Annotated in this window: 56 protein-coding genes (1 of these 56 cut by a window edge); 31 read left to right on the plus strand and 25 right to left on the minus strand. The window is 71.5% G+C overall.

What is annotated here, in order from left to right; translation table 11 throughout:
* Positions 1–1356: ABC transporter substrate-binding protein (locus tag HDC37_RS00005; protein ID WP_306457525.1), on the plus strand; the 1356-nt coding region annotated here is incomplete at its 5' end.
* A gap of 107 nt (positions 1357–1463) precedes the next feature.
* On the opposite strand, the gene HDC37_RS00010 is transcribed toward HDC37_RS00005, so the two are convergent.
* The 5 genes from HDC37_RS00010 to HDC37_RS00030 form a co-directional block, all read right to left on the minus strand.
* Entirely contained in the window at positions 1464–2117 is a 654-nt protein-coding gene (locus HDC37_RS00010) for a GntR family transcriptional regulator (RefSeq protein WP_179558382.1), read from the minus strand.
* A gap of 152 nt (positions 2118–2269) precedes the next feature.
* The gene (locus tag HDC37_RS00015; RefSeq protein ID WP_179558383.1) at positions 2270–2848 is read right to left on the minus strand and encodes a PadR family transcriptional regulator; all 579 of its coding nucleotides are present in this window, start codon (positions 2846–2848) and stop codon (positions 2270–2272) included.
* A 79-nt stretch (positions 2849–2927) separates the two neighbouring features.
* Positions 2928–4337, minus strand: a complete 1410-nt coding sequence (locus HDC37_RS00020; RefSeq protein WP_179558384.1) for an aminomethyl transferase family protein — start codon at positions 4335–4337, stop codon at positions 2928–2930.
* 52 nt (positions 4338–4389) lie between these two features.
* Entirely contained in the window at positions 4390–5274 is an 885-nt protein-coding gene (gene purU, locus HDC37_RS00025; protein WP_179558385.1) for a formyltetrahydrofolate deformylase, read from the minus strand.
* 10 nt (positions 5275–5284) lie between these two features.
* Positions 5285–6091: a methylenetetrahydrofolate reductase gene (locus HDC37_RS00030; protein ID WP_257021244.1), complete on the minus strand. Its 807-nt coding sequence runs from the start codon at positions 6089–6091 to the stop codon at positions 5285–5287.
* A 320-nt stretch (positions 6092–6411) separates the two neighbouring features.
* Here HDC37_RS00030 and HDC37_RS00035 point away from each other — a divergent pair, with 320 nt between their 5' ends.
* The 5 genes from HDC37_RS00035 to HDC37_RS00055 all read left to right on the plus strand — a co-directional run bounded on the left by HDC37_RS00035 (position 6412) and on the right by HDC37_RS00055 (position 10808).
* Positions 6412–7410, plus strand: coding sequence for an ABC transporter substrate-binding protein (locus HDC37_RS00035; RefSeq protein ID WP_179558387.1), 999 nt, complete (start codon positions 6412–6414; stop codon positions 7408–7410).
* Between the two features lie 147 nt (positions 7411–7557).
* A complete protein-coding gene (locus HDC37_RS00040) occupies positions 7558–8352 on the plus strand; it encodes an ABC transporter permease (RefSeq protein ID WP_179559042.1) in 795 nt (264 codons plus the stop codon).
* Positions 8349–9173: an ABC transporter permease gene (locus HDC37_RS00045; protein ID WP_179558388.1), complete on the plus strand. Its 825-nt coding sequence runs from the start codon at positions 8349–8351 to the stop codon at positions 9171–9173. The genes HDC37_RS00040 and HDC37_RS00045 overlap by 4 nt, the downstream gene beginning before the upstream one ends.
* The gene (locus HDC37_RS00050; RefSeq protein ID WP_179558389.1) at positions 9166–9972 is read left to right on the plus strand and encodes an ABC transporter ATP-binding protein; all 807 of its coding nucleotides are present in this window, start codon (positions 9166–9168) and stop codon (positions 9970–9972) included. Before HDC37_RS00045 ends, HDC37_RS00050 begins: the two co-directional genes overlap by 8 nt.
* Positions 9969–10808 (plus strand): PaaX family transcriptional regulator C-terminal domain-containing protein, encoded by an 840-nt coding sequence (locus HDC37_RS00055; protein WP_179558390.1) that lies wholly within the window; start codon positions 9969–9971, stop codon positions 10806–10808. Before HDC37_RS00050 ends, HDC37_RS00055 begins: the two co-directional genes overlap by 4 nt.
* Positions 10809–10902: 94 nt before the next feature.
* Here the strand turns inward: HDC37_RS00055 and HDC37_RS00060 are convergent, their stop codons facing one another.
* From HDC37_RS00060 to HDC37_RS00095, 8 genes are all read right to left on the minus strand, one after another.
* Entirely contained in the window at positions 10903–12423 is a 1521-nt protein-coding gene (locus tag HDC37_RS00060; RefSeq protein ID WP_179558391.1) for a long-chain fatty acid--CoA ligase, read from the minus strand.
* A gap of 48 nt (positions 12424–12471) precedes the next feature.
* Complete coding sequence (locus HDC37_RS00065; RefSeq protein WP_179558392.1) at positions 12472–12924, minus strand: MaoC family dehydratase; 453 nt, start codon at positions 12922–12924, stop codon at positions 12472–12474.
* A 38-nt stretch (positions 12925–12962) separates the two neighbouring features.
* On the minus strand, positions 12963–14156 hold the full coding sequence (locus HDC37_RS00070) for an acyl-CoA dehydrogenase family protein (RefSeq protein ID WP_179558393.1): 1194 nt from the start codon (positions 14154–14156) through the stop codon (positions 12963–12965).
* Position 14157: 1 nt separating this feature from the next.
* On the minus strand, positions 14158–15039 hold the full coding sequence (locus HDC37_RS00075; protein WP_179558394.1) for an amidohydrolase family protein: 882 nt from the start codon (positions 15037–15039) through the stop codon (positions 14158–14160).
* A 70-nt stretch (positions 15040–15109) separates the two neighbouring features.
* Positions 15110–16024 carry an SDR family NAD(P)-dependent oxidoreductase gene (locus HDC37_RS00080; RefSeq protein WP_179558395.1) on the minus strand — a complete coding sequence of 305 codons (915 nt, stop codon included), beginning with the start codon at positions 16022–16024 and terminating at the stop codon, positions 15110–15112.
* 77 nt (positions 16025–16101) lie between these two features.
* Positions 16102–17505: an FAD-binding oxidoreductase gene (locus HDC37_RS00085; protein ID WP_179558396.1), complete on the minus strand. Its 1404-nt coding sequence runs from the start codon at positions 17503–17505 to the stop codon at positions 16102–16104.
* A 100-nt stretch (positions 17506–17605) separates the two neighbouring features.
* Positions 17606–18082 carry a MarR family winged helix-turn-helix transcriptional regulator gene (locus HDC37_RS00090; RefSeq protein ID WP_179558397.1) on the minus strand — a complete coding sequence of 159 codons (477 nt, stop codon included), beginning with the start codon at positions 18080–18082 and terminating at the stop codon, positions 17606–17608.
* Between the two features lie 49 nt (positions 18083–18131).
* On the minus strand, positions 18132–19334 hold the full coding sequence (locus tag HDC37_RS00095) for an MFS transporter (RefSeq protein WP_179558398.1): 1203 nt from the start codon (positions 19332–19334) through the stop codon (positions 18132–18134).
* A gap of 165 nt (positions 19335–19499) precedes the next feature.
* Here HDC37_RS00095 and HDC37_RS00100 point away from each other — a divergent pair, with 165 nt between their 5' ends.
* Positions 19500–20720, plus strand: a complete 1221-nt coding sequence (locus HDC37_RS00100; RefSeq protein WP_179558399.1) for an MFS transporter — start codon at positions 19500–19502, stop codon at positions 20718–20720.
* 60 nt (positions 20721–20780) lie between these two features.
* On the opposite strand, the gene HDC37_RS00105 is transcribed toward HDC37_RS00100, so the two are convergent.
* From HDC37_RS00105 to HDC37_RS00115, 3 genes are all read right to left on the minus strand, one after another.
* Positions 20781–21965 (minus strand): 4-hydroxybenzoate 3-monooxygenase, encoded by a 1185-nt coding sequence (locus HDC37_RS00105; protein ID WP_179558400.1) that lies wholly within the window; start codon positions 21963–21965, stop codon positions 20781–20783.
* Between the two features lie 162 nt (positions 21966–22127).
* Positions 22128–22886, minus strand: coding sequence for an IclR family transcriptional regulator (locus HDC37_RS00110; protein ID WP_179558401.1), 759 nt, complete (start codon positions 22884–22886; stop codon positions 22128–22130).
* Between the two features lie 12 nt (positions 22887–22898).
* Positions 22899–23369: a hypothetical protein gene (locus tag HDC37_RS00115; protein WP_179558402.1), complete on the minus strand. Its 471-nt coding sequence runs from the start codon at positions 23367–23369 to the stop codon at positions 22899–22901.
* Between the two features lie 116 nt (positions 23370–23485).
* Between HDC37_RS00115 and HDC37_RS00120 the strand changes: the two genes are divergently transcribed.
* From HDC37_RS00120 to HDC37_RS00205, 18 genes are all read left to right on the plus strand, one after another.
* Positions 23486–24271, plus strand: a complete 786-nt coding sequence (locus HDC37_RS00120; protein WP_179558403.1) for an IclR family transcriptional regulator — start codon at positions 23486–23488, stop codon at positions 24269–24271.
* 411 nt (positions 24272–24682) lie between these two features.
* On the plus strand, positions 24683–25543 hold the full coding sequence (pcaH, locus tag HDC37_RS00125) for a protocatechuate 3,4-dioxygenase subunit beta (protein ID WP_179558404.1): 861 nt from the start codon (positions 24683–24685) through the stop codon (positions 25541–25543).
* Positions 25543–26124, plus strand: a complete 582-nt coding sequence (gene pcaG / locus HDC37_RS00130) for a protocatechuate 3,4-dioxygenase subunit alpha (protein WP_179558405.1) — start codon at positions 25543–25545, stop codon at positions 26122–26124. The genes pcaH and pcaG overlap by 1 nt, the downstream gene beginning before the upstream one ends.
* Positions 26099–27502, plus strand: coding sequence for a lyase family protein (locus HDC37_RS00135; RefSeq protein ID WP_218869243.1), 1404 nt, complete (start codon positions 26099–26101; stop codon positions 27500–27502). Before pcaG ends, HDC37_RS00135 begins: the two co-directional genes overlap by 26 nt.
* Positions 27499–28284 (plus strand): alpha/beta fold hydrolase, encoded by a 786-nt coding sequence (locus HDC37_RS00140; RefSeq protein ID WP_179558406.1) that lies wholly within the window; start codon positions 27499–27501, stop codon positions 28282–28284. Before HDC37_RS00135 ends, HDC37_RS00140 begins: the two co-directional genes overlap by 4 nt.
* Positions 28271–28672, plus strand: a complete 402-nt coding sequence (gene pcaC, locus HDC37_RS00145) for a 4-carboxymuconolactone decarboxylase (protein WP_179558407.1) — start codon at positions 28271–28273, stop codon at positions 28670–28672. Before HDC37_RS00140 ends, pcaC begins: the two co-directional genes overlap by 14 nt.
* Before the next feature lie 7 nt (positions 28673–28679).
* Entirely contained in the window at positions 28680–29768 is a 1089-nt protein-coding gene (locus HDC37_RS00150) for an acyl-CoA thioesterase (protein ID WP_257021222.1), read from the plus strand.
* A 436-nt stretch (positions 29769–30204) separates the two neighbouring features.
* Positions 30205–30930 carry a 3-oxoacid CoA-transferase subunit A gene (locus HDC37_RS00155; protein WP_179558408.1) on the plus strand — a complete coding sequence of 242 codons (726 nt, stop codon included), beginning with the start codon at positions 30205–30207 and terminating at the stop codon, positions 30928–30930.
* On the plus strand, positions 30930–31580 hold the full coding sequence (locus HDC37_RS00160; protein WP_179558409.1) for a 3-oxoacid CoA-transferase subunit B: 651 nt from the start codon (positions 30930–30932) through the stop codon (positions 31578–31580). Before HDC37_RS00155 ends, HDC37_RS00160 begins: the two co-directional genes overlap by 1 nt.
* 1 nt (position 31581) lies before the next feature.
* A complete protein-coding gene (locus HDC37_RS00165; protein ID WP_179558410.1) occupies positions 31582–32751 on the plus strand; it encodes a thiolase family protein in 1170 nt (389 codons plus the stop codon).
* Positions 32748–33527, plus strand: a complete 780-nt coding sequence (locus tag HDC37_RS00170; protein ID WP_179558411.1) for an IclR family transcriptional regulator C-terminal domain-containing protein — start codon at positions 32748–32750, stop codon at positions 33525–33527. The genes HDC37_RS00165 and HDC37_RS00170 overlap by 4 nt, the downstream gene beginning before the upstream one ends.
* Before the next feature lie 44 nt (positions 33528–33571).
* Positions 33572–34114, plus strand: coding sequence for a hypothetical protein (locus HDC37_RS00175; RefSeq protein WP_179558412.1), 543 nt, complete (start codon positions 33572–33574; stop codon positions 34112–34114).
* 19 nt (positions 34115–34133) lie between these two features.
* Positions 34134–34754, plus strand: coding sequence for a histidine phosphatase family protein (locus HDC37_RS00180; protein ID WP_308472032.1), 621 nt, complete (start codon positions 34134–34136; stop codon positions 34752–34754).
* A gap of 67 nt (positions 34755–34821) precedes the next feature.
* A complete protein-coding gene (dinB, locus tag HDC37_RS00185) occupies positions 34822–36030 on the plus strand; it encodes a DNA polymerase IV (RefSeq protein WP_179558413.1) in 1209 nt (402 codons plus the stop codon).
* Between the two features lie 62 nt (positions 36031–36092).
* The gene (locus HDC37_RS00190; protein ID WP_179558414.1) at positions 36093–37304 is read left to right on the plus strand and encodes a cysteine desulfurase-like protein; all 1212 of its coding nucleotides are present in this window, start codon (positions 36093–36095) and stop codon (positions 37302–37304) included.
* The gene (locus HDC37_RS00195; protein WP_179558415.1) at positions 37301–38005 is read left to right on the plus strand and encodes a hypothetical protein; all 705 of its coding nucleotides are present in this window, start codon (positions 37301–37303) and stop codon (positions 38003–38005) included. The genes HDC37_RS00190 and HDC37_RS00195 overlap by 4 nt, the downstream gene beginning before the upstream one ends.
* 40 nt (positions 38006–38045) lie before the next feature.
* A complete protein-coding gene (locus HDC37_RS00200) occupies positions 38046–38576 on the plus strand; it encodes a hypothetical protein (protein ID WP_179558416.1) in 531 nt (176 codons plus the stop codon).
* Positions 38577–38610: 34 nt separating this feature from the next.
* Positions 38611–39021 (plus strand): hypothetical protein, encoded by a 411-nt coding sequence (locus tag HDC37_RS00205; RefSeq protein ID WP_179558417.1) that lies wholly within the window; start codon positions 38611–38613, stop codon positions 39019–39021.
* A 16-nt stretch (positions 39022–39037) separates the two neighbouring features.
* Here the strand turns inward: HDC37_RS00205 and HDC37_RS00210 are convergent, their stop codons facing one another.
* The 3 genes from HDC37_RS00210 to HDC37_RS00220 form a co-directional block, all read right to left on the minus strand.
* Positions 39038–40165 carry an AAA family ATPase gene (locus HDC37_RS00210; protein ID WP_179558418.1) on the minus strand — a complete coding sequence of 376 codons (1128 nt, stop codon included), beginning with the start codon at positions 40163–40165 and terminating at the stop codon, positions 39038–39040.
* Between the two features lie 171 nt (positions 40166–40336).
* Positions 40337–41935: a peptide MFS transporter gene (locus HDC37_RS00215; protein WP_179558419.1), complete on the minus strand. Its 1599-nt coding sequence runs from the start codon at positions 41933–41935 to the stop codon at positions 40337–40339.
* Positions 41936–42055: 120 nt separating this feature from the next.
* Positions 42056–43516 carry an MFS transporter gene (locus HDC37_RS00220; protein ID WP_179558420.1) on the minus strand — a complete coding sequence of 487 codons (1461 nt, stop codon included), beginning with the start codon at positions 43514–43516 and terminating at the stop codon, positions 42056–42058.
* 220 nt (positions 43517–43736) lie between these two features.
* On the opposite strand from HDC37_RS00220, the gene HDC37_RS00225 reads away from it, so the two are divergent.
* The 6 genes from HDC37_RS00225 to HDC37_RS00250 all read left to right on the plus strand — a co-directional run bounded on the left by HDC37_RS00225 (position 43737) and on the right by HDC37_RS00250 (position 48032).
* Positions 43737–44531, plus strand: coding sequence for a hypothetical protein (locus tag HDC37_RS00225; protein ID WP_179558421.1), 795 nt, complete (start codon positions 43737–43739; stop codon positions 44529–44531).
* A gap of 31 nt (positions 44532–44562) precedes the next feature.
* Positions 44563–45282, plus strand: coding sequence for a GNAT family N-acetyltransferase (locus HDC37_RS00230; protein WP_179558422.1), 720 nt, complete (start codon positions 44563–44565; stop codon positions 45280–45282).
* The gene (locus HDC37_RS00235) at positions 45279–45674 is read left to right on the plus strand and encodes a hypothetical protein (protein ID WP_306457527.1); all 396 of its coding nucleotides are present in this window, start codon (positions 45279–45281) and stop codon (positions 45672–45674) included. The genes HDC37_RS00230 and HDC37_RS00235 overlap by 4 nt, the downstream gene beginning before the upstream one ends.
* 73 nt (positions 45675–45747) lie before the next feature.
* Positions 45748–45903 carry a hypothetical protein gene (locus HDC37_RS00240; protein WP_179558423.1) on the plus strand — a complete coding sequence of 52 codons (156 nt, stop codon included), beginning with the start codon at positions 45748–45750 and terminating at the stop codon, positions 45901–45903.
* Positions 45904–45924: 21 nt separating this feature from the next.
* The gene (gene menC, locus HDC37_RS00245) at positions 45925–47058 is read left to right on the plus strand and encodes an o-succinylbenzoate synthase (protein ID WP_179558424.1); all 1134 of its coding nucleotides are present in this window, start codon (positions 45925–45927) and stop codon (positions 47056–47058) included.
* A gap of 77 nt (positions 47059–47135) precedes the next feature.
* On the plus strand, positions 47136–48032 hold the full coding sequence (locus tag HDC37_RS00250) for a hypothetical protein (protein WP_308472033.1): 897 nt from the start codon (positions 47136–47138) through the stop codon (positions 48030–48032).
* On the opposite strand, the gene HDC37_RS00255 is transcribed toward HDC37_RS00250, so the two are convergent.
* The 6 genes in view from HDC37_RS00255 to HDC37_RS00280 are tightly spaced (each overlapping or abutting the next) and all read right to left on the minus strand, a layout consistent with a single transcriptional unit that may run on beyond the window.
* Positions 48029–48403, minus strand: coding sequence for a hypothetical protein (locus tag HDC37_RS00255; protein WP_179558426.1), 375 nt, complete (start codon positions 48401–48403; stop codon positions 48029–48031). The two genes, HDC37_RS00250 and HDC37_RS00255, sit on opposite strands and share 4 nt — an antisense overlap.
* Complete coding sequence (gene eccCa / locus HDC37_RS00260; RefSeq protein ID WP_179558427.1) at positions 48393–52400, minus strand: type VII secretion protein EccCa; 4008 nt, start codon at positions 52398–52400, stop codon at positions 48393–48395. The genes HDC37_RS00255 and eccCa overlap by 11 nt, the downstream gene beginning before the upstream one ends.
* Positions 52397–53158: a hypothetical protein gene (locus HDC37_RS00265; RefSeq protein WP_179558428.1), complete on the minus strand. Its 762-nt coding sequence runs from the start codon at positions 53156–53158 to the stop codon at positions 52397–52399. The genes eccCa and HDC37_RS00265 overlap by 4 nt, the downstream gene beginning before the upstream one ends.
* Positions 53155–54474: an EsaB/YukD family protein gene (locus HDC37_RS00270; RefSeq protein WP_179558429.1), complete on the minus strand. Its 1320-nt coding sequence runs from the start codon at positions 54472–54474 to the stop codon at positions 53155–53157. The genes HDC37_RS00265 and HDC37_RS00270 overlap by 4 nt, the downstream gene beginning before the upstream one ends.
* A complete protein-coding gene (locus HDC37_RS00275) occupies positions 54471–54749 on the minus strand; it encodes a hypothetical protein (protein WP_179558430.1) in 279 nt (92 codons plus the stop codon). The genes HDC37_RS00270 and HDC37_RS00275 overlap by 4 nt, the downstream gene beginning before the upstream one ends.
* A protein-coding gene (locus HDC37_RS00280) for a DUF6177 family protein (RefSeq protein WP_179558431.1) crosses the window boundary here: on the minus strand, positions 54742–55393 show its 3' portion. 434 nt of this gene lie beyond the right edge of the window; only the last 652 of its 1086 coding nucleotides appear in the window; its start codon lies off the right edge, out of view — the gene reads right to left on this strand; the stop codon is at positions 54742–54744. Before HDC37_RS00280 ends, HDC37_RS00275 begins: the two co-directional genes overlap by 8 nt.

Here is a 55393-nt window from a genome sequence, read left to right on the forward strand (position 1 = left end):
GCTGTTCGTCATGATCTGACCAGTCTCCCTGCCCGAACCCTCGGGCGACAGGACGACTCACACAACGACTGGACCTACAAGACGGGGTCAGTCCAGTGGGGACGCCGGACGCGGGTGACGACCGTCGTCGCCGGTATCGGCATCCTCGCGCTGGTCGCCACGGGATGTGCCCGCGGCGCGAACACCGGCGGCGGTGACGATTCAGGCGACGCCGTCACGGCGAGCCCCGGCATCACCGACGACAGCATCACGCTCGGCATCACCACGCCGCTGTCGGGACCGACCGCCGGTCCCGGCACGTGCACGGTGGCGGGCCTGGAGGCGTACTTCGGCGCGGCCAATGCCGCGGGCGGCATCGAGTTCGGTGACGGCAACACTCGTACCGTCGAGATCGAGGCCCTGGATGACGCCTACGACCCGCAGCAGGCCGCGGCGAACTTCGAGCAGCTGAAGGACAGCGTGTTCGCGATGACCTCCGGCCTCGGCACGCCGACGAACCGCGCGTGGCGCGAGGCGGCGATCGACGATGAGGTGCCCCAGGTGCTCATCATGACCGGTGACCCGCTGTTCTCCAACACTGCGGAAAGCCCCTGGCAGCTCGGATTCGTTCCGATCTACCAGAACGAGGGAGCCGCGTTCGGCGAGCTGCTGGCGGCGTCGGGCGAAGACCACAAGGTCGCCATCCTCGCGCAGAACGACGACTACGGCGAGGGCTACGTCGAGGGCTTCAAGGAGGCCATCGAGGGCGCCGACAACGTCGAGGTCGTCGAGGAGCTCACCTACGAGGCGACCGACACCTCGGTCGACGCGCAGCTGACCGAACTCGCCGCCTCCGGCGCCGACGTCTTCTTCAACGCGATGTCGATCACCCCGCTGGTGATCTCCTCGCTGCAGAAGGCGCAGGAGCTCGGCTGGCTCCCGTCGTGGTTCCTGCCCTCGAACACCTCCAGCCCCACGGCGATCCTGGAGCCCGGCGGGGCGACGGCGTTCCCCGGCGTCTACTCGGTGTCGTTCGCCAAGGCTCCCGCAAGCCCCGCCTACGCCGAGGACGAGGACGTGCAGAACTTCCTCTCCAACCTCGCCGAGTACGCCGACTACCCCGACATGCCGGCGTTCCCGCACTGCATGTGGAGCTACATGATCGGTGGCACCCTCGAGCAGGTGTTCGGTGAGATGACCGAGCCGACGCGCGAGAACTTCATGGAGGCGTTGCGGACGGTCTCCGACTACCAGGCACCGCTGATGCTCGAGGGCACCGCGGTCGACACCACCGAGGACGGGCAGCCCGCCGTCTCGAGTGTCGTGGTGCAGAAGTACAACGGACGCGGGTACGACACGGTGGAGACCTTCGAGTAACCCGTCATCCCGTCGCGAGGCGCGTCGTCCCTTCCGGGGCGGCGCGCCTCGTCGTGCGCCGGGGGGCGACGGGTTGCGCGCGCTCGTGCGCGGCGGGCGACGCGAGGTCAGCCGAGCGTGCGCAGCACCCCGACGATGCCGTTCAGGTGAGCTCGCGTGGCGGTGTCGGCCGCATCGGGGTCACGGGCCAGCACGGCGTCGATGATCGCGATGTGCTCGGGTGCCGACTGCGAGGCCCGTCCGGGGTGGAAGGCCAGGCGGAACTGGTGGCGTGCCGACTGGGCCCGAAGCCGCTCGAGCAGCTGCGTCGCGGTCGCGTGGCCGCTCTCCTCACGCAGGCACCGGTCCATCTCCTGGTTGAGCCGGGCGTACTCCACGAGGTTGCCGGTGGCGACGGCCTCCTCGATGCCGTCGCGGATGGCGCGGAGTTCCGCTTCACCCGCGGCGGTCAGGTTCTCGGCGGCCTTGCGGGCGCAGAGGGACTCCAGCCCCACCCGCACCTCGACGATCTCGACGGCTTCGTCGACGCTGATGGCGCGCACGCGCGCACCCCGGTTGGGCAGGCGCTCCACCAGGCCCTCTCCGGCGAGGTTCAGCAGGGCGTTGCGGACCGACGCGCGCGAGGCCTCGAAGCGTTCGCTGAGGTCGGCTTCGATGAGCCGTTGATGCGGCGCGAAGTCGGCATTCAGGATCGCCTCGCGGATCCGCTGGGTGAGGTCTGGGCGCGCGGGAGCGTCATCCAGAACGTCTGTGTCGGTCATCCGCTCCACCTCTCCGTCGACGTCGACCCGGGCGCGCGGAGAATCCCCGGAAGAGGATCACCCACGTACGATCCGAGCGTACTCCGAAACGGGGATTGCCGACGAGATCGCCGAGGATTATGTCGCCAATCCAGCCTTGCAGAGGGAACGGCTCAGCCCACCCGGTCGACGAGGTCGAGGCCGCGACGGGCCCACTCGATCTCGCCGCGGGCGCGCTCCACGAGGCCCTCGTACGCGAAGCGCTTGTAGGCGATCGTGCGCTCGCGATCCTCGTCGGGGGTGACCGCGAGGCGTCTGACGAGCATCGGGTTGCTCAGCGCGTCGATGCGCTCGAGCTCGCCCTCCCACTGCGCCAGTTCGGCCGACCAGGTGATGATGTGACGCTCGAGGAAGCTCCGTGCCGCGTCGGGCGTCGTGGTCTCGAGGTAGGCGGCGCGCAGATGCGCGGGGTCGCGCACCCGCTGGTAATCCAGCGGCGAGGTCATCCAATCGAGAAAGGCCCGGTCGCCGGCATCCGTCACGTGATAGAGCCGTCGACGGCCGCGCTCGCCGCGGGTCTGCTCCTCGGCTTCGACCAGGCCCTCCTGCTCCATCTTGCGCAGCTCCGGGTAGATCTGCGAGTCGGGGGCGTGCCAGACGTGACCGACCGAAAGGGAGAACTGCTTCTGGAGGTCATAACCCGACAGGGCGCCGACCCGGAGGATCGCCAGCAGGGCGTATCGCAGACTCATGAAGCTCCTTGCCGGTGTCTGGGGTGAGGGTAGCAAAAGGGCCCGGGCATCACGCACCCGAGCCCCTTCGCCCTCACGGTCAGTCGTTCTTGTAGCCGGTGCGCCATCCGCCCTGGTAGGTCTGGCGGGCCACCGTGGAGTACGGCACCGGCGAGACCACGACGCGGACCTCGGTCTGCTCATGCGGCTCGACCGACGCCTTCGATGAGCCGCCGTTCGGTTCGCCCCAGACGACCTTCAGCTCGGTGCCCTCGGGGACGTCGGGGTCGACGGTCCCGAGCGACAGGCCGCGCTTCTCGTTGGCGCTGTACCCGGTGAACATCGAGAAGCCGACGACGGTGCCGTCGGCGTCCACGACCGAGTCGTAGTTCGCCGAGCCGTAGTTGGCCAGCGGCAAGTCGAAGAACTTGTAGCTCGGGCCGTCGACATCCAGGAGGGATGACCACACCCGGCCGAGGTCCTCGGCGTTCCAGGCCAGCGTGACCTTCTTGCGCTGGGTGGCGGGGTCGATCTTCTCCAGCGCGTCGCGCCCGATGAAGTCGTGGTCGAACTTCACGAAGGAGCCGTAGCCGAGCTCCCACGGGGTGAGGTAGTAGTCCTCGATGTCGTCCGACACGAACGAGCCGGCGAGCGTGCCCGTCGCTTCGTAGCTGTCCACGCCGAGCCACTCGCGGTAGGCCTGCTCCTCCTTGCCGGTGTAGATCGCGGGCAGCGGCGAGGGGATCCATCCCGATTCGAGCGTGTTCGACGGGTAGGCGCGCGAACCGACGGGAACCAGGCCGAACTCGGCGCCGGCCTCGACGATGATGTCGCGGACGCGGTGGTGGTCGGCGTAGGGGCCCCAGATCTCCAGGCCCGGGGCGCCGGCCATGCCGTGGCGGAGCGTGCGGACGTTCATGCCCTCGATGTTCATCGTCGACATGGCGAAGAACCGCAGCTGCTCGAGGGGACCGCCGTTGAGCTTCTCGATGACCTTCCACGCCGCGGGGCCCTGGATCTGGAAGCGGTAGTAGCGGCGCGAGACCGCGTCGCCGTAGGGACGCGAGGGGGAGCGGCGGTCGACCTCGATCTCGAGGTTCTTGTAGCCGCCGGTCTCACCGTGGAACATCAGCCAGTTCGACGCCGGCGCGCGGCCGACGTAGACGTACTGGTCCTCCTCCTCGTGGAAGAGGATGCCGTCGCCGATGACGTGGCCCGACGCGGTGGTCGGCACGTACTGCTTGGCGCGGTTGACGGGGAAGACCTCGACCGAGTTGATCGCGGTGTCGCGGATCAGGTTGATCGCGTCGGAGCCGCGGAGGAACACATTGTCCATGTGGTGCGACTGGTCGTACAGGACCGCGGTGTCGCGCCAGGCCTTCTGCTCCTTGATCCAGTTCTGGAAGTCAGCGGGGACGACGGGGTAGATGTAGGAGCCGATCTGGGAGTTGCGGAGCAACTCGACCGGGTTTCCCTTCTCGTCCAGCAGCTGCTGCAGATTCTCTGCCATGGGTGGAACCTCTCTGTTCGGTAGGTGGTCTTCGGGAGGGTGCGGGGGATCGTCAGGGGCGGTCGCTGAAGACGATCGTGTGGTTGCCGTGACGGATGACGCGGTCCTCGGCGTGCCACTGCACGGCGCGCGAGAGCACGGCGCGCTCGACGTAGGCGCCACGGGCTTGGAGGTCGGCGGCGGTCATCCGGTGGTCGACGCGGGCGACGTCCTGCTCGATGATCGGCCCCTCGTCGAGGTCGGCGGTGACGTAGTGGCTCGTCGCGCCGATCAGCTTCACGCCCCGCTCCCTGGCCTTCTTGTAGGGCGCCGCGCCGATGAAGGCGGGGAGGAAGGAGTGGTGGATGTTGATGACCGGCACGCCGATCTTCTCCAGGAAGTCCTCGGACAGGATCTGCATGTACCGCGCGAGCACGACGAAGTCGACGTTGCCGTCGAGCAGCTTCAGGATCTCCGCCTCGGCGGCGGACTTGTCGGGCCCCTGCGAGTGCACGTGCACGAACGGGATGCCGAACGAGCGGACGTCCTCGGCGGTGTTGGTGTGATTGGAGATGACCATCGGAATCGTGACGGGAAGCTCGCCGCGGCGGTGGCGCCACAGCAGCTCCAGCAGGCAATGGTCGCTCGTCGAGGCGAGGATCGCCATGCGCTTCGGCACCGACTGGTCGGTGAGCACCCACGTCATGCCGAGCGGCTCGAGGGTCTTCGCGAGGTCCGCCTCGATGGCGGGCATCGTCGCGGTGAGACCGGGGCGGTGGAAGACCACGCGCTGGAAGAACTCCCCGCCCTCGGGGTTGTCGGAGTACTGGTCGAGGGTGACGATGTTGCCCTCGTTGCGGGCGATCAGCGATGACACCGCCGCGACGATCCCGGGCTTGTCGGGGCCGTGGACGATCAGGCAGGCGTGGTCGCGCCGGGCGTCGTTGTGCAGCGTCATGCGGAACTCCTCAGGATTGCGGGGCGCGGAACTCGCGCACCCACTCCGAGGTCGCGCGCAGGCCGCCGAACGTGTAGAAGTGCAGTCTGACATCGCCGAGCGTGCCGTTCTGAGCCAGCAGGTCGGCGAGGTCGGTGACGAAGCGGTCGGGCCCCGCTGTGCCCATGAGGTTCGTCAGCGAGAAGCCGTACTTCTTCACGATCATGGCGTTCGCGCCGATGCCGAAGCGGCGCGCGAAGCCGAGCAGGCGCTTGATGCCGGCGGGGCCGGGCGTGCCGATGCGGATCTCGGCGGTGATGCCGCGGCGGCGGACCTCCTGGATCCATGCCATCACCGGGTCGGTGTCGAAGGCGAACTGCGTGAGGATGACCGCGTCGAGGCCCTGCTCGGCGAGGGCGGCGATCTTGTCTTCGAGGTGGCGCCACAGGATGTCGTCGGCGATGTCGGGATGACCCTCGGGGTACCCCGCGATGCTGACCTCCCTCACGCCGTACTGCTGCAGGATGCCCGAGCGGATGACCGACAGCGAGTCCTCGTAGGGGCCCTCGGGTTCGGCCGGGTCGCCGCCGACGGAGAAGACGTGCTCGCTGGCGCCGACCTCCTGGAGGCGGGCGAGGAACTCCTGCAGCTGCTCCGCGGACTTCAGCCGCCGCGCCGAGATGTGCGGAACGGGGATGAAACCGGCGTCCTTCACGGCCTTGGAGGCGGCCACCCGCATCTCGAGATCCTCGTTCCCGAGGAAGGTCACATTCACCTTGGTGCCGGCCGGGATCGAGTCCTGCGCCTCCTGGAGACCGGGGATGTCCTTCCCCGTCATCTCCAGCGAGTAGTCCTGCACGAGCTGGCGAGCCGCTGCGGAATGTTCGGAGGTGGTGCGTGCCACGTCGAGGTCCTTTCCTCTGCGATGAGCATCGGTGCTCACGACAACACAATAACTATCTCCATAGGTAATGACAAGAGGCATTTCCCGAGCGTCTGATTCAACAATTCGGTGACGCTCGTCATGAAAGTCTTGACAAGCGGATGCCGCCTGCCCGACCATGAACACGTCAGGCCACGAGGATGTGACGACCCGACGCAGCACCGACGTCACGCCTCGAGACCGGCTCCACCCCGACACCTACGAGAGGCCCGTCAATGAAGAAGAGGCTCGCCGCGTTCGGCCTGATGGCCGTAGCCGCACTCGCCCTCGCCGGTTGCACCGACTCCGCAGCCGGCCCCACCGCAGATCCCAGCGACAGCGCCGATGCCGGTGGCGGTACGACCGAAGAGGTCCGCGACGTCCGCGTTGCTGCACTTCCCATCGCCGAATCCGGTGCGCTCTGGGCGGCGATCGACGAGGGGATCTTCGAGGAATACGGGCTGAACGTCGAGGTGGTGCCCGCCCAGGGCGGCGCCCAGGCCATCCCCGCCCTCCTCAGCGGCGACATCGACTTCGCGATCGGTCAGCCCTTCGGCCCCATCCGCGCCGACCTGCAGGACCTCGGCGTCGTGATCTTCAGCAACTACGCCTCCTCGCTCACCTCGGGTGAGGACGTCAACGCCGTCGTCGCCCTCGGCGACGCGGGCATCGCGGGCCCCGCCGACCTCGCCGGCAAGCGCGTGGCGGTCAACAGCCTCGGCGCCGCCGGCGACCTCACCATCCGCAAGGCCGTCGACGACGCCGGCGGTGACTCGTCGACCATCGAATTCGTCGAGGTCGCCTTCCCCGACGCGCAGGCCCAGCTGGAGGCCGGCAACATCGACGCGGCGTGGGTGCCCGACCCGTTCCGCGGCATCGTCGTCGGTGGCGGCGGGGTCGAGGTCGTGGCCCCCTACCAGGCGACCATCCCGGGCCTGACCGTGCTGACCAACTTCACCACTCAGGCCAAGATCGACGAAGACCCCGAGCTCGTCGCCGACTACGCCGCCGCGATGGCCGACGCCCTGGAGTTCGCCTCGCAGAACGAGGACGCCGTCCGTGCCGCCATCGCGACGAACCTCGAGATCCCCGAGGAGGCTGCGGCCGGCATCGTGCTGCCGGACTTCACCGCCGACCTCGGCAGCGCCGGTATCGAAGACCTCGCCGCCCTCGCGGTCGAATACGGCTACATCGACGCCGAGCCCGACTTCTCGCGGCTCATCCAGCAGCAGTAGTCCGCGCGGAGCGGGCGGCCGTTCTCCCACGCGCCGCCCGCTTCCTACTTCGACCCCGAGAGGTCCCCCGTGTCCGAAAACGCGGTGATCCCGTCACCGGAGACGACCGCCCCCGCGCGGCAGTCCCGACCGGAACCCCCGAACCGGCTGCGCTCGGCGCGCCGCGCCCGCACCTTCCGCAAGGTCGCCCTCGGAGCGCTCGGCATCGCCGGGTTCCTCGTCACCTGGCAGCTGATCCCCACCCTGGGGTTGCTCGACCCGCGCTTCTTCCCGCCGCCCACCGAGGTGCTCGCGCGCCTGGCCGCGGACCTCCGGGACCTGGAGTTCTGGCGCAACATCGGCCGCACGATGACCGCGTGGGCCATCGGCCTCGCCATCGCCACGGTGCTCGCCGTCGTCCTCGGCACGATCATCGGACTCGTCCCCTTCCTGCGCAAGGCCACCCACACCACGGTGGAGTTCCTCCGGCCGATCCCCTCCGTCGCGCTCATCCCGCTCGCGATCCTCGTGTTCGGCCTCCGCATCGAGGCGGCACTCGTGATCGTCGTCTACGCCAGCTTCTGGCAGATCTTCGTGCAGGTGCTCTACGGCGTCGCCGACGTCGACGCGGTCGCCCGCGACACGGCCAGGAGCTTCCGGCTGCCTCGCGCCGAGCGCATCCGCTATCTCATCCTCCCCACGGCGCTCCCCTACCTCATGACGGGTCTCCGCCTGGGTGCGGCCGTCGCGCTGATCCTCGCCGTCACCGCCGAACTGACGATCGGAAACCCCGGGCTCGGTCGCGCGATCGTCGTCGCGCAGTCCGCGGGCGACTACGTGCGCGTCTACGCCCTGGTCATCGTCACCGGCATCCTCGGCCTCATCATCAATCTCGTCTTCCGGGTCATCGAGCGCCGCTCGCTCTCGTGGCACCAGTCGGTGCGAGGGGAGGAAGTGCTGTGACCCTCTACACCAGCACCGTCGTGACGCCGAAGCCCCGTTCGCGTCGCTGGGCCAAGCTCGGTTCGGGCATCGGGTACGCCCTCGGCTTCCCGCTCCTGCTCCTCGTCATCTGGGGCGTCTGGTCGTCGTTCGCCACGACCCCGTTCTTCCCGAGCCCGCTCGTCATCGCCGAAGCGTTCGTGGAGACGTGGGTGGGGCCGGCATTCGTCACCGACGTGCTCCCGAGTCTCGGGCGGCTCGTCGTCGGTGCGGCGCTGTCCATCGTCGTCGGCATCGTCGCCGGCCTCGTCATCGGGCTCACCCGGTGGCTGAGCGAACTGCTCGAGCCGATCCTGGAGTTCTTCCGCGCCATCCCGCCGCCGGTCCTCATCCCGATCGTGGCGGTGCTCCTCGGCCCCACCGATTCGATGAAGGTCGTCGTGATCGTCGCCGGCTCCCTCTGGCCGGTGCTGCTCAACACGATCGACGGCGTGCGGGCGACGGACAGTGTGATGACCGAGACCGCCCGCTCGTTCGCGCTGACGCCGGGCGAACGCATCCGCTATCTCGTCCTTCCCGCGGCGAGCCCGCGCATCATGACCGGGGTGCGCCAGGCCCTGTCGATCGCGCTGATCCTCATGGTCATCTCCGAGATGTTCTACTCCTCGTCGGGGCTCGGCTACCGCATCGTCTTCTTCCAGCGGAACTACCTCATCGCCGAGATGTGGAGCGGCATCGTGCTGCTCGGCCTCATCGGCGTGCTGCTCGCCACGATCTTCGGATTCGTCGAGCGGCGGGTGCTGCGCTGGTACCACGGAATCAAGGAGGTGGAGCGTGCCTGAAACGCTGCTCGAGGTCCAGAACCTCAAGAAGGTCTACGAGGCGGCGACCGGGAACGTCGAGGCGATCGGCGACATCAGCTTCCGGATGAAGGCCGGCGAGCTGGTCTGCATCGTCGGTCCGTCCGGCTGCGGCAAGACGACCCTGCTGAAGTGCATCGCAGGGCTCCTGCGCCCGACCGCCGGCTCGGTGGAGCTCGACGGCCAGGCCGTGACGAACCCGCCCGAGAGCATGGCGCTGGTGTTCCAGGAGTACGGCCGGTCGCTGTATCCGTGGCTGACCGTGCGCGGGAACGTCGAGCTGCCGCTGAAACACAAGCGGATGTCGCGGGCCGACCGCGATCGCCTCGTCGACGACGCACTGAGGGCCGTCGGACTGGACCACGCCGACAAGTGCTACCCCTGGCAGCTGTCGGGAGGGATGCAGCAGCGCGTCGCCATCGCGCGGGCCGTCGCCTACCAGCCCGAGGTGCTGATCATGGACGAGCCGTTCGCCGCCGTCGACGCCCAGACCCGCGCCGACCTCGAGGACCTGGTGCGGACCCTTCACCGCGAGCGCGGGATGTCGATCCTCTTCGTCACCCACGACATCGACGAATCGGTGTACCTCGGCGAGCGCGTCGTGGTGCTCTCGAAGTCGCCGACCTGGGTGCAGGAAGATCTCGCGATCGACCTGCCGCCCCTGCGCGACCAGATCACGACGCGTGCGATGCCGCGGTTCACCGAGCTGCGCACCCACGTGTACGAGCAGATCCAGCGCGCCAAGCGCGGCGAGGCCGTGAGGCCGGGCGCAGTGGCGTGACCTCCCCCGTCCTCCGGTCGGCCCCGCCCGACCGCACCTTTCTCACGCGCAAGCCCCGCCAGCTGCTGCTAGCGTTCTTCGGCGAGTACGTGTGCGACCGCTACTTCGAGCCGCTGCGTGCGAGCGTGCTGCTGAGCGTGCTCGAGGGCGCAGGGGTCACGGGCCCGGCGGTGCGGACGAACCTCGACCGGATGGTCTACACCGGCCTCGTCGAGCGGCGGCGCCTGGGCCGCGAGATCGGCTTCGTGCTCACCCCCCACGGCAGCGACGTGCTGCGTGAGGCGTCGCACCGCGTGCACAGTCCCACCCCGTTCGAACGGGAGGGGGAGGGGTGGACGCTGGTGACCTTCAGCGTTCCCGAACACCAGCGAACCCTCCGCCACCGCCTGCGCGCGGCTCTGACCTGGTCGGGCTTCGCGCCGCTGCGCGACGGACTGTGGATCGCCCCGGGAGAGGTCGACCTTGCTGCGGCGCTCGCCGCCATCATCCCGGATCTGACGCCCGGATCGGTGACGGCGTTCGCCGCCCGGCAGCTCGACGGCTTCCCGATGGGGGACGCCGTGCGCACCGCGTGGGACATCGCGTCGATCCGGCGTGCGCACCACGAGTTCCTCGCCCAGTGGGATGACGAGGTCGACCCCGACGCTCCCGGTGCGCTGGCCACCCGCATCCTGCTCGTCGCCGACTGGCTGGCGCTGCTGCGGGCCGATCCCGCGCTGCCGGCGCAGTACATGGATGCCGACTGGCCGGCGGAGCGCTCGCTCGAGCTCTTCACTCGCCGCCACCGTGAGCTGGCGTTCCCGGCGGTGCGGGAGTTCGCAGCGCTCGTCGGGTGAGCGCGAAGGTGGCGCAGATGGTGACCTTGGGGCGCTGAACCTCGCCATGTGCGTCACCTTCTCCCGGGGCTGACGGCGCTGCGCGCCCCCCGCCCTACCCGCCGAAGCGCGTGCGCAGCTCGGCCTTGCGCACCTTCCCCGACGCGGTGCGGGGCAGCTCGTCGACCACGACGACGTTCTTCGGGATCTTGTACCGCGCGATCCGTCCCTCGAGGTGTCCCCGCACATCCTCGAGCGACACCTCGGTGCCCGGCGCCACCGTGAGGATCGCCCACGGCACCTCGCCCCAGCGCTCGTCGGGCACGCCGATCACGGCGACCCCCGTCACGCCGGCGACGTCGCTGATGAGGTTCTCGACCTCGGCGGGGTAGATGTTCTCCCCGCCCGAGATGATCATGTCCTTCAGCCGGTCGGCGATGAAGAGGTACCCGTCGGCGTCGAGGTACCCGAGGTCTCCCGAGCGGAACCACCCGTCTGCGGTGAACGCCGCGGCCGTGGCATCCGGCAGATTGAGATACCCCGCGAACACGTTCGGTCCCGAGATCTCGATCTCGCCCACGGTGCCGCGCGCCACCATCGCGCCCTGCTCGTCGGCGATGCGCACGTCGGTGAAGAAGTGCGGCAGCCCCACGCTCCCCTGCTTCTCGCGCGTCATCTCGGGCGCGAGCGAGGTCGCCCCGGGCGAGGTCTCGGTCATGCCGTAGCCCTGCGAGAACGACATCCCCCGCTCCTCGTAGGCGTTGAGGATGCGGGTGGGCACAGCCGATCCGCCGCACGTGAGCTTCCGCAGCGACGACAGGTCGGTGCCGGCCCAGTCGGGATGATCGGCCATCAGCTGATACGTCGTGGGCACACCGCTGAGCATCGTCACCCGATGCCGAGCGATGAGCGCCAGCGCCCGGCCCGGGTCGAACCCCTTCTCGAGCACCAGCGTGCCGCCCTTGAGGAAGACCGGCAGCGCCCCCATCCCGAGGGAGGCGACGTGGAAGAGCGGCGAGATCATCAGCGCTATGTCGGTCGAGACCACGTCGTAGTCGATGATGCAGTTCAGTGCCACCCAGGTGAGGTTGCCGTGGGTGAGGACCGCACCCTTGGCCTTCCCTGTGGTGCCGGAGGTGTAGATGATCGCCGCGGGGTCGTCGGGGCCGACCTCCTCGTCGGCGTGCCCGCCGGACGCCGTGCGGATGAGCTGATCGAGTCCCGGATGCCGCGCATCGCCCTCGCCGGTCGGGATGACGTCGCCGATGCGGGCCCCGTCGATCCCCGGCTGGGCGCGCTCGCGGAGCGCCGGGTCGACGATCACGACGCGGGCGCCCGAGTCGGCGAGCACGTGGGCGATCTCGGGCGGCGCGAGCCGGGTGTTCACCGGCACGAAGACGGCACCCAGCTGCGCCGCGGCGAACATCACCTCGAGGAACTCGGGGCAGTTCTCACCGATGTAGGCGACCGCGTCGCCGCGACCGAGACCGCGGTGGCGGAGCACCGATGAGATGCGGTCGACCTGGTCGGCGAACTCCCGATAGGTCACCTGCGCGTCGCCGGCGACGATCGCCACCCTGTCGGGGCTCTTCCGGCGGCGCGTGGCCGCCCACGCTCCGATGCCGTGGTTGTGCATGCACTTCTCCTCCGAAGTCGGATGCCGGGACTCGCCGCCGAACGGCGCTCAGGCGTAGAAGCGGTACAGCCCTCGTGCGACGACGGCGGGCTTCTCGGCGCCCTCGATCTCGATCGTCTGGTCGACGGCGAACTGGTAGCCACCCTTGACCTCGGTGACCTCGGCGATGACGGCGGTCATGCGCACGCGCGCGCCGACCTTCACCGGCGAGACGAAGCGCACCTTGTCCAGGCCGTAGTTCACACGGGTGCTGACGCCGGTGACGTCGAACAGCTCCGACCAGAACTTCACCGTCAGCGACAGCGAGAGGAAGCCGTGGGCGATCGGCGCCCCGAAGGGGCCCGCCGCGGCTCGGGTGGGGTCGACGTGGATCCACTGGTGGTCGTCGGTGGCGTCGGCGAAGAGGTTCACCCGGTCCTGGGTGACCTCGAGCCAGTCGGTGTAGCCGAGATCGGTGCCGGCGAGGCCGGCGACGTCGTCGTAGCTGACGGTGGTGGTCATGGGTGTCTCCTTGGGTGCGGTGAGTGAGCGGCGGGTGGTCAGGTGAACGCCGAGGCGCCGGTGAGGGCGCGCCCGACGATGAGGGCGTTGATCTCGTGCGTGCCCTCGTAGGAGTAGACGGCCTCGGCATCGGCGAAGAACCGCGCGGCATCGTGGGCGAGGAGGATGCCGTTACCGCCGAGCACCTCGCGGCCGAGGGCGACGGTCTCCCGCGCGAGGCGCGCGGTCTGCATCTTCGCCAGGGCCGAGTTCTCGTCGGCGAAGGCTCCGGAGTCGTCCTGATGCGCCGACAGCTCGACGACGAGGGCGAGGGAGGCGACGGTGTTGCCGAGCATGCGGGCGAGCTTCTCCTGCACGAGCTGGAACCCACCGAGCGGGCGATCGAACTGCCGCCGCTCCCGCGTGTAGCGGACGGCGGCGTCGAGCACGCCCGCCTGGAGACCGGCGGCGATCCACGCGACATCCGACCTCATGGCCCGGAGGATCCCCGCGACGTCGCGCCAGCCGTCGACCCGCTGCAGCCGGTCGGTCTCTGCCACCCGCACCCCGTCGAGCGTGATGCGGGCGTTCTGCATCGGCCGGAGCGAGATCTTGCCGGTGATCGACTCGAGTCCGACGCCCGGCGCATCGGTCGGCACGAGGAAGGCCTTGACGGCGGAGTCGGCGACGTCGCGGGCGAAGACGACGAGAAGATCGGATGCCGCGGCCCCGCCGATCCACGTCTTCGCCCCGTCGATCACCCAGGCGTCGCCGTCCCGGCGCGCCGTGGTCGACAGGCCCCCGGCGATGTCGGAGCCGTGGTCGGGCTCGGTGAGGGCGAAGACGCCGGTGACCTCGAAACTCCGCACGCGCGGATCGAGCGCGGCAACCTGCGCGGGCGACCCGCCGAGAGCGACGGCGGAGCGGAAGAGGCCCGACTGGGCGTTGTACAGGGTCGCGACCGACACGTCGGTGCGGGCGAGGACGTAGTTGCGGAAGCCGGAGAACATCGTCGAGCGCGCCTCGGCGGCATCCATTCCGGCGGGCTGCATGAGGTCGAGCGGGATGAGCGCGTCGAGGATCGCCTCGGGCATCACCGCACGCTCCCAGGCGTCGGCCAGGAGCGGGCGCACGTCGCGGTCGAGGGTCGCCTGCAGTCGCGCGAGCGTCGCGCGCGCCGCCGGGCTGAGGTGCCGTGCGGCGATCGCGTACGGGTCGAACCCGAACGCCTCCTCCGGCTCGAGCGCGGGCATGTCAGCCGCCGAGGCCGAGGAGCCGCACGGCGTTGTCCTTGAGGATGCCGGGCATGACCTCGGGCTTCAGGCTCGTCGCGGCCGCGTCGCGCTGCCAGCGGTCGGGGGTGAGGAGGGGGAAGTCCGACCCGAAGAGCACGCGGCTCTTCAGGTACGAGTTCGCTGCGCGCACGAGCGACTCGGGGAAGTACTTCGGGCTCCACCCCGACAGGTCGATCCAGGTGTTGTGCTTGTGGGTCGCCACCGACAGCGCCTCGTCCTGCCACGGCACCGAGGGGTGGGCCATGATGATCTGCAGGTCGGGGAAGTCGGCCGCGACCGGGTCGAGGAGCATCGGGTTCGACAGGCCCAGGCGCATCCCGCGCCCGCCGGGCAGGCCCGCCCCGATGCCGGTCTGGCCGGTGTGGAAGAGGGCGACGACACCGGCATCCTGCAGGATCGCGTAGAGCGGATACCAGCGCTCGTCCGAGGGGTCGAACCCCTGCACCGTCGGGTGGAACTTGAACCCGCGCACGCCGGAGTCCTCGAGGAGGGCGCGGATGCGGTCGGCGGCGTCGGAGCGGTGCGGGTCGACCGAGCCGAACGGGATGAGGACGTCGTTGTGGCGAGCGGCGCCCGCGGCGACCTCGGCGCTGGAGATCGGCGGATGCCCGAGCGTGTGCCCGGCGTCGACGGTGAAGACGACCGCGGCCATCGCGCGCTCGCGATAGTAGTCCGCGACGGAATCGAGGTCGGGGCGGGGGCCGTCGGCGGAGAAGTACCGGGATGCCGCGGCGACGAGGTCGCCCGGAAGGGAGTGATGGCCGTGCCCGTCGACCTCGATGTGCACGTGGACGTCGATCGCGGTGATCGCGTCGACGTCGATCGCGGGCTCGTACCTCATCGCGTTCCCCGGTGCGAGGCCCCGGTCGTTGAGCGAGGACGCGCGGAGCGCGTCCGAGTCGACACGCGTCTCACCGCTGCAGATCCTCCGGAAGCGGCGGGAATTTCTCGCCGACGCTCTGCAGCTCCCCGACCGCCTCGCCGAAGCCCTCGACGAGGGCCTCGTATGTCCAGCCGCCCTCGCGGTATGCGGTCGCGACGGCCTCGGGGTGCGACCACAGCTGCAGGCGGTCGCCGCCGATGCCGATCGCCTGACCCGAGACGCCGGCGGCAGCGTCGGAGGCGAGGAAGGCGATGAGGCCGGCGACGTCGTCGGAGGTGCCGAACCCGAGGTCGTGGCGGAAGAACGCGGGCATCGCCTCGCCCTTCTCGTCGGCCTCGACCGCGGCGGCGAAGTAGGGCACGGTCGCCGTCATCGCGGTCGCGGCGACGGGGATCACGGCGTTCGTGGTGATGCCGGCCTTCTTCAGCTCCAGCGCCCAGGTGCGGACCATCCCGACGATGCCCGCCTTGGCGGCGGCATAGTTGGTCTGGCCGAAGTTGCCGCGCTGGCCGGTCGGCGAGCCGATGCAGATGATGCGTCCGGGGATCTCGTTGGCGCGCATGTAGGTCGCCGCGGCCCGCACGCAGGTGAAGGTGCCGCGCAGGTGCACACCGATGACGGTGTCGAAGTCGTCATCGCTCATCTTCCACAGCACGGTGTCGCGGAGCACCCCGGCGTTGGTGACGAGGATGTCCAGGCGCCCGAAGGTGTCGACGGCGGTCTGAACGAGCTGCTCGGCGGTCTCGGTCGGGCCGACCGGCGCGACGACGGCGACCGCCGAACCCCCCGCGTCGGTGATGCTCTTCACGGCCGCATCGGCGGTTGCTGCGTCGACGTCGTTGATGACGACCGAGGCGCCCTGTCGTGCGAGTTCCTGGGCGTAGGCCAGACCCAGGCCGCGGCCCGAGCCGGTGACGACAGCGACTTTGCCGTGAAGTGACATGAGAGCTCCTTCGATCACCACCCATTGAATCGGACGATGATTGAAGTTGTCAACTATTTAGGCGAGGTCGGATGCCGCTACGAATCGAAGCCCATCCCCACCGCGTTGAGCGTGCGCAGCAGCAGGTTACGGCGGCCCTGGTTGTGGTCGGCGCGGTCGAGCGACCACTTGGTGAGGGTGACGCCGAGCGCGGCGACCGGCTCCGGCGGGAACGGGATCGGCTTGTCCTTCACCATCTTCAGCTCGGTGCGTTCGGTAGGCGTTCCGCCGAGGAGATCCAGCATCACGTCGGCGGCGAAGCGCGTGGCGCCGACCCCGAGGCCGGTGAACCCGGCGGCGTAGGCGACGGTGCCGCCGCGGGCGACGCCGTAGTAGGCGCAGAACCGTGAGCACGTGTCGATCGGGCCCGACCACCGGTGCGAGAAGCGGAGTCCCTCGAGCTGCGGGAAGGTGGTGAAGAAGTGGGACGCGAGGGTGCGATAGCTCGACGCCCGTTCCTCGTAGGCCGGGCGCACCTTCCGGCCGTAGTGGTAGATCGCGTCGTACCCGCCGAACAGGATGCGGTCGTCGCGGGTGAGGCGGTAGTAGTGGAACTGGTTGGCGAGGTCGGCGATCCCCTGCCGGCCTTCCCACCCGATCGCGGCCTTCTGCTCGGAGGTGAGCGGCTCGGTCATGAGCACGTAGTCGTAGACCGGCACGGTGTAGAGCCGTGTGCGGGTGAGGAGCGAGGGGAAGACGTTCGTCGCAAGTGCGACCTTGGCTGCCCGGACGGCGCCGTCCGCGGTGCGGACGATCGGGCGGGCTCCGGCCTCGGAGTCGATGTCGACCACGCGCGAGTGCTCGAAGATCTCCACCCCCGCCTCGACCGCGACCCGAGCGAGCTCCGCGGCAAGTTTCCCGGGGTGGACCAGCGCGGTCTCGTCGCGCTCCCAGGCGCCGGCGAGATAGGTGGGCGAGTCGACGAGGGCGCGGGTCGCCGCGGCATCCAGGAATCCTTCCTCCTCCGCCAGCCACTCGATCTGGTGAGGTTCCACGGCGACGGAAAGGGTGCCGGTGCGCTCGAACTCGGCGTCCATGCCGTAGCGGGCGACGGTCTCGCCGATGGCATCGAGGTTCTCGCGGCCGAGCTCATCGAGGCGGTCGATCTCGTCGGGCCAGCGGGTGGCTCCGTTGTCGTGGCCGTGGGTGAGGCTCGCCTCGCAGAAGCCGCCGTTGCGACCCGAGGCCGCCCAGCCCACGGTGCGGGCCTCGACGACGATCACGCGTCGACCCGGGTCGCGCTCCTTGGCGCGCAGCGCAGTCCAGAGCCCCGCGTACCCGGCGCCGACCACGACGAGGTCGGCGAGGTGCGTGCCGACCAGTCGCGGGTGGGAGGGCGGGGTGATGTCGTCCAGCCAGAACACGCTGTGGCGGGTCGCGCCGAGCGCATGGTCGATCACCGAGGCCGCAGGTGGGCGGCGTTCGAAGACGGTGGTGTGCATCGGGTCCTCCTCGAGCGTGGCGAAGGCCGCTCAGCACCACTGTGCACATCGGCGGCGCGATTCGCCAGTGCCGCGCGCCGCGTGGCGTGATGCTCGGCGCTCAGGAGGCGAAGGCCAGGCGGCGCAGGAGCGCCATGAGGGTCTGGCGCTCGTCGGCGTCGAGGTCGCCGTGCACGGCCTCTTCGGCGCGCCGGGCGGTCTGCTGCGCGTCGCGGGCGAGTTCTTCGCCGGCGGCGGTGGCGACGACGGCATTGGCCCGCCGGTCGTGGGGGTCGGCGCGCCGCGCGACGAGGCCGCGCTGCTCGAGCTGGTCGACGAGGGCGACGACCTGGCTGGGGTCCAGGCGCAGGAAATCGGCGAGCTCGCGCTGCGAGGGCGGCGGGGTGGCGCAGGCGGCGACGAGGACGGCGTACGAGCGGGCCTTGAGGTCGTGCACGGCGAGGGCGGCGTTGCCCGCACCCAGCGACAGGGCGTTCGCCCGGGCGAGGAGGAAGCTGAGATCGTCGGCGAGGACGGATGCCGCGAGCCCGGTGGGCGCGAGTGCCGGCGCCGCGGTCGTGTCATCCCTGGTCGGCATGCCGCTGATCGTAGCGCCCGATCGTTGAGATTCCCAACGATATGCGGTTTCATTCGAGGACGAAGCGCGGCCTCCCGGCGAGCAGGCCCACCCCGCTCTGTCCCAGGAGCACCAGCAGCAGCAGCGCCAGCGGCCACAGCCACGAGCCGGTGGCGGCGTACAGCGCACCAAAGACGATCGGACCCGCCGCCGCGACGAGATATCCCACCGACTGCGCCATTCCCGACAGGGCCGACGAGGCGACGTGGTCGCGAGCACGCACCGCCATGAGCGTCAGCGACATGCCGAGTGACGCCCCCGATGACAACCCGATGAGCACCACCCATCCGGTGATGAGGTTCGGGGCGACCATGAGCCCGACGGTGCCGACCACCGCGAGCACCGGCACGGTGGCCGGGGCCCACCGCTCGAATCGGCCGCGCAGCAGCAGCGGGAGCACCAGGGCCCCGGCCGTGGAGAAGAGCTGGTAGAGCATCACGTCGACGCCCGCGGCGACTTCGCTCCTCCCCGTCGATACCGAGATCGCGGCGAACCAGGTGACGCTCATGTAGAACATGGCGGACTGCAGTCCCATGTAGGCCGCGACGAGCCACGCGACGCCGTCGCGCCAGATCCCGGTGCTGCGGCGGGGCGGCCGGGCCGTGGCATCCGCTCTCCGCCGCCGGGAGGCCAGTGCCCAGCCCGCGATCGCCGGGGGGATGAGCACTCCGCCGACGAGGACGAGCGCCCAGCGCCAGCCGAGCTCGCCGTCGGCGCTCGGCAGGTGCGACAGTGGGACGACGACACCCGAGGCGAGGGCGCCGAACCCACCGAGGAGTGCGGTGTAGACGGCCATCATCAGCGGCACCCGGGCGGGGAAGTCGCGTTTGACGACGGCCGGCATGAGAACGTTCACCACCGCGAGGGCCATGCCGATGAGGGCGGTGCCGATCCACAGGAGCGCGACGGGTCCCGGGAGCGAGCGGACGACGGCCCCGGCGAGGAGGAGCACGAGCGCACCGAGGATGGCGCCGCCGAGGCCGAAGCGGCGCGCCACGTCGTGCGCGACCGGCGAGAAGAGCGCCCAGGCGGCGAGCGGAACGGCGGCGAGGACGCCGAGCACGGCGAGCGAGAGGCCGGTGTCGGTGCCGATCTGGTCGAGCACCGGGCCGAGCGCGGTGATCGTCGGGCGCATGTTGGCCGCGACCAGGCAGACCGCGATGACCAGGATGGCGGTGCGCGCCGTCGTGCGCCCCGTCGTGTGCGGCGTCATGCGCCCTTGCTCGCGCGTGGGAGGCCGCGCCCGTGAGGTCATGAGCACCGAACCTAGCCGAGCCCCGCCCCCGGTCGGCCGCTGCGCTCACTCAGCGGGACCGCGGGGTCGCGCGGTGCCGCCCCCCTGTGAGGGTGCACTCCACCCGGCACTAGCCTGGGCGGGATGTCCGTCCGAACGCCCCGCTCGCCGGCACCCTCGCTGTGGGGCGTCGCGCTGACGATCGTGCTCACCGCGGCGGTGCTCCGCTCGCCGATCGTCGCGGTGGCACCGGTGGCCCGTGACATCCAGGCAGATCTCGACGTCTCGGCCGGCGTCGTGGGGCTCCTCACCAGCATCCCGGTCCTGGCCTTCGCCGTCTGCGCGCCGCTGGCCGTGGCGACGATCCGCCGCCTCGGACCCGACCTCGCCCTCACCCTGGCCCTCGGCGGGGCCCTGGTCGCCTCGGTCGTGCGCTCAGCCGGGGGTCTTCCCGCGGTCATCCTCGGCACGGCTCTCCTCGGGGTCTTCCTCACTGTCGGTAACGTCGTCGTGCCGCTCATCATCAAGCGGGAGTTCCCGCCGGAGCGGGTGCCGTGGATGACGAGCCTGTTCACCTCGGCCATGAACGTCGGCACGATGACGGTGACCCTCGCGACCGCACCGATCGCGGCCGTCACGGACTGGCGGGTGGCGATCGCCGTGTGGGGAGGGTTCGGACTCGCCGCCCTCGGCGTGTGGGTAGGACTCCACCGCGCCGAGGCGCTGCGACCCGACCCCGGGCCGGCGGCGACCGGGGTCGCCGGGCGCCTGGACGGAAGGGGGCGCGCAGCGGCCCTGACGCTCAGCACGTGGCTGCTCGCCCTCGCCTTCGCCGGCCAGGCGTTCGCCTTCTACGGAACCACCGCGTGGCTTCCTTCGCTTCTCATCGACGGCGGCATGCCGGCGGTGCAGGCCGGGGCGGTGGCGGCGATCTTCCAGGTCATGGGCGTCGCCGGCGCGCTCGTGACGCCCGTCCTCACCAGCCGCTTCTCGGCCGCGCCTGCGGCCGTCATCATCGGGGTGGGGTGGCTCGCGATCCCCCTCGGCTTCCTCCTGGCGCCGGACGGATGGCTCGTGTGGTGCCTGGTCGGGGGCCTTGCCCAGGGGGCGGGGATCACCTGGGTCTTCATCATGCTCAACGGCTTCGGCGGCGACGAGCGGGTGGTCGCGGGCAGGTCGGGCACCGTGCAGGGGCTCGGCTACGCCGCGGGCGCCCTCGCCCCGCCGCTTCTGGGAGGCGTGCACGATGCGGCCGGCGACTGGGCCCCGGCGCTCCTGATCCTGCTCGGCGCGGTCGGGGTGCTCCTCGTCGCCGGAGCCGTGGGCGCGAGGATCGGGGTGCGCGAGGCCCGCGAACGCTGGTGAGCCTGCGCGGCCGGTTGTGATGCAGCCCGCCGGATGCTGCGGCGCCGCGGCGGACCCGGCTCAGCCCGCCTGCGGCAGCGGCCAGCCGGTGTAGGCCTCGGCCAGGTAGGTCCGTCCCGCCTCGGACTCCACGACCGAGCGCAGTTCGCCGATCTGACGCTTGCGGTCGAAGTCGGTGGCGTCGGGAGCGACGTGGAGCATGCTCGTCATCCACCACGAGAAGTGCTGCGCCTTCCAGATGCGGGCGAGCGCCGTCTCGGGGAAGGCCTCGATGAGGCGGTTGTCATTGTCGAGCAGGAGGGCCCGCAGCGCGCGCTCGAGCACGATCACGTCGGCGACCGCGAGGTTCATGCCCTTCGCCCCCGTGGGCGGCACGGTGTGGGCGGCGTCGCCGATGAGGGCGACCCGGCCGCGGAGGAGCTCGTGGGCGACGAAGCTGCGGAACCGCAGCACGTCGCGCTGGAAGATGGGGCCCTGGTTCAAAGTCGTCCCCGGCACCCGCACCTGCAGCTCATGCCAGAGCTGCTCCTCGCTGTACGAGGCGGGGTCCACCTCGGGGTCGCACTGGAAGTACATCCGCTGCACGGTGGCGTTCCGCTGGCTGATCAGCGCGAAGCCGTCCGGGGAGTTGGAGTAGATCAGCTCATCCGAGCTCGGCGGCGCCTCGCAGAGGATCCCGAACCACGCGAACGGGTACTCACGGAAGTAGCCGCCGGTCGTTGATCCCGTGACCGCGGGGCGTACCACGCTGCGCGAGCCGTCGGAGCCCACCACGAAGTCGGCTTCGATCTCGAGCGGCTGACCGTCGGCGTCGACGGCGATGACCCGCGGATGATCCGTCTCGGCGTCTTCGACCCTCTCGGCGATGACCCCGAGGCGCAGGTCCTGGCCTTCGGCGAGGCGCTCGGCGACGAGGTCTCTCAGCACTTCGTGCTGCGGGTAGAGCCACACCGCGCGACCGGTCGCCGACGGGAAGTCGATGCGGTGTCCCTCGCCCTCGAAGCGCAGCTCGATACCGTCGTGGCGGTTGCCGACGGTGCGCACGCGGGAGGAGGCTCCGCTGGACTCGAGGACGTCGACGGTGCCCTGCTCGAGGATCCCGGCGCGGATCGTCGTCTCGATCTCCTCACGGGTGCGCTGGTCGATCACCACCGATTCGATGCCGGCCTTGGCGAGCAGGTGCGACAGGAGCAGGCCGGCGGGGCCTGCGCCTACGATCGCGACGCGGGTGCGGATGCGGGTCATGACGTCTCCTTCGACGGATGTCGGTGCGCGGCGTGCGGCGGGTGGCGCCGGTGCGCGATGCCCGGCGCGTCGGTGCCGGCTCACGGATGTCGGCGGGCGGCTGTCACCGCCGCCGCGTCCAGTGTGCCGCCGCCCGGGCCCGCGGCATCCAATCTTTCTCGTTCAATGAGAACTCGAACGCAGCGCGTGTTCCACGCCCGCTGCGGCAGACCGCAACTCGTCCCGTGCCCCCGCGGTCGGTGCGTCGCGGGGGAGGACGACCGAGAGCGCCGCGACGACGGGCCCCGACCGGCCCTCGCGGATCGGCACCGCCACCCCTGTCGACACCGCCTCCACCGTGCCGGCGGCGATCACGAACCGGTCGCGGCGGATGCGGGTGAGAAGGCGCCGGAGCTCCGCGGCATCCGTCACCGTCTCCGGAGCCAGCGCGATCAGGGGGCCGGCGAGCACCCGCTCCTGCACCTCCGGGTCGGCGAAGGCGAGGAGCACCAATCCCGATGACGACGCGTGGAGTGGGAGCCGTCCCGCGACGCGCGTGATGTTCGCTCCCGCCTGAGGGTGGCTGAGACGTTCGAGGAACAGCGCCTCGCCCTGCTCGAGCACAGCGAGTTGGGTGTGCTCGCGCACCCGCGCCTGCACCCGCTCCATGAACGGCAGGGCGGCCTGGCGCAGGCGCAGCGCGAGTGAGCCGCGCTCGGCGAGTTCCCATAGCCGCAGGCCCAGGCGTACCCGGTGGTCCTCGTCGCGCTCGAGCAGCCCGGCGGCGACGAGATCGCCGACGAGGCGGTGCGCGGTCGAGGGCGGCAGCCCCGCACGGCGCCCGATCTCGGACGCCGTCTGCAGCGTGCGGTCGGCGTCGAAGGTCTCGAGCACGCGCACGAGGCGGTCCAGACCCGAGTCGCCGGAGGGCGAGTTGGCCATGGTGACACCATCTCACGCGACTGCCCACCGCCCCAGGTGGTCGTCGGCGGTGAGCTGCCGGATTCCATCGTCGTGCAGCACGAACTGCGCCCGGAGGTCGACGCCCTCGGCGGCGCACTCGACCGCCATCGCCCCCGCCCACGCGCGCTCGTCGAGGGTGAAATCGCGCGATCCGCGCCGCTCCCAGACGAGCACCGCCTGGGCCGCGCCGATCGTCGCGATCAGACCGCCGATCCAGGCCGCGAGGATCTCGGCGCACGGCAGGAGCCCGAGGTCGTCGGTCGCCTCGAGCCCGAACGGATCGAGCGGGTAGTCGTCGCAGGGCATCACGGGGCCCGTGAGACGCTCGTCGGCGTCGAGGAAGAGCAGCCACACCTGCCGGGGGTTCAGCGCCCGATCCAGCAGCAGTTCGAGCACCTCCTCGAGGTCGCTGTCGTGGCGGAGCACGCGGTCGTGGTCGAGTCGGGGATCCATGGTCGTCATGCCCCCACGCTGGCCGAGCGCGCGGCGCGGATGAGGCCCTCCGCCGCATCTGGGGACAGCTCGCCTCGCCGGGGCGCCTGTGCAGGAGAGGTTGCGGGGACCGTAGTGTCGGAGGGGTGCGCGACGATGCCGGACAGCGGGACGACCGAGCACCCTCGGGGGAGGGTCTCCTCGACCGCGCCCTGCGCGTCCTCAGCTCATTCACCGAGGACGAGCCGGCACTCACCGCCGCCGAGCTCGGCGCGCGCGCCAGCCTGTCGTCTTCCACCCTGCACCGGCTGCTCGCCCGTCTCGTCGATCAGGGCCTTCTCGTGCGTCTGCCCGACCGTCGCTACGCGATCGGCCCCCGGCTGTGGGAGCTCGGCGAACTCTCCCCCCTCGCCCTGCGGCTGCGCGAGACCGCGCTGCCGCACATGCTGCGCCTCTACGAGGCCACCGGCGAGAACGTCCATCTCGCCGTCCTCGACGGACCGAGCCCGGAGGGCTCTGCCGCGCTCTACGTCGGGCGGGTGACCGGGCGCCACTCGATCCCGACCCTGAGCCGCATGGGCGGACGCGGGCCGCTGCACACCACCGGCGTCGGCAAGGCGCTGCTGATGACGAGGGATGACGCGTGGCTGGCGCGCTACTTCACCGCTCCGCTCGAGCGTGAGACCGTGCACTCGCTCACCGATGAGAACGCCCTGCGCGCCGACCTCTCCCGCGCTCGCGCGCGGGGCTTCGCCACGACGCGCGAGGAGATGACGCTCGGCAACGTCTCGGTCGCGGCGCCCCTGCCCCGCATCGACGGGCTGCCGCCGGCGGCGATCGGACTCGTCGTGCACCTCGAGCGCGCCGACGAGCGACGCCTCGGACCTCTCGTCATCCAGACCGCCCGAGAGCTGGCCGACGACCTGCGGTGATCCGCTGACACGGCCCGGGGCCGCCTGTTACCGCGACACCTGCAAGATCGACGGTGCCATTGTCACCGCGTGTTTCCGGTGGGGCGTCCTGCCACGAGTCGGTCGGGCATCCGTCCCCGCCGCGGGCGGCGCACCGTGCGACCCCTCCTCCTCGCCCCGCCTCGTTCGCCGCGGCACACCGGAGGAGATCCGCACACGGGAGGCGAAATCGGGCGCAGATCTCCTCCCCTGTGCGGATCTCCTCCCGTGTGCGGGCGAGCTGGTGTGCGGCGGGCTGGGGTGCGGCGGGCTGGGTTGCGGCGAGCCGGCGTGCCCGCGCGCCATCCCTCCCACTCAGTGAGACATCGACCCGGCCCACCGGCCCCGCGGTGTCACCCTGGACGCACCCGGACCCGTCGAAGGAGACCGCCGATGACACTCGCGGACCAGGCTTCCACGCCCCCCGCCGCCCCGGCCGCGCAGGCGCAGACCGCCGCCGCAGCCCCGGAGTCGCTGCTCGCGACCCCGGTGCAGGTGAGCCAGGCCGAGATCACCCAGGAGATCCGCGATCTCCACGCCGAGTACGAGCGGCGAGAGGCTGCGGGCGAGAAGCTCCCCGCCACGATGTGGGACTTCCCCCCCTACCGCTCGAGCATCCTGCGCCACCCGACGAAGAACCCCAAACTCGTCGACCCCGAGACGATCGAGCTTCTCTCCCCGGCCTTCGGCCAGCGCGACGTCGCCGCGATCGAGTCCGACCTCACGCTGCAGCACTCCGGCGAGCCGATGGGCGAGCGCATCACCGTCCGCGGCCGCCTGCTCGACTCGTGGGGTCGCCCGATCGCCAACCAGCTCATCGAGATCTGGCAGGCCAACGCCGCCGGGCGCTACATCCACCAGCGCGACCAGCACCCCGCCCCGCTCGACCCGAACTTCACCGGCGCCGGGCGCACGGTCACGAACGACCAGGGCGAGTACCTCTTCACCACGATCAAGCCCGGGCCCTACCCGTGGAAGAACCACACCAACGCCTGGCGTCCCGCGCACATCCACTTCTCGGTGTTCGGCAGCGCCTTCACCCAGCGCATCGTGACCCAGATGTACTTCCCGGGCGACCCGCTGTTCGCCCTCGACCCGATCTACAACACCATCCGCCGCCAGCGCGACCGCGATGCGCTGATCAGCATCTACGACCACGACCTCACGGTGCCGGAGTTCTCGATGGGCTACCGGTTCGACATCGTCGTGGACGGCCCCGACGCCACCTGGTTCGAGCCCGAGGAAGAGCACTGATGCCCCGCCCCACCGGTCCGAAGACCCACACCCCGTCTGCCGGCCAGACGGTCGGCCCCTTCTTCCACTACGGCGTGACCTACGACGCCATGCACCAGGTCGCCTTCCCGCACTCGCCGGGGGCGATCGTGCTGTCGGGCACCGTCACCGACGGTGCGGGCGCGCCGATCCCCGACGCACTCGTGGAGGTCTGGTCGGCCGACACCGACGGCACCGTCTCGCGCGCCCGTGGTGCGCACCGCCGCGACGGCCACACCTTCACCGGGTTCGGCCGCTCGGCGACGACCGACGACGGCCACTACGAGTTCTGGACCCGCAACCCCGGCGCCGAGGCGGGCAAGGCCCCGTTCTTCGCGGTGATCGTGTATGCCCGCGGCCTGCCGAACAAGCTGCACACCCGGATCTACCTGCCCGACGACGACGCGCTCCTCGCCGCCGACCCGCTGCTGGCCTCACTCGACGCCGACGAGCGCGCTACGCTCATCGCAACGCGCACCCCCGACGGACATCTGCGCCACGACATCCGGCTGCAGGGGGAGAAGGAGACCGTGTTCCTTGCCTTCCCCGACGCCCCCGCCTGACACGTCCGACGACGGCGCGATCGACGTCGGCCTGCTGAGCCCGGTCACCGCCGGTCACGACGCCGGGGTCTCGGACGCCGCCGTGCTCGACGCCCTTGTGACGGCCGAGGTCGCCCTCACCCGCGCCTACAGCCGAGTGGGCGCCGCACCCGGCAGCGCGGTCACAGAGGTCGCTTCGACCTTCGGCTGGCAGGACGGGCAGAGCGGATGCCGCGGCCACGGCGTCGCACTCGGCGATCTCGTCACCGCGGCGGTGGCCGGGGGGAACCCCGTCATCCCACTCGTGGGCGCGCTGAAGGCCCGGGTGTCGCCGGAGGCGGCGACGTGGATCCACCGCGGGGCGACGAGTCAGGACATCCTCGACACCGCCCTCGTCCTCGTCGCCCGCGATGCGGCCGCCGAGGTCGCCGCCTCCCTCGCCGCCACCTCCGTCGCCCTCGCGCACCTCGCGCGCGTGCACCGGGACGAGGTCGCCGCCGCCCGTACGCTCACCCAGCACGCCGTTCCCACGACCGTCGGCGCCCGGGTCGCGGGCTGGCTCCGCGGGGTCGACCGCGCGCGAGCGCAGCTGAACGCCGTGCGCGCGGCGCTCCCCGCTCAGCTGGGCGGCGCAGCCGGAACGGCCGCTGCGTTCGCCGAGCACCTGGGATCGGCCGAAGCCGCCGCCGCGCTCGTCGACGCCTATGCCGCCGAGCTCGGCCTCGCGGCCCCGGCCGCGCCCTGGCACACCGAGCGCTGGCCGATCACCGAGCTCGGCGACGCGCTCGTGCAGGCGCTCGACGCTGTCGGCAAGATCGCCACCGACGTCGCCACCCTCAGCCGTACCGAGATCGGCGAGGTCGCCGAGGGCGCCGGAGGTGGTTCGTCGGCGATGCCGCAGAAGCAGAACCCCGCGGCATCCGTCCTCCTCCGCTCCGCGGCGCTGCGCGCTCCGCAGCTGGGGGCGACCCTGCATCTGGCCGCCGCGCTCGCCGCCGACGAGCGGCCCGACGGCGCGTGGCACGCCGAGTGGCCGACGCTGCGCGAGCTCCTCCGTCTCGCCCTCGGCGCGAGCGCGCACGCCGCGCGGCTGACGGCCGGCCTGCGGATCGACGCCGCCGCGGTGGCGGAGAACCTCGCCGCCACCGGAGGCCTCCTCGTCTCGGAGCGCCTCTCGATCGTCCTCACGCCGCTCATCGGCGGGGCGCGCGTGCGCGACCTCGTCGCCGCCGCCCGCGGCGACGACCTGGCGGCGCTGCTGCGCGCCCTCCCCGAACTCGAGGGGACGGATGTCGCCGACCTCCTCGATCCCGCGGCCTACACGGGGCTCGCCGGCACCTTCGTCGACCGCTCGGTCGCCGCCTCGCCCGCCCCCGACGCCGGAAAGGACCCCCGATGACCCGCCCCGTGCTCACCCTCACCAACGCCGGCGGCCCGGAAGGCGCCCCGCTCGTCGTCCTCGGCGACTCGCTCGGCACCTCGACGATCCTCTGGGACGAGGTCGTCCCGGCGCTGCGCGTCCGATTCCGGGTGCGCGCGTTCGACCTCCCCGGTCACGGTGTCTCCCCGGCGGCGGGCGACGCCTTCACTGTCGCCGATCTCGCCGACGCGCTCGCCGCCGAGATCGCCGAACCGTTCCACTACGCCGGGGTCTCGCTCGGCGGCGCCGTCGGATTGGAGCTCGCCCTGCGGCATCCCTCTCTCGTCCGCTCCGCGACGATCATCGCCTCGGGCGCGAAGATCGGCACCGCCGAGGGGTGGCACGAGCGCGCTGCCCAAGTCCGTCAGCAATCGACCTCGTCGCTGATCATCGCCTCGGCGGGCCGGTGGTTCGCCCCCGACACGATCGCCGGGAACCCCGACCTGACCGGGCGGCTCCTGCACTCCCTGCGCGATGCCGACGCCGAGAGCTATGCCCGCTGCTGTGAGGCGCTCGCCGCCCATGACGTGCGCGACCGCCTGGGCGAGATCACGGTTCCGGTGCTGGCGGTGTGGGGCGGTCACGACGAGGTCACCCCCGAAGCCCTCGCTCGAGAGATCGCCGACGGTGTCGTGCACGGACGCGCCGCCGGCATCCCGGGAGCGGCCCACCTGCCGCCTGCCGACGATCCTGACGCGACGGCGACGGTGATCGCGGACTTCGTCAGCGAGATCGAGAGGACAGCGGATGACACGGCCTGACGGCGAGGGACTGACCGACCAGGAGCGCTACGACCAGGGCATGACGGTGCGCCGCGAGGTGCTCTCGGACGCCCACGTCGACCGCGCGATCGCCGGGACGACTCCGCTGACGGCGGACTTCCAGGACTTCATCACGCGTGTCGCCTGGGGAGACGTGTGGTCGCGTCCGGGGCTCGACCGACGCTCCCGCTCGGTGGCGGTGCTCACCGCGCTGATCGCGCTCGAGCACCACGAGGAGCTCGCGATGCACCTGCGCGCAGCCCTTCGCAACGGCCTCACCGTCGACGAGGTGCGCGAGGTCATCCTCCAGTCGGCGGTGTACTGCGGGGTGCCCGCCGCCAACACGGCGTTCCGCATCGCTGCGGAGGTCTACGCCGACGCGCCATGATGTGACCATGAGCGCAGAGCCGCAGGCGACGGGGACGGCTGAGCCGCAGGCGACGGGGTCTGCTGAGCCGCAGGCGATGGGGGCGGCTGAGCCGCAGGCGACGGGGACGGCTGAGCCGCCTGTAACGGATGCCACCGCCCCCGCCGATCGGGTGACGATGCGTTTCCTGGCGCTTCCCCATGACGCGGCGGCGGGCGGCCTCACCGTCGCCGCGGGCAGCGTCATGGAGTGGATCGACCAGGCCGGGTATGCCTGCGCGGTCGGCTGGAGCGGGCGGTACTGCGTCACGGCGTACGTCGGGAACGTCCAGCACACCCGTCCGATCGCGCCCGGGTCGCTCGTGGCGGTTCATGCCCGGGTCGTGCACACCGGCCGGTCGAGCGTGCACGTCGCCGTCACCGTCGAGGCCGCCGATATCCGCTCGCGCCGCTACGAGCCGGCGACCACCTGCATGCTCGTCTTCGTCGCCGTCGACGACGAGCGCCGGCCCGCGCCCGTACCGGAATGGACGCCGCACACCGATGCCGACCGGGCGCTGGGTGAGATCGCGACCTCGCGCATCGCTGCGCGCGACACGATCAAGAAGGCGATGCTCGGTCAGGTCTACACCGACGACACCGCGGCGCCCCGGTCGCAGCTGCGCTTCCTCGCGCCGCCGAGCGCGGTGAAATTCGGCGGCGCCGCGCACGGCGGCACGGTGATGGGCTGGATCGACGAGGCCGCCTTCGCGTGCGCGGCCGCGTGGTCGACGGACCAGGCTGTCGCGGTGTACTCCGGCGGCATCCACTTCCTCGCCCCGGTGCGGATCGGACACCTCGTCGAGCTCGACGCCCGCCTCATCTACACCGGGCCCCGCAGCATGCACATCGTCGTGCGGGTGCTCTCGGCCGACCCGCGCACCCCCGCGGAGAAGACCCTCACCACGCAGTGCATCATGGTCTTCGTCGATCCCGGCCCCGACGGCCGCGCCCGGCCCGTTCCGCGCTGGGAGCCCGAGCTCGCCGAGGATGTGCGGCTCGTGAGGCATGCTGTCGAGCTCATTCACGAGCGGGAGCGGATCGTGCCGATCCCCGCCGAGCTGACGCTGCAGGACTGAGCCCCGCGCTGCGTCGCTGTCCCCAACTCCTGCAAAACCGGCTTCTGCCCCGTGATTCGGCCCATTCCGGCGCTGCACGCGTCGGTTTTGCAGGAGTTGGGGACACCGATGTTCCCGCGAAGGTCGAATCGGCGCCTCCCCGTCGCGTCGCTGTCCGTGAGCCCCGGGGTTGGCGCGTGCCCGTGCGCCCTGCTGCGTGCCCGTGCGCCCTGCCGCGTACCCGTCGTTCCTTCCCGCCTTCGTTCGTCGCATACGTACGCGGGCCAGGTCAGAAAACGTACGTTTGCGACGGACGAACGGGGTGGGTGGGGCGGGCGAACAGGGCGTCACCGCGGGGGTCGCGGCGACGTGCACCGCGGCGTAGACTGAGTACGTCATACGTACATGTGTACGTATCGCGAACACTTCGCGAGGCGGGCAGAGAGGGAGAATCCGGGTGATCGACAAGACCGTAGCGAGCGTCGCAGACGCCGTCGCCGACATCCCCGACGGAGCCACCGTCATGATCGGTGGGTTCGGCCGGGCCGGCCAGCCGGTCGAGCTGATCGACGCCCTCATCGCGCAGGGCGCGACCGACCTGACGATCGTGAACAACAACGCCGGGAACGGCGACGTCGGGCTCGCCGCGCTCCTCGCCAAGCGGCGCGTGCGCAAGATCATCTGCTCCTTCCCTCGTCAGAGCGACTCGTGGGTCTTCGACGGCCTCTACCGCGACGGCGACATCGAGCTCGAGCTCGTGCCGCAGGGGAACCTCGCCGAGCGCATCCGCGCCGCGGGTGCCGGGATCGGCGCGTTCTTCTCGCCGACCGGAGTGGGAACCCAGCTCGCCGAGGGCAAGGAGGCCCGCGACATCGACGGCCGCACCTTCGTGCTCGAATACCCCATCAAGGCCGACGTCGCCCTGATCAGCGCGCTGAAGGGCGACCGGTGGGGCAACCTCGTCTTCCGCGAGACGGCCCGGAACTTTGGCCCGATCATGGCGACGGCCGCGACTCGCACGATCGCCCAGGTCGATCAGGTGGTGCCGCTGGGAAGCCTCGACCCCGAGACCGTGGTGACCCCCGGCATCTTCGTCGACCGCGTGGTCGCGGTCGGTGAGCGCCCCTGGGTGAAGGACGGCGCCTTCGTGGGCGGCGTCGACCTGGAAGGACGGCCCCTCTGATGAGCACCCGCATCTCGCGCGACGACCTCGCCCGCCGCATCGCCGCCGACATCCCCGAGGGTGCGTACGTGAACCTCGGGATCGGCGCCCCCACCCTGGTGGCGAACTTCCTCCCCGCCGACCTCGAGATCATCCTCCACACCGAGAACGGCCTCCTCGGCATGGGACCGGCGCCCGAGGCCGGCGCCGTGGACCCCGACCTCATCAACGCCGGCAAGCAGGCCGTCACAGCCCTCCCCGGTGCGGCGTACTTCCATCACGCCGACTCGTTCGGCATGATGCGCGGCGGCCACCTCGACGTCTGCGTGCTGGGCGCGTTCCAGGTGTCCGAGACCGGCGACCTCGCCAACTGGTCGACCGGGGCGCCCGGAGCGATCCCCGCTGTCGGCGGCGCGATGGACCTCGCCATCGGCGCCAAGGACGTCTACGTGATGACCGACCTCCTCACCAAGACCGGCGAGTCCAAGCTCGTCGAGGCGTGCACGTACCCCCTCACCGGCGTCGGCTGCGTCACCCGCGTGTACACCGATCACGCGATCTTCGACGTGACCCCCGACGGCTTCGCGGTGCGCGAGGCGTTCGGCGAGAACACCGTCGCCTCGCTGCAAGAACTCACGGGCCTGCGCCTGGCCCCGGCGGAAGGACACTGACATGCCCGCGACCTACATCTACGACGCCGTCCGGACCCCGTTCGGCCGCGCCGGCGGCGCCCTCTCCGGCGTCCGCCCCGACGACCTCGCCGCCGTGGCCATGAAGGCCGCCGTCGAACGCACGGGCCTGGACCCCGCTCGCATCGACGACGTGATCTTCGGCGACGCCAACCAGGCCGGCGAAGACAACCGCAACGTCGCGCGGTTCGGTGCGCTCCTCGCGGGGTTCCCCACCACGGTGCCCGGCGTCACCGTCAACCGCCTCTGCGGGTCGAGCATGGAGGCCGTCATCCAGGGATCGCGGGCGATCGAGGCCGGCGACGCCGAGGTCATCCTCGCCGGCGGGGTGGAGTCGATGAGCCGCGCGCCCTTCGTCGTGGAGAAGTCGCCCAGGCCGTGGCCGGCCACCGGCAACCAGACGATGTGGAACACCTCGATCGGCTGGCGCATGACCAACAAGGCGCTGCCGAAGGAGTGGACGATCTCCAACGGCGAGTCCGCCGAGAAGCTCGCGTCGATCTACGGGATCTCCCGAGAAGAACAGGATGCCTTCGCCCTGCGCAGTCACGAGCGTTCCGCCCAGGCGTGGGCGGACGGCGTCTTCGACGGGGAGATCACCCAGGTTCCCAGCGCCGAGCTCGCCCGCGACGAAGGCATCCGCGCCGACACGACGCTCGAGAAGCTCGCCGGACTCCGGGCGCTCTTCGCCGCCGACGGCACGGTGACCGCCGGCAACTCGTCGTCGATCAACGACGGCGCCGCCGCGATCCTCCTCGGCGCGGATGGGGCCGTCGACGCCGAGCCGCTCGCGCGGATCACCGGTCGCGCCGCCTTCGGCAACGACCCGGACGTGTTCGGTGTCGCCCCGGTCGAGGCCGCAAACCGCGCGCTCGCGCGGGCCGGCCGCACGTGGGCCGACGTGGACGTCATGGAGCTCAACGAGGCGTTCGCGTCCCAGAGCCTCGCCTGCCTGAAGCTGTGGACCGAGCTCGACCCCGAAAAGGCGAACGTCCACGGCGGTGCCATCGCGATCGGGCACCCGCTCGGCGCCTCCGGTGCCAGGGTCATCGGCCGTGCCGCGCACGAGCTCGCCCGTCGCGGGTCGGGGGTCGCGGTGGCTGCTCTCTGCATCGGCGTCGGTCAGGGGCTCGCGGTGGTCCTCGAGCGGTGAGCGGCGAGAGCCCCGAGCCCTCGAGCGAGTTCGTCCAGTCGCTGGCGCGCGGACTCGGCGTCATTCGTGCCTTCGACGCCGAGCACCCCTCGCTCACCCTCAGCGACGTCGCGCGCCGCACCGATCTCACCCGCGCCGCGGCGCGACGGTTCCTCCACACCCTGCAGACCCTCGGCTACGTGCGCAGCGACGGGCGCGCCTTCGCGCTGACGCCGAAGGTGCTCGAGCTCGGATTCAGCTACCTGTCCGCGCTCTCGCTGCCGGAGGTGGTGCAGCCGCACCTCGAGGCCCTCTCGCGCGAGGTGGACGAGAGCGTCTCGGCGGCGGTGCTCGCCGGTGCCGAGGTGGTCTACGTCGCGCGCGTGCCCACACGCCGCATCATGAGCGTCCGCATCACCATCGGCACCCGGTTCCCCGCCTACGCCACCTCGATGGGAAGGGTGCTGCTGGCCGCGCTCCCCGAGGCGGCGGTCGCCGACATCCTCGCTCTTCTTCCGCCCGAGCCCCTCACCGACCGCACACTCACCGACCCCGAGGCGCTCGCCGCCGAGCTCGCGCAGGTGCGCGATCAGGGGTGGTCGCTCGTCGACGGCGAGCTGGAGCCGGGCCTGCGCTCGGTCGCCGCACCGGTGCACGATCGCACGGGCACGGTGGTGGCAGCCGTCAACATCTCCACCAGCGCGACGCGCGACACCGTGGATCGGGTGCGCGAGACGTACCTTCCGGCGCTCCTGGCGACGACGCGCGCGATCGAGGCGGATCTGCGGCTGGTGTGATTCATCCCGGCCCGGCTCATCCGTGAGCGGGTTACGGTGGGCTCATGCGGTCTCGGTCGGTGGCGCTGCCCGGCGTCCTGATCTGTGCAGCGGCGCTGACATCATGCTCGGGTGGGCTGCCCGACCCGCCGGAGACGCCGCCCACCGCGACCGACGATCCCGCGGCCCGGGCTCAGGCGCAGGCGTGGCTGGAGGCCGCCGCGCTCCCACCCGGAGCCGAGCCGGCCGATGCGGGCGCTGCGGAATTCCTCTCGTTCACCGGATGGCCCTGCACCCCGGTCGAAGAGCTCGAGGGCTACTGGATCATTCCCGGGGCGACGGTCGCCGAGACGGCGAACTGGCTGCAGGCGAACCCGACGGCCGACCTCGTGACGACGGGTGTCGGCCCCTACCCCGACGATCCCGAGCTGGACAACCTGACCGTCGGCTCCATCCCCGCCGACGGCGCGCAGGAGGGCATCGTCTATACGATCGTCCGCGCCCCTGACGGTGTCGCCGTGCGCGCCGAGGTCGCCGCCCTCACCGCGTCCGCCGAGTGTCCCGAGCTTCCGGACGGGGGAACGCTCGGCCCTCCCGGCCAGGGCTGAGGACAGGCAGGATGAAGGGGTGACGAGCGCCGCGAACACCGAACTCCAGGGGACCATGGTCCTCGTCCGGCACGGCGAGACCGAGTGGAGCAAGAGCGGACGCCACACCGGGCTCACCGACATCCCCCTCACCGAGACCGGGATCTACAAGTCGCAGCTCGCCGGCACCCTCCTCGCCACCCGTCGCTTCGACCTCGTGCTCACCAGTCCCCTCCGCCGCGCGGTCGAGACCGCCCGGCACGCGGGCTTCCCCGGTGCGGAGCCCGACGAGCGCCTCCACGAATGGGACTACGGCGCCTACGAAGGACTCACGACGCCGGAGATCATCGCCCAGCTCGGCCACCCCTGGTCGATCTGGGACGACGGCGCCCCGGCCGGTGAGACCCCGGGGGAGAGCGTGGGCGAGGTCACCGCTCGCGCGGAGTCGCTGCTCGGCAGCATCCGTCCCCGCCTCGAGCGCGGCGAGCACGTGCTGATGTTCTCCCACGCCCACTTCATCCGCGCCCTCACCGGCACCTGGCTCGGCCTCACGGCCGCGGGCGGCCGCTACTTCTGGCTCGGCACGTCTGCGGTGAACGAGCTCGGCTACGAGCACGGACGGCCGGTCGTGCTCGAGTGGAACCACGTGCGCGGCCGCTGACGCTCCGGCGGGCCCCGGGCCATGATGTCGGACCCCCGTGCGACGATGCGCGCGGGAGGGAGGCCCGATGCGCGACGAGGCGACGGTGCTGCACGCCGATCTCGACGCGTTCTACGCCTCGGTCGAGCAGCGCGACGCGCCCGCGCTGCGCGGCCGGCCTGTGATCGTCGGCGGTGGGGTCGTGCTCGCCGCCAGCTACGAGGCCAAGGCTCGTGGCGTGCGCACCGCGATGGGCGGACGTCAGGCGCGAGAGCTCTGCCCGGACGCGATCGTGGTCCCCCCACGCATGGAGGCGTACTCGGCGGCCAGCAAGGCCGTGTTCGAGATCTTCCGCGACACCACGCCCCTCGTCGAGGGGCTCTCCATCGACGAGGCCTTCCTCGAAGTCGGTGGGCTCCGACGCATCGCCGGCCCTCCCGCCGACATCGCGGCGCGGCTGCGCGAGCGCGTGCGCACCGAGGTCGGGCTGCCGATCTCGGTCGGGGTCGCCCGCACGAAGTTCCTCGCCAAGGTCGCCAGCGCCGTGAGCAAGCCCGACGGGCTCCTCGTCGTCGAGCCCGACGGGGAGGAGGCGTTCCTCCTGCCCCTGCCGGTCGAGCGGCTCTGGGGCGTGGGGGCGAAAACGGCTGAGAAGCTGCACGGCCTCGGCATCCGCACCGTCGGGCAGCTCGCCGAGCTCGAGGCGGCGACCGCGGAGCGCCTGCTCGGCAGGGCGGCCGGCGCGCACCTTCACGCGCTCGCGCGCCTGCGCGATCCGCGGCCCGTCGACACCACCCGCAGACGCCGCTCGATCGGCTCGCAGCGCGCCCTCGGTACTCGCCCCCGGACCCCCGACGAGCTCGACGTCATCCTCAGCCAGATCGTCGACAGGCTGGCCCGCCGCCTCCGCGACGGCGACCGGGTCTGCCGGAGCGTCGTGCTGCGCCTGCGCTTCGGCGACTACACGAAGGCGACGAGATCGCGCACGCTCCGGTTCCCGACCGACCGCACGTCGCTGCTGCTCGACACGGCACGGATGCTGCTGGCCGCCGCCCTTCCGACGATCACCGAGCGGGGCATCACCCTCATCGGTCTTTCGCTGTCGCACCTCGAGCGCGCCGACAGCGTGCAGCCCGAGCTGCCGCTCGATTTCAGCGGAGGTGATGAGTTCGACGGCGCTCTGGACGGTGTCCTCGACCGCCTTCGCGATCGCTTCGGCGCCGATGCGGTCGCCCGCGCCGCGCAGCTCGGTCGTGACCCCGGATGGTCCACTCCGGTCCTCCCCGAGCACGAGTGAGCAGCGTTCCCGGTCGCCGCCGACCCGGCGCGATAGCCTCACACCGTGCAGGATGCGGATTCATGATCCTCGACGTCAGCGCGCTGCGCGCGCAGTTCCCCTCTCTGTCCTCCGGCATCGCCCACTTCGACGGCCCCGGCGGCACGCAGACGCCCCTCGCGGTCGCCGAGGCGATCGCGCGCACGCTGACCGGCCCGCTGTCGAACCGCGGGTCGTCGGTGCGGAGCGAACGGAATGCGGATGACGCGGTCGCCGCGTTCCGCGAAGCGGTGGCCGATCTGCTGGGCGCAGACCCCCGGGGCGTGGTCTACGGCCGGAGCGCCACCCAGCTCACGTACGACCTCTCCCGCACCCTCGCGCGCTCGTGGGCGGAGGGCGACGAGATCGTGGTCTCCGAGCTCGATCACGACGCCAACGTCCGTCCCTGGGTGCAGGCGGCCGAGGCGCGCGGGGCCACCGTGCGGTGGCTGCCGCTGAATCCCGCTACCGCCGAACTCGACCTGTCGCACCTCGACGAGATCGTGAATGAGCGCACCCGGCTGGTCGCGGTCACCGCGGCATCCAATCTCCTCGGGACCATTCCGCCGGTCGCCCGCATCGCCGCCCGCGCCCACGCCGTCGGCGCCCTCGTCCACGTCGACGGCGTGCACTATGCCGCCCACGCGTCAGTGGATGTCACCGCCCTCGGGGCCGACTTCTTCGTGTGCTCGCCGTACAAGTTCTTCGGGCCGCACTGCGCCGTGCTCGTCGCCGATCCAGCGCTGCTCGAGACCCTGCATCCCGACAAGCTCGTGCCCTCGACCGATCGCGTGCCCGAGCGCTTCGAGCTCGGCACGCTCCCTTACGAGACCCTGGCAGGCGTCACCGCTGCCATCGAGGTCATCGCCGACCTCGCTCCGGCGACCGGCGAACCGGGCGTCGCCCGCCGCGAGCGCCTCGTCGCGGCGCACGAGCTCATCGATCGACACGAGACGGCACTGCGCGAGCGGATCGAGACCCGCCTCACCGAGCTCGGCCTCGAGGTGCATTCGCGCGCGGCTCGGCGCACGCCGACGCTGTACGTCACCCTTGGCGACCGGGTCGCCGAGGCCGCATCGAGCTTCCTCGCCGGGCGTGACATCCTGGCTCCCTCCGGGAGCTTCTACGCCTGGGAGACCTTTCGGGCGCTCCGCCTCCCCGTCGAAGCCGGCATGCGCATCGGGGTGGCCGCGTACACCAGCGACGACGACGTCGATCGCCTTCTCGAAGGACTTGCGGAGTTTCTGACACGATGACCACTTCAGCCCCCACACCGACACCCGCTCCCACGCCCGACCAGCCGCGCCTGTCGGGGCTCTTCGGCGACATGGAGCTCCTCGTCGTCATCCTCCTCGGCATCGTGTCGGTCGCCACCGCGTACACCTCCTTCCAGTCCACGCTCTATGACGGGCTCACCGCGTCGTCGTACTCGCAGGCGCAGAACAGCCAGACCGAGGCGGAGTCGCTGTTCCTCGAGGCCAATCAGGTCTACGTGCAGGATGTGCAGACCTGGGGCCGGCTTACCGAGCTCTCGGTCGATATGGACAACCCCGACCCCGTCATCGCTCAGGCTGCAACCGCCAAGTTCGACACACTCCAGTTCGTGCTCGTCGATGAGATCTTCGACGCGGCCATCACCTGGTCCGACGAGGAGGCCACCGCCACCGGCGATTACGTCGGGCCCTTCGACTCCGAGGAGTACTTCGCCGCCCGCTTCGGCGCATGGGCGGACGAGGACGAGCGAAGCACCGCGCTCTTCGAGACCGCGGAGGAGTACAACACCCTCGGCGACCGGTTGCAGCTGAACACCGTGCTGATGGCGATCACCCTGTTCCTCCTCGGTGTCGCGGCGGTGGTCAAGCGCCGTCGCATCCAGTGGATCCTCATCGGATTCGGCATGTCGATCTTCACCGTCGCCGCAGTGCTGACGGCCCTGGTGCCGTTCGCCTGGTTCTGATCGGATGGTTGTGGCGAGCCTGATCTGAGGAGGCGAAACGATGGCATCCACTCCCGAGGATCCTGACCAGCCGGTGCTGACCCCCTTGGCCGCCCTGACCTCGAGCTTCGTGACCGAGCAGTCGGTGTACGGGGTGATCCTGGTGTCGGGGATGATCGTGGTGAGCGGCGCCGGAGATCCGACGAGCCTCAGCGTCTTCATCGTCGTCGTCAGCACCGTCGTGGTCTTCTGGGGCGCGCACGTCTACGCCGCCACGGTGGCCGGGCACGGCTTCGGGCGCGATGCGCGTCCGCTGTCGCACGCGTTCCGCCGAGCGGTGCGGCAGTCGAACGGGCTGCTGGTCTCCGCGCTGATCCCCTGCGCGATCCTCCTGCTCGGCACCGCGCGCCTGGTCGATGACCAACTCGCGATCTGGGCGGCTCTTCTGTCGGGAACCGTGCTGCTTGCAGCGCTCGGATGGATCGCGTTCCGCCGGCGCGGCGCCTCCGTGGCGCGGAGCCTCGCCGGTTCGGCCATGACGGCCGCCTTCGGCGCGGTCATGGCGCTGCTGAAGGTCATCGTCGTGCATTGACGACGGTCGAGACGCGCGCCGATAGCGTGAGGGCGTGCCTTTCGCTGTCGCTCTCACCGTGCTGCTCGTCCTGCTCGGCGCTTTCCAGCTGGCCCTTGCCGCCGGCGCACCGCTCGGCCGCTTCGCGTGGGGCGGGCAGCACCTCGTGCTCCCGACCCGGTTGCGCATCGGGAGCGTGGTGTCGATTCTGATCTACGCCGTGATCGTCCTCCTCGCCTGGAGCCGGGTCGGCGCGATCGACCTCTTTCCGCGGGTCGTGTCCGAGGTGGGGCTGTGGGTCGTCTTCGGCTACTTCGCGCTCGGGATCGTGATGAACGCCCTCTCGCGTTCGAGGCCGGAGCGGTTCACGATGACGCCCGTCTGCCTTGTGCTGGCGGTGCTGTCGTTCTTCATCGCGATGGGCTTCGACGACATCGAGATGGAGACGCTGACGCTGACGTTCTGATCGGCATCTCCGCGCGCTACCGCGCCCCCCAGGTCCACGCCGGCCGGTCGAGCACTCCCTGGCCCGCGACCTGCGTGCCGCCGGTCCCGCCCTCCAGCCGATGGGTGAGCGCACCGGATCGCTCGAGCGCTGCGGCCAGGCGTTCGGCGTGTGTGACGACGATCACCTGAGACTGAGCGGATGCCGCGGCGATGAGTTCGGCGAGCGGGTGGAGCAGTTCGGGGTGCAGGCTCGCCTCCGGCTCGTTCAGGACGAGGAGGGGCGCCGGGCGGGCGGGGAGGAGTGCCGCGCACAGCAGCAGGTACCGCAGGGTGCCGTCCGAGAGCTCGCCGGCCGCGAGGGGACGGAGGAGTCCCGGCTGCCGCATCGCCAGGGTGAATCGACCGTCCGCCGTGTCGATCTCCACCCGGGCGCCCGGGAAGGCGCGGGCGACGGCGCCGTCGAGGTCCGCGCCGAAGCCGGCGTCGCGGATGGTCGCCCAGACGGCCGCGAGGTTCTCGCCGCCGTGGGCCAGGGTGTGCGAGCGCGTGCCGATCTGCGGCGCGCGCGCGGGCGCGTCGGCGTCGACGCGGAAGTGGTCGTAGAAGCGCCAGCCGGCGAGGGTGCGGCGGAGCGTCAGCAGTTCGGGCCCGGTGTCACCGTCGGCGAGGTCGGTGACGATGCTCTCCCACGGCGCGAGCGACTGGGCGAGGGTCGTCCAGGAATTCTCGCGCACGCGCGTCGCTGCACCTCTGCGGTCGATGAGCAGGGCAGCGGGCTTCGCGACCGGCCCCGCGAAGACCTGCTCGCGTTTGATCTCGGGATCCCTTCCGAAGGGGCCGGGGGCGGACTGAGGGATGCCGAGGTCGACGAGGAATCCCAGTTCGTCCGAGGCGTAGCCGAGCTTCACCGCGATCGGCTCGCGCCGGACGGTTCCCTGCGAGACGCCGTGCTCCGGCCCGGCCCAGAGCAACGAGGGCAGGCCGCCTTCACGGGCGACGGCCGCGACGAGCGAGCCGGTGGCGGTCTGCGCGAGGAGGCGCATCGCCCGGTAGAGGTTCGACTTGCCCGACCCGTTCGGTCCGGTGATCACGGTCAGCGCGTCGAGCGGAAGCACCAGGTCGCGGAGCGACCGGTACCCGGCGACGGCGAAGGTGGTCAGCACCCCGCCATCCTGTCAGGAGCGCCCGACGTCGTCGCGGCGGTCACCACCGGGGCGGGATCCCTTGGCTGCCACGTGAGGGTCGCTCGGTCCGGGTAATCCCGCCATCCGGACCCACCACGCAGTTCCAGGGTCGCCTGAGCGGGGGCCCGGGCGCCGGTCACCGACCTCGGGCTACTTCACGCCCTTCATCAGCGCCAGCACCGGCTTCACCGACACCAGCAGTCCGACGCCGACGACGATCGCGAGCCCGCCCAGGATCGCGAAGTACGGGCCTTCGTTGTTCACGTCGAAGAACTGGGCGAGCCAGCCCGAGATCGAGGTGCCGAGGGCGACCGAGAGGAAGAACAGCGCGACCATCTGGGTGTGGAACATCTCGGGGGCGAGCTTGGTCGTCACCGAGAGGCCCACAGGCGAGACCAGCAGCTCGGCGACGGTGAAGACGAACAGGATGCCCACGAGCGCGAGGAGCGGGGTCGAGTTCGGCCCGCCGCCGGCGAACGGCAGGAAGAGCAGGAAGGCGACGCCCATGATCATCGTCCCGATCGCGAACTTCACGGGCGTCGACGGCTGGCGGGTGCCGAGCTTCAGCCACAGGGTGGCGAAGACGCCCGAGAGGATGATGATGAAGATCGGGTTGATCGACTGCACCCACGACACCGGCATGGTCCAGCCGAAGATGTCGCGGTTGAGCTTCTGGTCGGAGTAGATCGTCACGACAGTGAACTGCTGCTGGTACAGCGACCAGAACGCGACGCTGGTGATGAAAAGCGGCAGGAACCCCCAGACCCGCGAGCGCTCGATCGAGGTGATGCGACGACTGGAGAGGATGACGCAGAAGTAGGCGATCGTCGCGGCGAGCGTCACCACGATGACGACGAGCGAGAGGTTGTCGACGGTGATGACGCCGACGAGCAGCAGCACCACGATGAGCCCGAGCCCCGCGGCGGCGATGCCGATGAAGAGGCCGTAGCGGTGGCGGGGGAGCGGGTTCGGCACGATGCTCGCCTCGGGCGGGAGCTGCTTGCGGCCGAAGGAGTACTGGATGAGTCCCAGTGCCATGCCGACGGCGGCCAGGCCGAAGCCCCAGTGGAACCCCATCGTCGTCTGGAGGAGACCGGTCAGGAGCGGTCCGAAGAAGGCGCCCAGGTTGATGCCGAGGTAGAACAGCGAGAACCCGGCGTCGCGGCGCGGGTCGTCGGCGGTGTACAGCGTGCCGACCACGGAGGTGGCGTTGGCCTTCAATCCGCCCGAGCCGAGGGCGACGAGGATGAGGCCGACGGTCACGCCGAGGAATCCGGGGAGGAGCGCGAGGGCGATGTGGCCCGCCATGATCACGATCGCGCTGTAGAACAGCACCCGCTCGGAGCCGAGGATGCGGTCGGCGATCCAGGCGCCGAGGATGGTGGAGAGGTAGACCGATCCGCCGTAGGCGCCGACGATGCCCGCCGCCACGGTCTCAGGGAGGCCGAGGCCGCCCTGGGTCGTGGAGTAGTAGAGGTAGATGAGCAGGATGCCCTGCATGCCGTAGAAGCTGAACCGCTCCCACATCTCCACGCCGAAGACATGGGCGAGCGCCCACGGCTGACCGAAGAACCGGGTGTCGTGGTCGCCCTTGCCGCGTCCGAAGGTGGCCGCGGCGTCGGTTCCGCTGTCTTCCGCAGCGCGCTGGCCCGCGCGGGTTCGGGCGTCGGGGTCGGCCGCCGCCGTCGCGCCCGTCGGGGGTCCGACGGGGACCTGCTCGGGTGCCCGGTCGCGGTCGTCGCTGTCCATGCGACGACGATACGCCCGCGAGGTGCGGCCGTGCAGACCATTGCGCCGATGCGAGGAAAACCGGCCGAGCCGCGTACATCCGTGGCGGAAACGTCCTCGCCCCGGCGGATTGTACTCGTCTCAGCCGGTGACGCGCTCGTGCTCGGGCAGCGCGGGGTGCCGCTCGCGCGGGTCGTGGCTGCGGGGGATGAAGAGGGCGATGACCAGCGCGACGAACGCCGCAGCGCCGCCGAGGATGAACGACATCTGGAAGGCGGCGCCCGTCGGGACGTCGACCCCCTGGAACGGCGTGACGTAGGTCGCGAGCACGACGCCGATGACGGCGGCGGCGGTGCTCGTGCCGAGCGAGCGGAAGAGGGCGTTCAGTCCGTTGGAGGCGCCGGTCTCGGACTGGGGCACCGAGCGCATGATGAGCATCGGCATCGCGGCATACCCGAAGCCGATCCCGACGCCGATGAGGATGTTCGCGACGAGGATCTCCCAGACCTCGCTGGAGAACAGCAGCGTGTAGCCGTAGGCGGCGATGAGCGCGAGGGCGCCGAGGACGAGCAGCAGACGCGGCCCGAAGATGCGGGCGAGGCGCCCCGAGAAGGGAGACAGCAGCATCATCATCAGCCCGGCCGGCATGACGACGAGGCTGGCGGCGATGAGCGAGAGCCCGAAGCCCCCGGTGGCGACGGGGAGCTCGAGCATCTGCGGGTAGACGACGTTGGAGGCGAACAGAGAGAACCCCATGGCGATCGAGGCGATGTTGGTCAGGAGCACGGGCCGGCGCGCGGCGACGCGGAGGTCGAGGAGCGGATCGCTGATCCGCAGCTCGTACCAGCCCCATGCCACCAGGATGGCGAGCCCGCCGAGCCCGAGCGAGAGGACCGCCGGCGATGTCCATCCCCACTCGTTGCCGCGGGAGATCGCCAGGAGCACGCCCAGCAGGCCGATCGACATGCCCGCCGCGCCGACGAAATCGAACCGCCCGGCCGTCCGGAGCGTGCTGACGGGCACGATCCAGAGCACGAGGCCGAAGACGACGACACCGAGACCGGCCGACATCCAGAACAGAACATGCCAGTCGCTGCGTTCGGTGATGAGGGCGCTGATCGGAAGCCCGAGCGCCCCGCCGACGCCGAGGGTCGCGCTGATGAGCGCGATGGCGGTATCGACGCGGTTCTCGTGCAGCACGTCGCGGAGGATCGAGATCCCCAGCGGAACGACACCTGTCACCGCCCCCTGCAGAGCGCGTCCGACGATCACCCCGACGATCCCGGGCGAGAGCGCGGCGATGACCGAACCGACGACGAGGAGGCTGAGGAGCACCAGCACGATGCGGCGCTTGCCGTACATGTCGCCCAGGCGCCCCGCGACCGGCGTGCTGATGGCGGCGGCCAGGAGCGTGGCGGTGACAACCCAGGCGGTGTCTTCACGGCTGGCATCGAGCAGCTCGGGGAGCTTGGACTGGATGGGCACCACGAGGGTGAACATGAAGGATGACGCGAGCCCGGCGACCGCGAGAACGGCGACGATCGCTCCCTGTCGGGCGTTTCGGCTGAGGTTCTTCCGGGTGTCCTCAGCTCGATCGCGCATCGACCCAGGCTATCCCCGGGACGGTGATGCGGGATCGATACGTCGGCTCCGTGCGAGGTTATCCACAGGCCACGACGCAGGAGCCGCGGACGCTGTGACATCGTCCTAACCTCGATCGATGTCTTCTCCAGATCGGCCGGTCGTCCCTCGATCGGTTTCGCCCGGTTCCACGGGACGCGGGAGGAGGCACGCGCGCTGGGTCGTTCCGCTCGTTGTCGGGATGCCGCTTTCCGTGCTCCTTTTCGTGCTCGCGTCCCACGTGGGGCGGCAGGCCGACGGCGGAGCCGGATCGGCGCTCCTCACACTCTTCCTCGGCTTCCTCGCGCTGATCGTCTTCATCACAGCGGGGATCTTCTTCGTCAGCGGGCTCGTGCGAGCTCTCCGCCACGGGTACCGAGCGCGGCGTCACCGAGCAGGCAGATACACCGCACGAGAACTCGCCGACCGCGCGGAACGAGAAGGACGTGAGGCGTGGTGGCACCACGCACGCGCGTTGCAGCGCGCACTCAGCAACCAACGAGTTCCCGCGCCGATCCCCGTGTGGGATGCTGTGGCCCGGCCCGGAGAGCTCTTCTTCATCGACCATCACGTGGAGTACGCGCGCTACACCGGACAGGACGTGGCCTACACGCAGAGCGGCGGCTTCTTCTTCGGCCATCCGCTCTTCGTCGCTGCGGGGCTCGCCGTCAACGCGGCCGGCAATGCCGTCCGCCGCTCCAGTGCGGAGGTTGCGGCACGCGAGCACTGGCGCGAGTGGGGTACGGTGCGACTCCTGGTGTCCAACCAACGCCTGCTGTGCGACATCGGCGGTCGCTGGCTGACGTTCGACTACGCGGCGATGACCGCTGTGTACCCCGAGGTCGACCGGTGGACGCTCGTCTGCCAGTTCGATTCGGCCGCGCCTCTTCTCCTTCGCGGCCCGGCGGTTCCCGCCGCTGCGGTGATCACTGTTCTCATGACCCACGGCTCCTCGGCTGTGCAGCAGCACCCGAGCCTGGCGAGCCTTGCGCGGTGAGCGACGACGAGCGGCGAGTAGCCTGACACGCATGGCCGAGGCATCCGTTTCCACTCCGCCCGGAATCACGCTTCGCCCGCTCGACACACTGGAGGCGGTCCACACCGCCTCGGCGGTGCTGTCGGAGGTGTGGAACGGCGACCGGTCGGGCATGCCGCCGAACCTCCTGCGGGCGCTCGTGCACGCCGGCAACTACGCCGTGGGTCTCTACGAGGACGACCGGATGGTCGGCGCATCGGTGGCGTTCTTCGCCGCACCCGCCGCCCGGTCGATGCACTCGCATATCACCGGCGTGCTGCCGGGACGTCAGAGCCAGGGGCTGGGACGGATGCTGAAGCAGCATCAGCGCGAGTGGGCGCTGGCACGCGATGTCGGGCACATCACCTGGACCTTCGATCCACTCGTGGCCCGCAACGCCCACTTCAACCTGCAGGTGCTCGGCACACGGGTCACGGAGTATCTGGTGAATCACTACGGCGCGATGGACGACGGGCTCAACCGCGGCGACGAGACCGATCGGATCATGGTGTCGTGGGCCCTGGCCGCGCCGCCCGTGCCGACGCCGACCGAAGACCGGGTGGTGGCCGAGGTGCCGGTACCGCACGACATCGCCGCGATCCGTCGCGACACCCCTGCCGAGGCCGCGGCGTGGCGCCGGCACGTGCGCGCGGCCCTCCTCTCCCACCTCGCCGACGGCCTCGTGATCGGCGGGTTCGACGCCCCGCGCGGCTACCTGCTGGTGCGGCCGTGATCCCACCGGACTGGACGCCGCATCGCCGCGAAGACGGCGAACTCATCGGGTGGGTCCGGCCCGAGGGAGATGACTGGGTCGCGATGGATCTGTTCGGTCGGCCGGCATCGGAGGCCGGCGACTGGCTCGATGCGGAGGCGGCGCTCGAAGAACGCGGTCTGTCGTGGCTCGCGGACGTGTGGATGCTGGAGCAGGAGGGCGATGAGCCCTTGAGAGTGCGCATCGCCGAGGTCACCCCCGGCGGCGTGGGCGAACCGGGCCGAGTACTCGTGCACACCGACGATTTCGGGGCGATCGACGTTCCCTACGAGCGCATCGTGCTTCCGTGGCCGGCGCCCGCTGCGCTCCGCCCGCGGCGGACGGACGACCCGGACGGGCGGATCTTCGGCTGACCCGCGTATCAAGCGGGCGCGCGGCGGCTCTCTCCTGATGACGCTGGGGGCGTCACTGACAGGGGAGTCCGACATGAATCTGCGCACCACACTGTTCCCGGCCACGGCACTGGCCCAGGCCGCGACACCCGGGGCGGGTCACCGCCTCACCGCCCGCATGGCGCGGCGCCTTCGTCCGCGCCGCGCGCGCTCGACGTTCCGACCCCTCGTGACCGCGCGCACCGCCTGAAGCCCGGCGTACGCTGAGCGCATGCCGATCGCTCAGCCCGCGGCATCCGTGTCTCTCGACGGGTTCGAGTTGCGGGTGCTGCATCTGCCGCTGGTCTCGCCGTTCACCACCTCGTTCGGCACCGAGACGGTGCGCGAGGTGATCGTCGTGCGGGCTACCACCGCGGATGGCGAGGGGTGGGGCGAGATCGTCACGGGGGCGGCGCCGCTGTACTCCAGCGAGTACACGCAGAGCGCGTGGGATGTCGCGTCGCGCTTTCTCGTGCCGGCCCTGCTGGAACGCGGGCGCGTCGCGCCCCACGAGGTGCCGGGCGTCTTCGCGCCCATCGTCGGACACCGCATGGCCAAGGCCGGTCTCGAACTCGCCGTCCTCGATGCGGCGCTGCGCGCCGAGGAGCGCTCGCTCGGGGCGTACCTTGGGGCGACGGTCGACCGGGTGCCCTCCGGCGTCTCGGTAGGCCTGCAGCGCGATCCCGCCGCGCTCGTCGACGCTGTCGGCGCGTACCTCGCTGAGGGATACGTGCGGATCAAGATCAAGATCAAGCCGGGGCGGGATGTCGCCGACACCGCCGCGGTGCGCGAGGCGTTCGGCGAGGTGCCGTTGCAGGTCGACGCGAACTCCGCGTACACGCTCGCCGACCTCGACACCCTGGCCGCGCTCGACGCCTTCGACCTGCTGCTGATCGAGCAGCCGCTGCAGGAGGACGACCTCGTCGACCACGCCGTGCTCGCCGAGCGCCTGCGCACGCCGATCTGCCTGGACGAGTCGATCGTGTCGGCGAAGGCCGCAGGCGATGCGCTCGCCCTCGCGGCGGCGAGCGTGATCAACATCAAGGCAGGCCGTGTCGGCGGATACCTCGAGGCGGTGCGCATCCACGATCTCTGCGTCGCCGCGGGGGTGCCGGTGTGGTGCGGCGGGATGCTGGAGACGGGGATCGGCCGGGCGGCGAACGCCGCGCTCGCCGCTCTTCCGGGCTTCACCCTGCCCGGCGACGTGTCGGCCGCGAGCCGCTTCTACCATCGCGACATACTGACCGAGCCGGCTGTACTCGAGGCGGGGCACGTGCGGGTGCCGACGGGCCCCGGCCTCGGGGTCGAGATCGACCGCGCGTTCCTCGACGAGGTCACCGTGGAGCGGTTGGAGATCCGGAGGTAGCGCCGGTGCGGTCTGCACAACTCCTCAGATCCGGGCGCCCTCGGGCGCGGCGCGCCGGGATGCGGCGGGGCGGCCGTGTGTTTCTGAGGAGTTGTGCGGTCGCGGTCGCGGTCGTCGGGCTCGCGCTGGTCGGCTGCGCCGCCGCCGACACCCGAGACCCTCCGGCGAGCCCCGCTCCCGCCGCGGCCGCCCTCCCCGCGGGCGTCAGGGTCGAGATCATCCAGCTCCGCGCGGACGTGGCGCTGCGTCAGGCGCAGGTGCACGTCGTCAACGGCGGCGACACCGACCTGCAGATCGGCGAGGTCGCCGTCGACGACTCCCGCTTCACCGCCCCCGCGACCCGCGTGCTCGCCGGGCGCACGAGCACGGTGCCCGCGGGCGGCGAGGTCGACATCCGCGTGCAGCTGCCCGACGTTGCGTGTTCGCCCCCCGCGGCGGGGTCGGCGGAGCCGACGGTGGAGCTGACGTTCCTCGCCGACGGCGCCGAGGGCACGGCGCGCGTCGTCGCCGCCGACCCGCTCGGCTTCCTCGCGCCGCTCCACGAACGGGAGTGCCGGGCGTCGGCGCTCGCCGAGGCGGCGACGCTGGCGTTCACCGGGTTCACCCCCGCGCCGCCCGGGCAGCCTGCGACGCTCCATCTCACGATCACGCCGACCGGTCGCGGCGAGGCGACCGTCGTGGCGGTGCAGGCCACGAACCTCCTCGACTTCGGTCCGGCGACCGTCGACGGCGCGTTCCCGCTCGACGTGCCGGTGACACCCGGCGACACCGAACCTGTAGTCGTCGACGTTCCGATCCTCCCCTCGCGCTGCGATCCGCACGCGGTTCAGGAGGACAAGCGCGGCACGATCTTCGACGTCCGGCTGAGCCTCGGCGGCGAGCCGGGGGAGATCGAGCTCTTCGTGGGCGAGGCGCTCCGTGGCGACATCCTCACCTGGGTGTCGGGCTGGTGCGGGTTCGCGGGCGCCGGTTAGGGCGACCGCTCGGGAGCGACCCCGCCGTGCACGGCGACGCCGTCGAGGGCGTCGAGGATTGCCACGCCGAGGGCACCGCCGGCATGCCACGGGGTGTACGCCTCGGTCCACCAGCGCGTGGCCTCGGGCGGGGTCACGCTCGGCAGCACGCGCGCCAGCTCGCGGCCGTCGGGCACGAGGCGGGGCCGGAGCACCGACAGCACCACGACGCCCTCGGCGACGACCTGCAGCACCGCACCGTCGTCGAGCGGGCGCAGTTCGAAGGGCGCGCCACCATCGCCGGCGATCCGATCGTGGACGGATGCCGCGGCCCGGCCGATCGCGCCCGCGTCGACCGGTTCGGGGGTGAGCACCACGCTGCTACGGGGCATCCGACATCCTCCGTCTGCGTCGGGGTCCCGGCACCGCGGGCTCCGGCTCCGCCTCTCCCTCCGGCGTCGGCACGACAGCCGCCCCGGCATCGAAGCGCGCCACCTGCACCAGCGTCGGCCGTTCGCCGCGGCGGGCGAGGCGCCCGCGGCCGGCGATCATCGGCTCGGCGTAGAGCTTGGGGAGCAGCTGCCCCTCGGCCCGGTCGCCCGACATGATCAGGGCCGTGCCGCCGGTGTCGCGGATGCCCTGGAGGGCGAGGTCGAACATCGCCCGCGACGCCCCGGCCACCGGCCGGCTGACCACGACGTTCAGGCGCAGGTCGCGGGCCGAGGCGAGGTAGGGCAGCAGCGGTCGGAGCGGCTCGGTGCCGCCGGCGGCGAGGATGTCGAAGTCGTCGGCGACGACCAGGATGCGGGGGCCCGGGGCCGACCGGTCGATGGCGCGCTTCTCGAGCTCGGTCGCAATCGATTCCGCCAGCTGGCGTCCCTGGCGCCCCGAGGTGGCGTGCCCGCCGAGGTAGGCGTCGGGCACGTCCGCAGCGAGCTCGCCGCGCGCGTCGAGCAGACCGACGACGAGCTCCTCGGGCGAGAATCGGTCGATCGCGCCCTGCACGATGCCCCGGAGGGTCGTGGTCTTGCCGCAGCGGCTGTCGCCGAAGACGAGCAGGTGCGGGTCGCCGGTGGCGAGGTCGAGAGCGACCGGCTGCATCGTGTCTTGACGGATGCCAAAGGGAATCGCGTCGGGCTCGTCGAAGGCGTCGGGCAGCTCGGCGGGCTCGAGCACCTCGGGGAGCAGCCGGATGGGCGCGGCCTCAGGCCCCTCCCACCGCGCCGCGCTCTCGCGGGCGATGCGCTCCAGCGCCGCGCCGATGTCGTCTCCCTCGACCTCTTCCAGGAGCGGCAGCGCGATCTGCGCGAACAGCTTCTCGTCGGTGAGCACCCGGCCCGGCTCGTCGGCGCGGAGGGTGGTGGAGAGCTTGCGGGCGATCTGCGAGTCAGCGGGGTCGTTCAGCTTCAGCTCGAGCCGGGTGCCGACGAGGTTCTGCAGATTCATCCGCAGTTCGTTCCACCGCGACAGGGTCACCACGACATGGATGCCGAAGCTGCCGCCGCGCTCCAGCAGCTGCGCGATGGGTGCTTCGAGGTCGTCGAATTCGGTGCGGACGGCGCCGAGGCCGTCGACGAGCAGCACGACGTCGGCGCTCGGGAGCTCGGGCAGCCGGCCCGCGGCGTGCTGGCGGCGCATGTCGGCGAGCGAGTCGAGGTTCTGCTCGCGGAACACCCGCTCGCGCACTGCGAGCATGCCGGTGAGCTCCTCCAGGAGACGCCCGAGTCGCTCCCGGTGTCCCCGGGTCGCGACGCCGCCGACGTGGGGGAACGGCTCGATGCGTGCGAGCCCGCCGCCGGTGAGGTCCATGCCGTACACGCTCACCTCGCGCGGTGAGTGGGTGAAGGCGAGCGCCGTCGCGAGGGTCCGCAGGAACGTCGACCGGCCCGACTGCGGGGCGCCCATGATCGACACGTGACCGCCCGAGCGGGTGAGGTCGAGCAGCCACGGCTCCTGCCGCTGCCTGCTCGGGTCATCGAGGAGCCCGATCGGCGCCGTGAGGGTGCCGGCGACGGCCTCCTCCTCGCTGCTCGGGAGCACACCGCCGAGGGTGAGCACCGGCGGGAGCGGCGGGAGCCACACCGGGCGCGTGCGGGTGACACCGCGGGCGACGCGCTCGGTCGCCGCCTGCACGAGGGTGCGACCGGTCACCGGGACCTCGGGCTGCGAGCTGTCGAGGCCGTCGGGGTCGCCCGGGTCGGGGTCGGCGGCGCGGAGGTCGTAGGGCGGGAGGGGGAGCACCGGGGGCGCGGCCTCGCGCTCGGGACCGCGTTCGACCCGCTCGGGCACGGGGCCCGAGACGTATCCCGCTCGGAACCGCGTGTACACCGAGGTGTCGACCTTCAGGTAGCCGAACCCGGGGATCGCGGGTAGGTGGAACGCGTCGGGGCTGTCGAGCACGACGGCCGATTCGGCCTCGCTGAAGGTGCGCAGACCGATGCGGTACGACAGGTAGGTGTCCAGGCCCCGCAGGCGCCCCGCCTCGATGCGCTGGCTCGAGAGCAGCAAATGCACCCCGATCGATCGACCGATCCGGCCGATCGTGAGAAGCAGCTCGACGAAATCCGGCTCGGCGGTGAGAAGTTCGCCGAACTCGTCGATGACGAGGAAGAGGTGCGGCAGCGGTGGGAGATCGCCGCGTTCGCGACGGAGCTGACGGTAGTGACCGATGGATGCCGCGTTGCCGGCCTCCTTCAGCAGACGCTGGCGGCGCACCACCTCACCCTGGATGCTCGCGCGGGCGCGCTCGGTCAGCTGCGGGTCGTCGGCGAGGTTGTCGATGATCCCGGCGACATGCGGGAGCTGGGCGAAGGGGGCGAAGGCCGCGCCGCCCTTGTAGTCGACGAGGATCATCGACAGGTCGTCGGGGGCGTGGGTCAGCGCGAGCCCGAGGATGAGGGTGCGCAGTAGCTCGCTCTTGCCCGACCCGGTCGCGCCGATGCAGATGCCGTGGGGGCCCATGCCGAGCTGGGCGGATTCCTTGAGATCCAGCAGGACAGGGGCACCGCGGTCGTCGATGCCGATCGGCACGCGCAGGAAGTCGCCGGCGCTGCGGGGGCGCCAGGCCGAGCCGACGTCGATCGCGTCGACGTCGGCGACCCCGAGCAGCTCGGTGACATCGGGCGCGAGCACGGTGCCGCTGTCGGTGGAGCTCGTCCGGGTGAGACGGAGACCGGCGAGCGGGCGGCCGATCACCTCCAGCAGGGCGATGTCGACGGGGTCGGGCTGGATGTCGGTGACGGCGGGTTCGCCGCTTCCCGGCGTCTCCACGGTGGCGGTCCCATCCGCGAGGGTGATGCGTGTGGAGACCGTCGAGGGCTCCTTCAGCCGGTCATCGACGACGTGGACGACGGTGACACCGAGGTCGGAGAGGTCGAAGGCGGCATCGATGCGCGGGAGCGCGGTGGCTGCCTCGCCGTCCTCGTCGATGATGATCACGAGACGTCCGGGCTTGGTGCGGCGCCCGGCTCGGCGGGCCGCGGCGGTGGCGGCGGCGCGGTCTCGCAGTTCGTCGCGGAGCAGGGTGAGCAGCTCCGGCAGTGACGGCGCGACGCGGCGCGCGGCGAGGGCGCCGGCGGGGATGTCGCTCGCGGCGACGTGCGGCAGCAGATCGAATCCGCGCCATTCGTCGCGCACCCGTTCGGGGAGGACCGCGGCGAGGTGGACGTCGTCGGGCGAGTGGAGCGCGGCGATCTGGGCGGCGATGCCGCGGCAGATCTGGAGGGCTTCCTCGCGGTCTCCGACGATCGAGACCTGGCCGCCTCGCTCGAGGTCGACGAGGGCCGGCATCCCCTGCGAGAGACCGGCGAGGCGCACCATCCGGTCGGCCGATTCGCGCATCACCGGGTCGAACGGCTGCACCGGATTCTGCTCCGGCGGCAGTGAGACCTCGACCGCGCGCAGGTCGGCGGTGCCGATCCGCACGCGCAGGAAGTCGGCGTCGCCCGGCCGGCGTTCCCATCGTCGCGCGGGATTGAGCGCGACTTCGACGAGGGTCGCGGGTGCCGGGTGAAGGGCGAGGGACGCCTCGCGATGGGCGTCGGCCAGCTCGCGCACCTCGCCGCGCGTGCGTTCGAGGTAGTCGAGATAGCGCTCGCGCTGCAGGCGGCGCTGGCGCGCGGCGTTGCCGCGTGCGCTGAAGGCCATGCCGACGCCGCCGACGAGCGCGACGACGAGGATGACCGCGCCGACGACGACCATGATCGGGTTGTTGCGCAGCAGCACGATCATCGTGATCGAGGACAGGCTGCCGACGACCGGGAGGAGCGACTGGATCGGGAATCCCGACGCCCCCTCGCCGAGCGGCGGGGGTGGGGCGAGGGTGATCTGGGCGGGCGGCTCGACCGGGGTGGTGAGGCGCGCGGGGCGGTGGATGACGCGAAGGGTCACGCGGTGACCTCCCGTCCGCCGGCGACGAGGGCTGCGGCAAGGCTCAGCGCGGCGCGGCGTGCGGCCCGCGGAGCGCGCGGGATGAAGACGACCGGATGCGACGAGGTCGCCGCGATGGCCCGTGCCACCGCCGAGGAGTCGGGGTCGGTCTCGATCAGCGCCAGCACCACGGCGGGCTCCTCCGGCAGCGCCCGGATCGCGGGGACGACCGCGCGGGCGTTCTCGGCGGCGGCCCGCGTCGCGTCGGCGACGAGGCAGACGACATCGCTGAGCGCGGCGCAGGAACCGAGGTCGGCGAGCGGGTGATGGGCGCCGAAGTCGGTGACGGCGACCTCGAAGAATCGGGTGATCGGCGCCGCCTCGGCCAGCCACGCCCCCACCGGGTCGCCGGTGGCAGGCGGCCGGAGGCCGACGATGCCGCGGCGGTCCTCGAGCCCCGTCAGGGCCTCCGCGGTCGTCCGCGCGCCGGCGCGCGTCTCGTTCGGCGTCGTTTCGGCGACTTCGAGCGCCCGCGCCAGGTCGCCGCCGGGGGTGACGTCGACGGCGAGCACCGACTCGGGGCGACGTGCGGTGATCGCGCGGGTGACCTGCAGGGCGAGGGGCGTGACGGACCCGTGCGGTGCGAGCGAGAGGAACCCGATGCGACGCGTCGTGGACAGCGGCGCGCGGATCGCGGCATCCTGTGTCGCCAGCACGGTCTGGGCGGCGGTGGCGCTGCCGAAGACGATGCGGGGGATCGAGGCGAGAGCCTGGCTCATGAGCCGCCGCCGAACATGCCGAGGAGTTCGTCGTAGATGCCGAGGGCGCCCAGGAGCAGCGGGAGGAGGGAGACGACGGCGAGGGTCTCGAGGATGTTGCCGAGCCCACGCAGGCGCGCGCGGGTGGCGGGCTTGGGCGAGACGATGCTCGCCGCGGCGATGACGGCGGCGACCGCGACGCCGACGGCGGGAGCGACCCAGCCGAGGGCGGCCAGCTGCGTGAGGAACGCGGTGAGCGCGATCGCGCCGACCGCGGCCCACAGCGCCCAGCCCTGCGCGCGCAGCGGGAACGCGCGGAACCTCAGGGCTGCGACGACGGCGATGGCGAGGGCGACGAGGCCCGGCCAGAGCGCGTCGGCGAGGACGAGTGCCACCCCGGCGATGGCGAGGGCGGCCGCGACCGCGAGCACGCTCCAGGTGAGGGCGGCGTAGGCGTCGTCGATCGCCGAGAACGCCCGGCCGCGGCCGATGCGCTCCCCGGCGGCGGCCTGGGCGTCGAGGGTCGTGAGCCCGGCGGCCGACAGCGCGATCCAGGGGAGCGGGCCGGTGGCGAAGGCGGCCACGACCCCTGTGATCGCCGCGGCGGCCGGGTCGGGGACGCCGGCGAGGAGCAGGACGAGGAGGAGCGTGCCGAGAACCGCGCCGAGAGCGCCGCCGGCGAGGGCGCCGGGCGCACGACGGGCGACGCCGATCGCGATGAGCACGGTGGTCGCCGCGGTGGCGAGTGCGACCGCGGCGCCCAGGAGCAGATCGGAGGTGAGGGACGCGGCGAGGATCGCCAGCACCGCCGCGAGCCCCGCGGCCGCGGCCCCGACCGCGGCCGACACGCGACGGAGCCCGCCGAGCCCGAGCCCGGCCGAGGCGGCGAGGAGGACGGCGAACGCGGCGATCTGGGTGACCGCGGCTGCCCCTCCGGGAAGGGGGAGCAGCAGCGCGCCGCCGCCGACGGCCGAGGCGATGCCGATGCCGGCTGCGAGGGCTCGGGCTGGGGCGTCCCATCGGTCGGGCCGGTCGTCGTGGGCGTCGGCCGCGGCGTCGGTGACGTCGATCACGACCGGTGAGGGCGGTGCGGCCTCGAGCCGCTCCAGGCGCAGCAGGGTGCCGTCGAGCAGGTCGAGCTGCGTGGGGGTGCGGGCGATGTCGAGCTGTTCGCCGTCGGGGGTGACGAGGGTGAGCGGCCGGGCGACGGTGCCCTCGGTCTCGCCGAGGAGGTCGAGCAGGCGCGGCAGGGCCGAGCCGAGCGACTCGTCACTCGGGACGACGACCTCGGCGCGGGCGCGGGCGCCGGCGACGGTGACGCGGGTGTAGATGCTCACGAGGCCTCCGGTGCGTAGGGCAAGACGATTCCGGTCGGGGTCGCATTCGCCTGCTCCCGCGCGGCGGCCTGATCGGCCAGGAGCTGGCTGACGAACGAGATTCCCGCGCACACGGCGCAGACGATCGCGGCAACGATGATCGAGCCGACCAGCCGCTTCATGTGGTCGTTGACGGTGCGGCGCTCGTCGATGTGTCCGTAGAGGAGGGCCGACCCCAGTCGCATCCGCTGGATCTTCGCCTGCTCGATGAGCACGGCGTCCTTCTGATCAGGCATCGGCACTCCCTCCGCGGTCGAAGAACGTCCGGGCGACGGCCGGCGCGAGACCCAGCAGGCGCCACAGCTTCTCGCGATCGAGGGGGGCGACCACCTCATCGAGGCGCTGCCATCCGCCGCCGTCGATCGAACCCAGGGGGATCAGGACGCCGGGGAGGCGGGGGCTGCCAACCGTCGTGCCGCCGACCTCGGCGGTCCAGGAGGCGGCGTCCACGCCGAGGGCACGGACGCCCGGGGGGCCGACGAGCAGAGCGAGGGGCTCGGGTGCCGGCGACGCGGTGGCGCGGCGAGCGAGGTCGGGTGCGCCGAGGGCGCCGAGCGCCATGCCGATCAGCGGCATGCCGACCGTCGCCGCGGCCGCGAGCGACCGGCGGGCGAGTCCTGCGAGATCGGCCGATGCCGCGTCATCCGCTCCGGCGACGTCGCCGACGACCCGCGTCGTCTCCTCCAGGCCCTGACCGGTGCGGCTGACCTGCAGGGTGCCGACAAGGGGTCGCGACGAGGAGGAGACGGCGATCCAGCGGCTGTCGCTCGGCATGCGGCGGCGGCTGCGCTCGGTGAGGTCATCGCGGTCCCAGGCGGCGAGCAGCGGTTCGAGGGCGCCCCAGTGCGTCGGTGGCGCCTGGGTGACGACCTCCGACACC

The organism is Microbacterium sp. AK009 (assembly GCF_013410955.1).
GTDB lineage: Bacteria > Actinomycetota > Actinomycetes > Actinomycetales > Microbacteriaceae > Microbacterium.

Excerpts from the sequence above, each read along its gene's own strand:
- HDC37_RS00010 (WP_179558382.1), bottom strand. The coding sequence starts at position 2,117 with ATGACCGACACAGACGTTCTGGATGACGCTCCCGCGCGCCCAGACCTC.
- HDC37_RS00015 (WP_179558383.1), bottom strand. The coding sequence starts at position 2,848 with ATGAGTCTGCGATACGCCCTGCTGGCGATCCTCCGGGTCGGCGCCCTG.
- HDC37_RS00020 (WP_179558384.1), bottom strand. The coding sequence starts at position 4,337 with ATGGCAGAGAATCTGCAGCAGCTGCTGGACGAGAAGGGAAACCCGGTC.
- purU (WP_179558385.1), bottom strand. The coding sequence starts at position 5,274 with ATGACGCTGCACAACGACGCCCGGCGCGACCACGCCTGCCTGATCGTC.
- HDC37_RS00030 (WP_257021244.1), bottom strand. The coding sequence starts at position 6,091 with ATGACGGGGAAGGACATCCCCGGTCTCCAGGAGGCGCAGGACTCGATC.
- HDC37_RS00035 (WP_179558387.1), top strand. The coding sequence starts at position 6,412 with ATGAAGAAGAGGCTCGCCGCGTTCGGCCTGATGGCCGTAGCCGCACTC.
- HDC37_RS00060 (WP_179558391.1), bottom strand. The coding sequence starts at position 12,423 with ATGCACAACCACGGCATCGGAGCGTGGGCGGCCACGCGCCGCCGGAAG.
- HDC37_RS00065 (WP_179558392.1), bottom strand. The coding sequence starts at position 12,924 with ATGACCACCACCGTCAGCTACGACGACGTCGCCGGCCTCGCCGGCACC.
- HDC37_RS00070 (WP_179558393.1), bottom strand. The coding sequence starts at position 14,156 with ATGCCCGCGCTCGAGCCGGAGGAGGCGTTCGGGTTCGACCCGTACGCG.
- HDC37_RS00075 (WP_179558394.1), bottom strand. The coding sequence starts at position 15,039 with ATGAGGTACGAGCCCGCGATCGACGTCGACGCGATCACCGCGATCGAC.
- HDC37_RS00080 (WP_179558395.1), bottom strand. The coding sequence starts at position 16,024 with ATGTCACTTCACGGCAAAGTCGCTGTCGTCACCGGCTCGGGCCGCGGC.
- HDC37_RS00085 (WP_179558396.1), bottom strand. The coding sequence starts at position 17,505 with ATGCACACCACCGTCTTCGAACGCCGCCCACCTGCGGCCTCGGTGATC.
- HDC37_RS00090 (WP_179558397.1), bottom strand. The coding sequence starts at position 18,082 with ATGCCGACCAGGGATGACACGACCGCGGCGCCGGCACTCGCGCCCACC.
- HDC37_RS00095 (WP_179558398.1), bottom strand. The coding sequence starts at position 19,334 with ATGACGCCGCACACGACGGGGCGCACGACGGCGCGCACCGCCATCCTG.
- HDC37_RS00100 (WP_179558399.1), top strand. The coding sequence starts at position 19,500 with ATGTCCGTCCGAACGCCCCGCTCGCCGGCACCCTCGCTGTGGGGCGTC.
- HDC37_RS00105 (WP_179558400.1), bottom strand. The coding sequence starts at position 21,965 with ATGACCCGCATCCGCACCCGCGTCGCGATCGTAGGCGCAGGCCCCGCC.
- HDC37_RS00110 (WP_179558401.1), bottom strand. The coding sequence starts at position 22,886 with ATGGCCAACTCGCCCTCCGGCGACTCGGGTCTGGACCGCCTCGTGCGC.
- HDC37_RS00115 (WP_179558402.1), bottom strand. The coding sequence starts at position 23,369 with ATGACGACCATGGATCCCCGACTCGACCACGACCGCGTGCTCCGCCAC.
- pcaH (WP_179558404.1), top strand. The coding sequence starts at position 24,683 with ATGACACTCGCGGACCAGGCTTCCACGCCCCCCGCCGCCCCGGCCGCG.
- pcaG (WP_179558405.1), top strand. The coding sequence starts at position 25,543 with ATGCCCCGCCCCACCGGTCCGAAGACCCACACCCCGTCTGCCGGCCAG.
- HDC37_RS00140 (WP_179558406.1), top strand. The coding sequence starts at position 27,499 with ATGACCCGCCCCGTGCTCACCCTCACCAACGCCGGCGGCCCGGAAGGC.
- pcaC (WP_179558407.1), top strand. The coding sequence starts at position 28,271 with ATGACACGGCCTGACGGCGAGGGACTGACCGACCAGGAGCGCTACGAC.
- HDC37_RS00150 (WP_257021222.1), top strand. The coding sequence starts at position 28,680 with ATGAGCGCAGAGCCGCAGGCGACGGGGACGGCTGAGCCGCAGGCGACG.
- HDC37_RS00160 (WP_179558409.1), top strand. The coding sequence starts at position 30,930 with ATGAGCACCCGCATCTCGCGCGACGACCTCGCCCGCCGCATCGCCGCC.
- HDC37_RS00165 (WP_179558410.1), top strand. The coding sequence starts at position 31,582 with ATGCCCGCGACCTACATCTACGACGCCGTCCGGACCCCGTTCGGCCGC.
- HDC37_RS00175 (WP_179558412.1), top strand. The coding sequence starts at position 33,572 with ATGCGGTCTCGGTCGGTGGCGCTGCCCGGCGTCCTGATCTGTGCAGCG.
- dinB (WP_179558413.1), top strand. The coding sequence starts at position 34,822 with ATGCGCGACGAGGCGACGGTGCTGCACGCCGATCTCGACGCGTTCTAC.
- HDC37_RS00190 (WP_179558414.1), top strand. The coding sequence starts at position 36,093 with ATGATCCTCGACGTCAGCGCGCTGCGCGCGCAGTTCCCCTCTCTGTCC.
- HDC37_RS00195 (WP_179558415.1), top strand. The coding sequence starts at position 37,301 with ATGACCACTTCAGCCCCCACACCGACACCCGCTCCCACGCCCGACCAG.
- HDC37_RS00200 (WP_179558416.1), top strand. The coding sequence starts at position 38,046 with ATGGCATCCACTCCCGAGGATCCTGACCAGCCGGTGCTGACCCCCTTG.
- HDC37_RS00215 (WP_179558419.1), bottom strand. The coding sequence starts at position 41,935 with ATGGACAGCGACGACCGCGACCGGGCACCCGAGCAGGTCCCCGTCGGA.
- HDC37_RS00220 (WP_179558420.1), bottom strand. The coding sequence starts at position 43,516 with ATGCGCGATCGAGCTGAGGACACCCGGAAGAACCTCAGCCGAAACGCC.
- HDC37_RS00225 (WP_179558421.1), top strand. The coding sequence starts at position 43,737 with ATGCCGCTTTCCGTGCTCCTTTTCGTGCTCGCGTCCCACGTGGGGCGG.
- HDC37_RS00230 (WP_179558422.1), top strand. The coding sequence starts at position 44,563 with ATGGCCGAGGCATCCGTTTCCACTCCGCCCGGAATCACGCTTCGCCCG.
- HDC37_RS00240 (WP_179558423.1), top strand. The coding sequence starts at position 45,748 with ATGAATCTGCGCACCACACTGTTCCCGGCCACGGCACTGGCCCAGGCC.
- menC (WP_179558424.1), top strand. The coding sequence starts at position 45,925 with ATGCCGATCGCTCAGCCCGCGGCATCCGTGTCTCTCGACGGGTTCGAG.
- HDC37_RS00255 (WP_179558426.1), bottom strand. The coding sequence starts at position 48,403 with ATGCCCCGTAGCAGCGTGGTGCTCACCCCCGAACCGGTCGACGCGGGC.
- HDC37_RS00265 (WP_179558428.1), bottom strand. The coding sequence starts at position 53,158 with ATGAGCCAGGCTCTCGCCTCGATCCCCCGCATCGTCTTCGGCAGCGCC.
- HDC37_RS00275 (WP_179558430.1), bottom strand. The coding sequence starts at position 54,749 with ATGCCTGATCAGAAGGACGCCGTGCTCATCGAGCAGGCGAAGATCCAG.